The organism is Hymenobacter sp. (assembly GCF_031398885.1).
Taxonomy (GTDB): Bacteria; Bacteroidota; Bacteroidia; order Cytophagales; family Hymenobacteraceae; genus Hymenobacter.
Map to the genome: position 1 here is coordinate 56,498 of NZ_JANNOD010000031.1, position 55,230 is coordinate 111,727.

Genomic DNA, 55,230 nt, shown 5'->3' on the forward strand with positions numbered 1-55,230 from the left:
ACGGCATTCTGCGCCTGACCCTGCCCTTCGACACGGACAAGGTGACCAAGCAACACATCGAAATTCGCTAATTGTGGGCGGTTTCTGCAAAAAAGGCACCCCCCGGGGTGCCTTTTTTGCAGAGTCGCTTGTTGTACCCGCACGGCCCGGGCTTGGCCCATTTTCTGCTGCAAGCAACCCCGGGGCACCAAAGCGAATCTTTCCGGCGTTGCAAGAAATAATTGGGGGCGGCCCCCTGGTTTTTGCGGCCGGCGCGTTAAATTAGTCCCTTCATCACACCCGTTTCACCCTTTCTCATTTTTCCCTTACCCATGCAAGCAAAACAAATGATGCTCGGCCTGCTCGGTTCCGCCATTCTCGGCGGCGGCGTGGCCGTGGGGGGGTACAAGCTGCTGGAGCCCGCCCCCGTGGCGCCCCAGGCGGTGGCAGCCGACCCCCAGGTGCGTTACACCTCCGAGATGCGGAGCAGCACCTACGCCGTGCCCGAAGGCCTGAACTTCGTGGCCGCCGCCGCCGCCGTGACCCCGGCCGTGGTGCACGTGATGACCGAGTACGCCGCGCCGTCCGTCGACCAGCGCCAGATGCAGATGGACCCCTTCCTGCGCCAGTTCTTCGGCGACCAGGCCGAGCGCTTCCACGGGCAGCAGCCCCAGGGCGGGGGCCAGGGCTCCGGCTCGGGCGTGATTATCGCCGCCAACGGCTACATCGTGACCAACAATCACGTCATCGACAAGGCGTCCAAGATTGAGGTGGTGCTCGACGACAAGCGCAAGTACGAGGCCGAGCTGGTGGGCGCCGACCCCAACACCGACCTGGCCGTGCTCAAGGTGAAAGCCGACAACCTGCCCTTCGTGAAGTACGGCAACTCCGACGACGTGAAGGTGGGCCAGTGGGTGCTGGCCGTGGGCAACCCCTTCAACCTGAACTCGACCGTGACGGCGGGCATTATCTCGGCCAAGGGCCGGAACATCGACATCCTGCGCCGCAAGGACAACATGGGCATCGAGTCGTTCATCCAGACCGACGCCGTGGTGAACCCCGGCAACTCGGGCGGCGCCCTCGTGAACCTGAACGGCGACCTGATTGGCATCAACTCGGCCATTGCCTCGCACACCGGCTCGTTCGAGGGCTACGCGTTTGCCATCCCCAGCTCGCTGGCCAGCAAGGTGGTCGACGACCTGCTGAAATACAAAGTGGTGCAGCGGGCCCTGCTCGGGGTTCAAATTCAGGAAGTAGACGCCAAGCTGGCTTTGGACAAGAAGCTCAACAGCCTCAACGGCGTGTACGTGCAGGGCCTGACGGCCGGCAGCGCGGCGGCCGAAGCGGGCCTGAAAATGGGCGACATCATTACGCAAATCAACGGGGTGGCCGTGAACACCTCCTCGCAGTTGCAGGAGCAAGTGGCCCGGTTCCGGCCCGGCGACAAGATTAAGGTGAACTACCTGCGCGGCAGCACGCCGGGCATAGTCACCACCACGCTGCGCAACGCCACCGGCACCACCGGCGTGGTGCGCGAGGCGCCGGCGCTGGCCTCCATCAAGTACGAGGGCGCCACGCTGGCCGCCGTACCGGCCCGCGAGCAAGCCAAGCTGGGCCTGGAAGGCGGCGCCAAAATCAGCGGCATCCGGGAGAGTAATTTCCGCGAGACGGGCATGGCCGACGGCTTTATCATCACCCGCATCGACAAGAACCCGGTGACCAAACCCGCCGACGTGAAAACCTACCTCGACGAGGCCCGCAACAGCTCGGGCGCGCTGGTGGAGGGCGTGTACCCCGACGGTCGCAAAGCGTATTACCCCATCGGGCAGGAATAAACCACCTGCTGAAATAAAAAAAGCCCCTGCTAAATCAGCAGGGGCTTTTTTGTGCGTGACGGGGCGCGTACTGAAACCAGTGGTAGCCCCGCTGGCTGTCGGCGCGACGACCTCTCCGGGGCTCGTTGCCGCGAGCGGCCGGCGCAGGAGCCAACGCACAAGGTGGGAGGGTCAACTGTTGGGCCAAACGCCGGGCCAACCGGGGCGACTGGGACCGGCGGGACTAACCTCAACCTTGCGAATGCCGTAGTAAAGGCATTTTTTGCCCAACTGCTCTCCCCGTGTCGATATACTCCACCGGCGCTTTTTCGCTTGACTACCGTGCTGACTTGGGAATACTCATTGGCCGGTGGTTGCAGGCATTGCCGCCGCCCGCGCTGCAAGGCACCTACGAAGCCATGTTGGCCGCCGCCAAAGCCCATGGCAACTGCCGCTTCTGGCTGCTGGACCTGCGCCGCCGGCCGCTGGCCGGCCCGGACCTCAACGACTGGTTTCGAACCCAATTCTCGCCGCAGGTGGCCGCGACCCTCGACGGGCCCCTGTTTACGGCCTACCTGGCCGGCCCGCACCAGCGCCTGGCCGCCGAAAGCGCCGAAATGGAGTTGCACCTGCGCCGCGCGGCATCCCTCGACTCTTACCCCCTGTTTTACGACAACGAAGCCGATGCCGTGACCTGGCTGTGCGACCAGCAGGAGCGGGCCGGCGTGCGGCCGAGGGCGGTGTAAAGTGGGCGTCGGCCGGAACGAGCCCGGGATTGGGTTCGGGAGTGGCTGCGGCATTCCGTAGCTTTGCCGGCGCAATATTTCCCCGCGTTCCCGCCCCAATTTTTTATGAAGCAAGCCCTCGAAGCAGCCACCGCGCCCGACGTGACCGTGGCGCACCCGCACGCCGACCCCCACGGCATTCAGGACGTGTTGCGCCAGCTGGGCGTGGCATCCGACAACGCGGCCTACAGCACCGGCCGCCACTGGGGCGGCCGCGCCAACGCCGAGCGCCGCACCGTGCTGGCCCCCGCCGACGGCCACCGCATTGCCAGCGTGGCCTTTGCCACCGTGGCAGACTACGAGGCGGTGGTCAAAACCGCCCAGGCGGCCTTCCAAACCTGGCGGCTGGTGCCGGCCCCCAAGCGCGGCGAAATCGTGCGGCAGATTGGCAACAAGCTCCGCGAATTCAAGGAGCCGCTGGGCAAGCTGGTGAGCGCCGAAATGGGTAAAATCTTGCAGGAAGGCCTGGGCGAAGTGCAGGAAATGATTGACATCTGCGACTTCGCGGTGGGCCTTTCGCGCCAGCTGCACGGCTTCACCATGCACTCGGAGCGGCCGGCGCACCGCATGTACGATCAGTACCAGCCGCTGGGCATCGTGGGCATCATCTCGGCCTTTAACTTCCCGGTGGCCGTGTGGAGCTGGAACGCCATGCTGGCCGCCGTGTGCGGCGACGTGAGCATCTGGAAGCCCTCGGAAAAAACGCCGCTCACGGCCGTAGCCGTGCAGCACATCATCCGCGACGTGCTGGCCGAAAATGACATTCCCGAAGGCGTGTTCAACGTCATCATTGGCGGAGCCGACATCGGGGCCGCCTTGGCCGCTGACCGGCGCGTACCGCTGGTATCGGCCACCGGCAGCACCCGCATGGGCCGCAAGGTGGGCGAAGTAGTGGGCGCCCGCCTGGGCCGCGCCCTGCTGGAGCTGGGCGGCAACAACGCCATCATCGTCACTCCAAACGCCGACCTCGACATTGCCATCCGCGCCATTGTGTTCGGGGCGGTGGGCACGGCCGGGCAGCGCTGCACCAGCACCCGCCGCGTCATCATTGAGGACAGTATTTTCGAGGACGTGAAGAGTCGCCTGCTGGCCATTTACCCCAAGCTGCCCATCGGCCACCCCTTGCAGGAGGGCACGCTGGTGGGCCCGCTGATTGACGCCGCCGCGGTGAAGATGTTCGAAGCAGCTCTGATGCAGGTGCAGGCCGAGGGCGGTAAGTTGCTCACCGGCGGCCAGGTGCTGAGCGGCGCCGAGCTGCACGGCGGCCACTACGTGCAGCCCGCGTTGGTGGAAGCGGAAAACCACTACCCCACGGTGCAGGAAGAAACCTTCGCGCCCATCCTGTACCTCATCCGCTACCGCGGCGGGGTGCAAAACGCTATCGACTTGCAGAACGACGTGCGCCAGGGCTTGTCGAGCAGCATCTTCACCCTGAACATGCGCGAGGCCGAAGCTTTCCTGGCCGCCAGCGGCTCCGATTGCGGCATTGCCAACGTGAACATCGGCACGAGCGGGGCCGAAATCGGTGGCGCGTTCGGCGGCGAGAAAGAAACCGGCGGCGGCCGCGAGTCCGGCTCCGACGCCTGGAAGGTGTACATGCGCCGCCAGACCAACACCATCAACTACTCCACCGAATTGCCGCTGGCGCAGGGCATCAAGTTCGATGTGTAAGTTATCTTTTACGCACTTTTACTTCAAAAAGTAAGGCCCATCTGAAATTATCGGATGGGCCTTACCTGAGTGTATTAAATAAATCGTTATTGATTTTGAATATTGAGTAATGTGCAATTTAATAATGAAATGATTTAGCTTAATTTGGAATCAATAAACATATTATGTGCACACTACAGCGATGCTGAGAACGAGAAGTAGTTGTCTGACTTGTTGTAATATCCATACAAATGGTGCGTTTGACCAGCAGGTACAATAGAAGTTTCGCCTTCTGCCTGAAAGGCGAAAGGGAGAGTGTAAGTTGTGTAATAGCAGGTTGCAATCCCGTCAGTCGCAATAATATCATAGAAGTCGATGTAGTATGAAATATCCCACATACGCCCGTACCATCCATAAATGGTAGAATAATCGGCGTAATGCTGACTGGCATAATCGTTTAGGAGACCTCTTATTATTAGGCGTTCGCTAAGAACAGGAGTATCTGGCTGAGAAAGAGTTCCAAATCCGTATCCACGGCCTCCAAAAGTTCCGTCAAACCCGTAACCACCTTCATTGCTCACTATTTTGGAAGCAGTGGGTGTAATAGAATCAACATCTGGAGTAGTTGAACATCCACTAAGAACTAGAACAATTCCAGCAGCGTACAAAAGAGTTGTTTTTTTCATGACATTTTTCGAGTAGATGTGAATGAGATACCTAAATGTATGCAACGAATAATTATAAACAAGCTATTACAATTTTTTACACACATTAATTAATAGCATTAGCTCAGCCATTTGGCCAGGCGCTGTTTGGCTTCCGCTTCGGTCACCACCTCGCCACGCCTGACTTGTTCCAGGACTTCTTCCATCTTCTGAAGGGAAATTAAATGCTCGATGAGCTGTTCTGGCTCGAAAGAGTCGGGCAAGTCTTGCAAGGAAGTTATCACCTGTTCTTTGGTCATGACGCGAGCGGTAAGGAATGGCAATTTACATAAGTTGGGCGCAACAACAGTTCTTATTCTTGTTCTTGACAATACTTCTCTCTCCAACAACACGCTTCGCTGCACACCGAGTCAGAGTCTTATTTCGGTAAAGCAAGCTGCTCCGGCATTTGGTTGTTATTTTTGGTGAGTTGCCCGAAGCACCGATTGCCTCCCCGGGTGCAACCCCAGCAGCAGCAGCGTAGTCCTTCCGCTGCCTAAGCCTCACCCCTGTTATTCTGCATGGAAGCCCTCAGCCTTTCCGCCTACGTTGACATCAACGCTCCGCTGGTGGAGCGCTGCCGCCTGAACGACCGCCAGGCCCAGGCCGAAATCTACCGGCGCTACGCCAAGGCCATGTTCAACGCGGCCCTGCGCATCACCGGCGACTACGCCGAGGCCGAGGACGTGCTGCAGGAGTCGTTCCTGAGCGCCTTCCGGGAGCTGAGTGGCTATAAGGGCGACTCCTCGTTTGGGGCCTGGCTGAAGCGCATTGTGGTGAACAAAAGCATCAACTGCCTGCGGCAGCGGCGGCTGGCACTGGTGCCGCTGGGCGAGCAGCACCACGAAGCCCCCGCCGACACCGCCGGCGCTTCGCCCGAAGACGAAGCCCACGCCAGCTACCGCGCCGACGTGCTGCGCCGCTGCATTCAGGAACTGCCCGACGGCTACCGCGTGGTGCTGAGCCTGTACCTGCTCGAAGGCTACGACCACCTGGAAATTGCCGGCATCCTGGGCATTTCCGAATCTACGTCCAAGTCGCAGTATAGCCGGGCGCGGGTGCGGCTGCGGGAACTGGCCACCCGGCGCGGTATTAGTTAGCCACAATCAATTATCGTTTCTCAACTGTTTATTAACCCCCACATTACCCTTCGTCCTCCTTCACCCGGCCGCGGTTTTTAGATAGCCCCGCCGCCCGCGCTGAACCCGGAAGAACCGTGCGTTTGCTACTCATTCATGGATACCCCGAAAAATAATTCCCTGGAAAACTTCGTCGAGCGGCATCGCGCCGATTTCGACACCCACGAGCCGCGCCCCGACCTATGGGCCGCGTTGGAGCAGCAACTGGGTAACGCCGAGCCCGCGGTCGCGGCGCCGCCGGTAATGCCGATAATGCGCGTAACCGGTGCGGCTGAAACCGAGGCGCCGGCCGCGGTAGTTGCCCCACCCGTGCGGGGCAGCTGGCTCGGGCGCTACGGCGTGGCCGCGGCGCTGGCGCTGCTGGTGTTTGCCGCCGGGGCCAGCGAGGCCTGGAAATTGAACCGGCCGGCGCCGGAAGTAGCCGTGGCCGCCAGCCAGACCTTTCCCAGCAACACCGCCGAAGCGCCCGACGCGGCCCTGTACCAGGGCGGCAACCCGCTGGCCATGACGGCGGCCGAGCGCAGCACCGGCGCCGACAGCCAACTGGTGCGGGCCGTGCGCGGTATGGAAACTTATTACACCAACCAGCTGGCCCGCCGCCAGGAAGAGCTGCGCCAGCTCAGCGGGCCCGGCATGGCCGGCATGACGGCCGACTGGCAGCGCGAGCTGGTGTCCCTCGACTCTAGCTACCGCCACCTGAAGATGGAGCTGCCCTCCCATCCGCAGCCCGACGCCGTGCTCACGGCCATGAACCGCAACCTGCAAATCCGTCTCGAAATCCTGGACCAGCAGTTGCACCTGGGCACGGCGCCCGCAGCGGAACCCAACGCGGGGTCGTTTGTGCTGGCTGACAGCCGGCGCCAGTCCGAATGAAACCGCTGCTCCTCTGGCAGTGGCGGGGGTGGGGCGCGGCAGTGTTGGCAGCAGCCGGCCTACTAAGCCCCCCCGCGGCGCGGGCCCAAACCAGCGAGTGGGTGCCCGTGGGCCCCGGCGTGGCCGTGCGGGTGCTCACCCTGGAGGCGCGGCGGGCCGAAGAGGCGTTGTTTGGCCCGGCGCAGGAACCGCTACCCAAGCCCCCGCCCAACCAAGCCGACGAGCAAAACGACGCCAACTTGCAAGTGGAGCAGCGCCGTCGCCTGAGCCGCAGCTACGCGGTGCCGAAATCGGGCCGGGCGTTTTCGCTGGACACGCGCTATGGCCGGGTGCAAATCAACCCCTGGAGCAAGCGGGAAATCAGGGTGGAGGCCGAGCTGGTAGCCCGCGCCGAAACCGACGCCGGCGCCCGCCAGGTACTGGACGCGCTGGGCGTGCAGTGGCTGGACTACGACGCCCGAACCGGCGGCGTGGCCGTGGCCACGCAGTTCGGGCCCGCCCTGCGCGGGCGGGCGGGCGGCTGCCGCTACGAAGTGAACTACACCGTGTGGCTGCCCCGCAACACCGCATTGCGGGTGTACAACAATTTTGGCGAAGTAACCATTGCCGGCGACGTGAGCGGCTCGACGGAGTTGGTTGTGGAATACGGCGCGCTCCGCGCGGCGCGGCTGGAAGGCCCGCGCAATTCGGTGCGCATAACCAACGGCGACTGCACCATTGCCTTTGCCGGCCGCGCCAGCATTGAGGCCAGCTACGCCCGCCTGCGCCTTGACCAGGGCACCACGGTGGACCTGCGCAACAACTATTCCGACGTGGACATTGGCACGGTGCAGGACCTGACCGTGCACAGCAAGTACGGCGACGTGGCCCTGGGCACCGTGCGCAACCTGCGCGGCTCCTCGGGCTACTCGCGCTTCACCATCGACAAGCTCGACGTGGGCCTGGACATGGCCCTGCGCTACTGCCCCGACTTCGTGGTGCGCGACATGGGCCCCAACTTCCGCCGGATTAACCTCGATGGCGGGTTCAGCACCATCCGGCTGGGGTTTGCCGAGGCGCCGGGCTTCCGGTTCGACGTGAGCACCGAGCAGGGACAGTTGTTAGTCGACAAAAACCTGGTGCGGGTGCTTTCGCAGGAACACGGCCCCCAGACCAGCGACGTGCTGGGCGTATTCGGCGGGGCAGTACCGGCCCGCAACGCGGGCAACGTCAACATCAAGGTGCGCTACGGCACGGTGCGGTTCAGCAAGTAGCAGATGCGGATATAGGAGCTAGAGGAACGTCCGGCAGCGCGCAGCGCAGCAGCTTGCGTGCTTCATTTTCTCATGCTGAGCGGAACGAAGCGTCCTCTTACCGGAGAACGACTGATTCTATTCTGATAAGGTGCTGCCTGCGTCAGCATGACAAGGGGCGCGGGCGAGATGCTGCGTTATACTCCGCGTGACGTTCTTTGGCAGCACAATGTCAAAGCTGCGTTTTCTCTTTCTCCTGCTGCTGGCCGGGCCGGCCGTAGCGCAAACCACATCCGCCGTGCCCGTCGCCCCCTCGTCGCCCCTCAAAACCTACGCGCTGCGCCTGCGGCCCGGCGACGACTTGCGCCAGCAGCTCCTGGCTTTTACCACCGCCCACCGCATCAGGGCGGGCGCCGTGCTCACCTGCGTGGGCAGCCTCATGGTGGCCACGCTGCGGCTGGCCAACCAGGACGGGCCCACCGAGTACCGGGGGCATTTTGAAATCGTGTCCCTGGTTGGTACGCTGTCCACCAACGGGTCGCACCTGCACCTGGCCGTGGCCGACAGCACCGGGCGCACCCTGGGCGGGCATTTGCTGGACGGCTGCCGCGTGTACACCACCGCCGAAGTGGTGCTGGGCGAGCTGCCGGCGCTGGAGTTTCGGCGCGAGACGGACGCCACTTTTGGGTACCAGGAATTGGTGGTGCGGCCGGTGCCGGCGGCGGTGCGCGCGAAGAAAAAATAAGTATCGGCTAGGAAATGAGCTGGGCACCGGAACATTCCGGGCGTGCCGGCCTGCTTTTTATGGCCCGGTTTTCTGGTCGGCTGGTGCGCTCGCAAAGTGCGGCATTAGTTTCTGCGAGCCGGATAAAACCCGGGGAATCGGGCCCGATGCCTTACCTTCATTTTAACTTATTAGAACCCGTCCGCTCCAATAGTAAAAATTAGCCCTGCGATTCAGTAATAGGCTGTTACGGCTGGGGTGCGGAGCGGCAGAGCGGTTTAGTATTCATTGAAATAGCCTATTTATTACTACTGTTTTATGCGTGCTCGCGCCCTGATTTATCCGCTGCTGCTGCTAATTTTTACGGCCCGCGCCCAGGCGCCGAACAGCCAGCTGGTGACGGCCATGAAAAAACAGTTTCCCGGCGAGAAAGCCGTGTACCTGGAGCTGCGCCAGGACCTGACCGTGGAAATCCGCAACGACTCGGTGCAGGTGCTGGCCCGGCACCACGCCGACATGCTGCACCTCGACGAGCAGTCGGGCGCCTACGCCAACGACCGGGTGTTCAGCTCGCATTTCAACCGCCTGCAGAAGCTGGAAGCCCGCACGATGGTGCCGGCCGGCGAGAAGTTCCGGACCGTGAAGGTGACCGATTTCAAGGATAAGTTCGAGGTTCAGGCGGGGGTGTTTTTTGACGACACGCGGTCCACCTCGTTCTCGTTTCCGGCCGTCGCGCCCGGCGCCCGCACCGTGACGGACTACACCGTGCGCCACGTGGACGCGCGCTTCGTGCTGCCGTTCTACGTGGGGTCCTACGTGCCCGTACGCCGCGCCGAACTGACCATCACCGCGCCTAGGGGCGTGCGCATTGCCTACAAGACGTTTCACGCCGAAAACACGCCCATTGCCTACACCAAGGAGGAAAAGGGCAGTCAGGTAATCTACCGCTGGACGGCCGAGAACCTGCCCAGCCCGCCCCGCGACGACGACGCCCCCGAGGCCAGCTACTACCTGCCGCACCTCGTGTTTTTCGTGGAAGAAGCGCCCGTGGCCGGCCAAATGCGCAAACTGCTGGCCGGCGTGCCGGAACTCTACGCTATGTACGCCGACTTCGTGCGGCGCATCGACCGCCGGCCCAGCGCGGCCCTGCAGCAGCGCGTCGATTCGCTGGTGGCCGGGGCCCCCAATGAGGAGGAAAAAGTGCGCCGCGTGTACTACTGGGTGCAGGACAACGTGAAGTACATTGCCTTCGAGCAGGGCCTGCGCGGCTTCATTCCGCACGACGCGGGCCTGGTGTACGCCCGCCGCTACGGCGACTGCAAGGACATGGCCCACCTGACCAACGAAATGCTGCGCCTGGCCGGCGTGAAAACCGCCTACCTGACCTGGGTGGGTACTCGCGACCTGCCCTACACCTACGCCGACCTGGCCACGCCGGGCGTCGACAACCACATGATTGCCACCTACGAACCCGCCCCGGGCCGGTACGTTTTCCTGGACGCCACCAGCAAGCACACACCCTACGGCATGCCCTCGGCCATGATTCAGGGCAAGGAAGGGCTGCTGGGGCTGGACGAGCAACGCAGCCGCGTGGTCCGCATTCCGGCCGTGGACCGGACCCGCAGCGGCACCGATGACGCCTCGGTGCTGACCCTGGACGGCACCACCCTGCGCGGTACCGGCACGCTCAGCCTGGCCGGCTATACTAAAGTCAACCAGAGCTACGGCCTCGACGGGCTGGACCGCACCGACGAGCCGCGCTACGTGAAGGCCCTGCTGGAGCGCGGCAACAACAAGTTTTTCGTCGACAAGTACGCCATCACCAACCTTGACGCGCGCGACCAGCCCCTACGCATCAGCTACGCCTACCGCCTGCAGGACTACGTGCAGCAGGTCGATGACGAGGTGTACGTCAATCTCAGCCTGGAGCGCCCCTACGCCACCGACCGCATCGACGCGGCCACTCGCAAGCTGCCGCGCTACAACGAGTTTGCCCGCACCGACCGCACCCGCACCGAGCTGGTGGTGCCGGCCGGCTACGAGGTGAGCTACCTGCCGCCGGCCGCCGAGGCGCGCGGCGAGGCGCTGGGCTTCCGGGTGAGCTACGAGCGCCAAGGCAACCGCATCATCCAACACCGCGAGGTGTACGTGGATTACCTGTTGCTCCAGCCCGCGCAGTTTGCCGGCTGGAACGCGGTGGTGGCCAAGCTGGGCAATGCCTACCGGGAAGTCGTGATTCTGAAAAAGAAAAAGACGTGAGCCAAGCTGTAAAAAAGAACGTCATGCTGAGCGAAGTCGAAGCATCTCGCGTGTGGTGGTAATCAGCAGCATTGAATGATTGGATTACCGCCCCGAGCGAGATGTCTCGGCAAGCTCGACATGACCGTTTTAAAAGCAAGCAACGGACAACTGATAATCAAAATGCGCCCTTTTCTACTAGCAATTCTTCTCCTGATAGCAGTCGCGGCCCCGGCCCAAGTGCTGCCGCCCAACCTCGTGCACGCCGGCTACAGCTGGGACGAAAAGCGCCACCAGCGGCTGCCCATCTCCGCCCAAGAAGCCGAATTGCCGGCCCTCATCCTGCGGGATTTTACGAGCCTGGAATTCTACTTCGACCCGGGCCGCAAAAACCTGCGGCTGTTCGCCACCGAGCACCGCATCGTGCGCGTGAACTCATCGGACGGCATCGAGCGCTTCAACAAAATTGTGGTGCCGGTGCTGGAGTCGGGCGCGGCGGTCGCCATCCGGGCCCGCACCATCAGCCCGCGCGGGGAAGTGCGCGAGGTGCAGGCCGCCGACATGAAGGAGCTCAAGGACCAGGAAGGCGGCCGCGGCTTCCAGGTGTTTGCCGTGGACGGGGTGGAGAAGGGCAGCGAAGTGGAGTACTACTACACCCGCGAGCGGCCCCTCAACCATTTTGGCCGCGAAGTATTGCAAAGCGAAACGGCCGCGCGCGACGTCACCTTCGAGCTGATTTCGCCCGCGGCCCTTACGTTCGAGGCCCGCGTGTACCACGGCCCGGCCGCCGCCGTGGACAGCACCCAGGCCGGGCGGCGGGTGCTGCGCCTGGCGCTGAAGAGCGTGCCCGCCCTGCGCGACGAAGCCTTTGCCAGCGTGCTGGCCCAGCGCATGCGCGTGGAGTACAAGCTGGCTTACCTGGCCGACAAAGGCCCGGCGCGGCAGTTCACCTGGGCCGACGCCAGCCAGTACGTGTACCGCACCATGACGGCGCTGGGCAAGGGCGAGGCGAAGGCCGTGGCCAAGGTGCTGGCCGCCGCCAAGCTGCCCACCGCCGGCCCGCTGCCCGAGCGCATCGCCGCCGCCGAAAACTACGTCAAGCTCAACTTCAACCTCGACGACAACGCCAGCCCCGACCTGACCCGGGTGGTGGCCACGCGCAACGCGCCCGAAGCCGGCTTCTGCCACCTGCTGGCGGCCGTGTACCGGAGCCTGGGCATCGATTTCGAGCTGGTGGTGACCAGCGGCCGCGACGATGCGCCGTTCGACGGCGGCTTCGACACCTGGAATTTCCTCGACCATTTTGCGCTGTACTTCCCGGCCACCGGGCAGTTCCTGGCCCCCGGCCGGCCCGAGTACCGCTACGGCATGCTGCCGGCGGAGTGGACGGCCGGCTCGGGCCTGTTCATCAAGGGCACCACGCTGGGCAATACGGTGTCGGCGGTGGGCCAGGTAAAAGACATTCCGGCCCTCGCGGCCGAGCACAGCTCGCACGACATCGACGTGACCGTGGCCTTCGGGCCCGACCTGGGCACCAGCACCGTGCAGCTGCGCCAGAGCCTGAGCGGCTATCCGGCCCTGGAAATCCAGCCCTACTGGGCCCTGATTCCCGAGGCCAAGCGCACCGAGCTGCTGGAGCAGCTGCAAAAGTCCGTGGTGCCCGACGCCAGCAACTTCCAGCGGCTGGCCGTGCGCAACGTCGAGCGCGGCCTGAGCCCGCTCAGCAAGCCCTTCATTGTGGAAAGCCAGTTGGAGTCGGCCACGCTGCTCGACAAGGCTGGGCCGCGCTACCTGTTCAAAATCGGCACCCTGCTGGGGCCCCAAACCGAGCTCTACCAAACCGAGGAGCGGCAGTTCGACGTGGAAAACGACCACAACCGCCGCTACCTGCGCACCATCCGCTTCGAGGTGCCGGCCGGCTACGCCGTGCGTAACCTCAAGGATCTGAACGTGGACGTGAAAGCCGGCCCCGACGCCGCCAAACCCGACTTCGACTTTCGCTCGTCCTACGTGCAGCAGGGCCAGGCCGTGACCGTGACCGTGGCCGAAAACTACCGCCGGGTGCGCTGGCCCAAAACCGATTTCGAAGCCTTCCGCGCCGTGGTGAACGCGGCGGCAAACTTCAACAAAGTGGTGCTGGTGCTGGACAAGAAAAGCTAGCCGCTTTGCTCAATGAGGAATGAAGAGTGAGGAATGAAGAATTCCCGGTCTGTAATTCCTCATTCCCCATTCCTCATTCTCAATTAAACGAAGTGTACGACACCCCGCAGGCCGCGGCCTTCCGCCGCCAGGTTCTCAGCCCCGTGAAGCTGCGGCTGTTCATGCTGCAAAAGCTGCCCATGGCCTGGCTAGCGGGCCTGCGCCTGCCCGAGCTCACGCCCGAGCGGGCCGTGGTCACGGTGCGGTTCAAGCACCTCACCCAGAACCCGTTTCGGAGCATCTACTTCGCCTGCCTGGCCATGGCGGCGGAGCTGGCCAGCGGCATCCAGGCCATGATGCACGTACAGGCCGGTGGCCCGGTGTCGATGCTGGTGGTGAAGATGGAGGGCGACTTCCACAAGAAAGCCGTGGGCCTCATTGCCTTTGCCTGCGAAGACGGCCCGCGCATTGCCCAGGCCGTGGCCGAGAGCCGCGCCACCGGCGAAGGCCGCACCGTGGTGGCCACCAGCACCGGCCTGGACGAAGCCGGCGACGTGGTGGCCGTGTTCCGGTTCACCTGGTCGTTCCGGGCGAAAAAGTAAGCGGGGCTCGCCGGGCCTATTTGCCCGGCTTCTGAAGCAAGTCCATAATTTGGTCGAGCTTGCCGGTGATGCCGCCGAGCTGGCCCTTCATTTCTGCCTGCTCATTAGCGAGGGTGATGAAGCGGAGACTTAGCCCACCGAGTTGCGTTTCCACAATGCGCAGCCGCACACCCATCTCGTCGAGCTTGGTATCCATACCACCAAGTCGGGTCTCTACGCCGCCGAGTCGGGTATCCATTTCCGCTTGCTGCCGCAGCACGAAAAGAAGGTTACTGCTTTGCTCGGTTGCCGCGGCGGTCAGCAGGTTAAGCTGATTGGTGTGCTGGTCCAGGATGCGCAACGCGCCGGAAAGCAGGGGTTCGAGTTGGTCGAGGCGTTCGTCGGCGGTCATGCGAAAAAAAGAAGTGGAAAACGAGCAGGACCCGAATTTAGGGTGAAATCCTTGAAATGGCGGGGGGGCCAAGCGTTGGCTTGCGGCGTGGCTCCGGCGGATTTTAGCGCTACTTTCCCCGCTCCTCGGCCAGGTTTTCCTTGGTGAGCACGTCCACCAGGCCGTCCTCGCTCACCACCACGGCCAGGCAGGGGTGGGCCGAGCTTTCGACGTAGCGCACGGCCGAGTTGTAGCGGGCCCCGCGGGCGGCGTTGCCGTTGCCCGAAGCGCGGCCGTCGAGAATCACGCCGATGGAGTAGCAGTAGCCCTCGGGGTCGAGCAGCACGGCGCCGTCGATGCTGGTGATGAGGCGGGTGATGAGCGGGGTGAGCGGCACGGGCTCGATGAGGGTGCACTGCAGCTTGAGGCGGTCGGCTTCGGCCAAAGCCTCGGTGCTGATGACCAGCATGGTGCCGTGCTTCTGGCGGCTGGCTTCGAGCACCACGTCCCAGAGTTTGTCCACCTTGGGGGCGTCGGTGAGGCCGAAGGTGCGCTTGAGGTCGCGCCGGAAGCGGGTGCGGCTGAGGCGGGTGCGCGGCACGCCGGGCAGGCCGTAGTGCGAGCGCAGCAGCACGTGCCCGGCGTGCTGCAGCTCCCAGGCGTAGTGCGTGACGAAGCTGATGACGAACAAGTCCTCGCGGACGGGGTCGTAGTGGCCCGTGTGGCGGCCCAGGGCGTACACGTTCTCGCCGTCGGCCAGCAGGTGCACGTCGGGCGTGGTCATCTCCAGCAGCTTGCGCACGGCGCGGTAGTCGGTGAGCTCGGTGGGGCAGGTGAGGGCGAAGATTTCCTCGATGTTGGGGTGGCCGCGGCGGGCCAGCAGCAGCTTGCCCACGCCCTCGGCGCCCTCGTAGCGCAGGCTGCTGATGGTGTTGCAGGTGGCGAAAAGCTTGACGGTGGCCGGGTCGAGGCCCAGGGCCTGGGCGGGCGTGTCGAGGAAGGTTTTGCCGGCCGCGCGCAGAATCTCCTCGAACTCGCGGGGGCGGTTGATGAGCCCGGCGCCGGGCTCGGGGTCGGTCAGGGCCTTCACGCTCTCATCGTTGAAGCGGTAGAGGGCCGCCACCAGCAGCGAGGGCGCCAGCGCCCGGCCGTCGGTGTAGAAGCGGTGGGGGCGCAGCGACGGATAGGCCCGCAGCGGCTTGCGCTGCACCCGCACCACGGTCACCACGAAGGCGTCGACAATGGTGACGGGCCAGCCGGCCAGGTGCTGGTGCGGGGCGTGCTCGTCGAGCTCGTCGAGGATTTCCTGCACGGCGGCCCGCACGCCAATGGCTTCGTGCTTGCGGCGGAGCACGGCCGGGGGCACGTCGTCGCGCTCGGGGTAGGGCCAGGGCGTGGCCCGCTGGATGGCTCGGCCCCGGGCCACGGCCGCGTCGAACCGCTCGGGGGGCAGTTCGCAGTCGGCGGGCTCCAGGCAGCGGGCGGGCTGAGCGCCGTCGATGGGCAGGGCCAGCAGCACCACCAGGGGCTTGAGGTCGTCGTCGAGGGCATCAAATAAATCCTGGGCGAGGCGCTGCGCCAGCTCGCGGTAGCGCGTTTGGTGGGGCCAGAGCGGGGTAGGGGCGGGGGCGGGCGGGGCTAGGGTAGGCGTCATGGCGGAGAAAGAATGAACAGAACAAAAACGCCCTTCCTCAGCCGAGGAGGGAACGCCGGCGCGTAGTGCCGCCCTACAGCTGGAACAGAACCGGCAGCACCATCTTTTGCTTTAATGGCTTGCCCTGAAACGTGGCCGGCTCCCACTTCGGGGCGGTGCGAATCAGGCGGAGGGCCTCGTCGTCGAGGCCGGAGCCCAGCTTTTTCAGAACCCGGGCTTCGGTCAGGCTGCCGTCGGCCTGCACCACGAACTCGACCATCACCTTGCCCTGAATCTTGCGCTGGCGGGCTTGCAAGGGGTATTGCTGGTTTTTCTCAACCCAGTCGAAGAAGGCCTGGGTGCCGCCCACGGGCTGGGTGGGGCGGTCGGGCGCCACCACGGCCGGGCGGTCGGGGTGGGCCGAGGCGGCGATGTCGGCGGCCGAGGTGGTGATGGGACGCACCTGGCCCGGCCGCACCACGGCCGCGCTGCCCGGCGACATCACGAACGAGACGGGCACCACCACGCGCTGGCGCACCACTTGGTTGCGGTGCTTGGCCGGCGTCCACTTCGGCCCGCTTTTGATGAGGCGGATGGCTTCGGCATCGAGCTCGGGCGACACCGGCGCTTCCACTTTCACGTCGTTCACGGTGCCGGTTTTTTCCACCACAAAAGCCACCCGCACGGTGCCCTGGATGCCCTGTTGCATGGCCCGGCCGGGGTAGCGCTGGTTGGCGGCCAAAAACTGGGCGTACTGCTCGGTGCCGCCCACTGGCACGGCGGGCTGGGCCACCGAGTCGTAGACCTGCGCGGCCGAAGGCTTGGGCGGCATTTTGCGATGCTGGGCGTGGGCGCTGAAGCCGGACAGAAGAAGGCCGCTGAGCAGCAGGAACGAGGATTTCATATCAAGAACAAACCAGCGTGGCGCGGTTGACTAAAGGTAAAGCGGTTTCACAATCCGGGGAAGCGGCGCCTTTGAAACAGCGCGGAGACGCCGCGTCGGGCGCCGCGCTGTGGCACGAGGACGAACGAACAGCGCGGCTGTGGTCGTTCCACGACGCGGCGCGCTGTTGCGACTCTCCCCCGTGCGGTGATTCTGAAACCGCGGCAAGACGATGCTCACAAAGAACGGCCAACCAGGCGCAGCGCGCCTAGAAACCTTGCCAGCCTCCTCCGAAGCGTCTAAGCTGCCGGGGCTGACGTTCTTTGAAGCCGTTTACTTTCCCCGCTCCAGATTTTTCGTGCCATGACCGACCAACCCTCCCGCGCCCCCGAACCCGTGGGCGCCTACCCTTACACCCGCCGCGTGGGCAACCTGCTGTTCCTATCCGGCGTGGGCCCCCGCCAGCGCGGGCAGCCCGGCATTCCCGGCGTCGAAGTTGACGCGGACGGCAACATCCTCACGTACGACTTTGAGCGCCAGTGCCACGCCGTGTTCCAGAACGTGCGCTACATTCTGGAAGAAGCCGGCGCCCGCTGGGACGATTTGGTGGACGTCACCGTTTACCTCACCAATATGAAGGACGACTTTCCGGCATACAACCGGCTCTACGCCGAATACTTCGCCACGGCCCAGCCCTGCCGGACCACGCTCGAAATCAACTGCCTGCCCACGCCCATCGCCATCGAGCTGAAGTGCATCGCGGCCGTAAAATCAACGGACGATGAGCAGTGAGCAGTGAATAATGAGTGGATTGGAGGGGACTGGCCCCGTTTTGGGGCTGGTCTATTTTCGCCCCGTCCGGGACACATCCGCTTGCTCATTGTTCAGCAGTCGTTGTTCATTGTTGATTATTCCTTGCTCATTACCCTTTCATGTACGTTCGCAATAATCTTCGCCTCTCCGTTATCCGACGCCTAACCTGGCAGGGGCTAATCATCGTGGTCTTTTACGACATCTTTATTTGCGTGCTTTACGGGCCCCTGGGTTTTCATTGGCTCGACATTCCGTGGCAGCCGGTGGCCACGCTGGGCACGGCGGTGGCCTTCTACATTGGCTTTAAGAGCAACGGCAGCTACGACCGTTTCACGGAAGGGCGCCAGCTCTGGGGCACCATCGTGAACGTGAGCCGCATCTGGGCCACCCGCGTGTTTCACTTCGTGGAGCCCCGGGGCGGCGACCGCCTGCCCGACTCCGAGGAAATCCGCGACCTGCACCACCGGCTGCTCTACCGCCAGATTGCCTGGGTAAACGCCCTGCGCCTGCACCTGCGCCGCCAAACGGCCACGCACTGGGACGCCGAAGTGGCCCCCTTCCTCGACTCCACCGAAGACGCCGACATCCGCCGCATGAGCAACCCGCCCACCCACCTGCTGCGCCAGCAGAGCGACGAGCTGCGTCAGCTCTATCAGCGCGGCCTGCTCTCCGAGTTCCGCCACGTGGCCATGATGGACAGCATCCAGGACATGTTCAACGCCCAGGGCGGCTGCGAGCGCATCAAGAACACCCCCTTTCCGCGTCAGTTCGCCTACTTCAGCTTCGTGTTCGTCTGGATATTTGCCGCCGTGCTGCCCCTGGGCCTGGTCGAGGAGTTCGACAAGCTCGGTCCCGGCCACCTCTGGCTCACGGTGCCCTTCGCCGCGCTGGTGAGCTGGGTGTTCAACACCATCGAGGTGGTGGGCCACACCAGCGAAAACCCCTTCGACGACACCATCTACGACGTGCCGATGACGTCCATCTGCCGCACCATCGAAATTGACTTGCGCGAGCTGCTGGGTGAAACCGACTTGCCGCCCAAGATTGAGCCGGTGAACGACGTGCTTTATTAAGGATTGGGGGAAAAGCAGGGATTAGGGAAAAGGAAATGCCGCCACGCGCTGCTCTGTCCCGGGAAATAAAGCGCGTCGCGGTCCTGTTCGACGGCTGTAACCCGTGCTACCGCAGCAGCACCAAGCGCCGGCGCTGGCAGGTGCCGGCCGTTTCGAGCACGTAGTAGTACACGCCGCCGGGCAGCGCCCAGTCGGCCGCCGCGAGCGCGTAGGCGTGGGCGCCCGCGCCCCGCGGGCCGTCCACGAGCGTGGCCACGGTGCGTCCGGTCGCGTCGCAGAGCCGGAGCCGTGCCGGGCCCGCTTCGCGCAGAACGTAGGCGATGGTAGTGCGGGCGGCGAACGGGTTGGGGAAATTTTGCGCCAGCGTGGCCGCGGCGGGAGCTCCGGCAGCGGCGGTAGCCAGCGGGCCTTGGGTGGTCAGCTCCACGGCGCCGGCATCGAAGCGGGCGGTGCCGTCGCCGTTGCCGTCCTGCGGGCGGGCGGTGCCGAGCTGGTCGGCGGCGAGGCCGGCCACGGGCACGCCGGCGTCGACGAGCGGGCTGGTGCGGGCCAGCGGATGCACCCAAATCTGCTGGCCGGCCACCCCGAACGACTGCAAGGGGCGCAGGCCGAGGTCAGGGCCGTAGGTGGCGGCGGCCAGGTTCTGCACGGCCCCGGCGGTGTTCTGCACGAAGTTGCCCCCGCCGCTCAGGGCCGGGAAGTTCACGGTTTGCTCGCGCGCGCTGCCGGCGGTGCCGGCCCGGTTGCCGGCGAAGGCGCAGTTGGTGAAGGTTAGGTTCTGGGCATTGGGCGCGCCGGCAATCCAGACGCAGCCGTCGGCGCGGTCGGCGGCGTTGCCCACGAAGGTGCTGTTGGTGATGCGGATGGGCACGCTGGCCGGGGTGTTGAACACGGCCGCTCCGCCGATGTCGCCGCCGCCGGTGGCGGTGCTGGCGCGGTTGCCGCTGAAGGTGCAGTTCTCGACCGTGATGCCCTCGGGCCCGCGGCAGTCGAGCCACATGCCGCCGCCCTGCTGGGCCACTTCGTTGTCGGCCAGGGTGCAGTTGCGCACCAGCAGCGAGGCCCGGTCGCGCACGTGAAACGCCCCGCCCTTCGACTCGTTGTACTGCCCGCCGCGCAGCACCCGGTTGTGGGCGATGGTCGTGTTTTCAATCACGTACTTATCGAGCGAGTAGCCCCACAGGAAGAAGCCGCCGCCGAGGCCGTGCACGGTGTTGCTGTCGACCACGCAGCGCCGGATGGTGGTGGTGCCGCCCACGTTGTCGGTCTGCTCGGTGCCGTTGCAGCCGTCCTGGAAAATGGCCCCGCCGGCGTCGGCCTCGTTTTTTCGAAACAGGCAGTCTTCCACCCGCAGCCCGCCCAGCAGCACGTAAATGCCGCCGCCCACTACGCCCTTGTTGCGGGTGAAGGTGCAGCGGCGCACGTCGAGCAGGGCCGCGCCGCCCACGCCGTTGGGCAGCACCGTAGCGGCCGGCCCGCCGCCGTAGGTGGCGATGGCCCCGGCGCTGAAGCCGTCCTGGGCCACCGCGCCGTCGTTGCGGTCGAACACGCAGTCCAGCACCGTGGCGCGGGCGCCGTAACCCACGAAAATGGCCCCGCCGCGCTCGCCCACGTTGCCTAGGAACCGGCAGCTTTCGACCCGCAGCGTGTTGGGGTCGAGCAGCTCGATGGCCCCCCCGCGCAACTTGGTGGCGGGGTTGGCGTCGGCGGCCCGGCCCCGGGCGAAGGTGAGGTTGCGCACGACCACGGTCACGAAGCTGTACTCGACGAGCAGGATGCGCACCTGGTTCTGGCCGTCGAGCGTCAGGTTGGGGGCCCGGCGCCCGTCGATGACGACGCTGCGGTTCACGGTTAGTTGGCTGGCGAGGCGGATGGTTTGGTTGGCCAGGCCGGGGACGAAGAGTACGGAGTCGCCGTTGGCCGCGCTGGCCAGCGCCTGCCGCAGCGAGCCCGGCCCCGTGTCGTTGGCGTTGGCCACGAGGCGCACAGCCTGGGCGTGCAATTCCGCAAGCCCGAAAAGCCCGAAAAGCAGGAGTAGGCTGAGTTTTTTCATAGTATTTAGGGAAAGAAGGATGGCGCAGGCCTGGGTCCGTACTAAGGTAGGGGCCGGCCCGGCCAATTCGGACCGGGCGGCGGTGTAGCCCGCGGCCCGGCCGTGCGGTGGAGGTTGGGCGTAGCGCGTTTCTTTGCGGAGCATGAACACCCCGACGCGCCGCCTTCAGTACTTTTTTTCCGGGCAGCAATTCTCCGATGGCGTGCGCACCACGCTGGCCATCCTGCTGCCCACGCTGCTGCTGGCGCAGGCCGGCCGCTTCGAGCTGGGCATCACCGCGTCGCTCGGAGCCCTGTGCCTGAGCGTGACCGATGCCCCGGGGCCCGTCAAGCACCGGCGCAACGGCCTGCTGGCCGCGTTGGGGTTGCTGGTGGCCACGGGCTTGCTCACGGGCTTTGCGGTGCGCAACGTGTGGCTGCTGGGGCTGGAAATAAGCGCGCTGGGCTTTTTGCTGACCATGTTTCTGGTGTGGGGCGCGCGGGCGGGGGCGGTGGGCACCGCCGGGCTGCTCAACGCCGTGCTGGTGCTGGCCCATCCGCCCGCCACGCTGCGCGAGGTGCTGCTGCACGTGCTGCTGCTGCTGGCGGGCGGGCTGTGGTACGCGGCCCTGGCCCTGCTGGTGCACCGGGCCCGGCCCTACCGCCCGGCGCAGCAGGCCCTGGGCGAGTGCGTGCACGCCCTGGCGCGCTTCCTGGAGCTGAAAGCCCGGTTCTACGACCCCCGCACGGCCCTGGCCGACGACTACCGGCAGCTGGTGGCCCAGCAAGTGGTGGTGAATGAGAAGCAGGAAGCCGTGCGCGACCTCCTGTTCCGAACCCGTCAAATTGTGACCGAAACCACCAGCACCGGCCGCCGCCTGGTGCTCACCTTTGTGGAAACCGTGGACCTCTACGAGCGCATCACGGTCAGCTACTACGACTACGCGGCCGTGCGCGAAGCCTTCGGGCCCCACGGCGTGCTGCCCGGGGTGGCCGCCCTCATCCGCCACGTCGCCACCGAGCTCGACCACCTCGGCGTGGCCATTCAGACCAACCACCCCTACCGCGGCCCCGGCCCCGACCTTGGCGCCGAGTGGGGGCGGTTGCAGGTCCGCATCAGCGCCCTCGACGAAGACCCCGCCGCCGAGGGCAGCACCCGGGTGCTGAAGAAAATCCTGGTCAACCTGCGCGACATCATCCGGCGGGTGGGCAACATCCGCCGCTACTTCGACGAGAGCCTGGCCGCCGCCGCGCCCACCCCCGGCCGCGCCGCCGAGCACGCCCAGTTCGTGGCCCACCAGGAAATCGAGCTGCAGGCCCTGGGCCAGAATTTTACGCTGAACTCGGCCGTGTTTCGCCACGCAGTGCGCATGATGCTGGCCTGCCTGGTGGCGTTTGTGGTGGGCGAGGGGCTCTCGCGCGGCGCGCACAACTACTGGATTCTGATGACTGTGACCATCATGCTCAAGCCCGGGTTCAGCCTTACCCGGCAGCGCAACACCGAGCGGGTGCTAGGCACGCTGGCCGGCGGCGCGCTGGGGGCCGCCGTGCTCTGGCTGGTGCCCCGGACCGACGTGGAATTCGCCATCCTGGTGGTGTTCATGGTGCTGGCCTACAGCTTCCAGCGCACCTACTACCTCGTCACGGTGGTGTTCCTGACGGCCTACCTGCTCATCTTGTTCAGCTTTCTGGGGCTCAATTACATCGGCGTGGTGGAGGAGCGCATTATCGACACCCTGGTGGGCTGCGCCATTGCCTTCGCGGCGGGCTACTTCCTGTTTCCGCGCTGGGAATCGGCGCAGTTGCTGGACCTGATGGCCGCCGCCCTGCGCGCCAACCTGGCCTACCTGCGCCAGCTGGCCGACCGCCTGGCCGGGCGCCCCCTGCCGCCCAACGAATACCGCCTGCTCCGCAAAAACGTGTACGTGAGCGGCGCCAACCTGGCCGCGGCCTTTCAGCGCATGCTCGCCGAGCCCAAAAGCAAGCAGCGCCGCCCCACCGAAACCCACGAGTTCGTGGTGCTGAACCACATTCTTTCCTCCAACATCGCCGCCCTTACCGGCACCCTGCGCGAGGCCGCCCCGGCCGTGCCGCCCTTCGCGCCCGAGAGCCGCCGCGCCCTCACCAGCGCCCTGGCCGCGCTGCACCAAAGCCTGGTGCGCGTGGCCCCCGCCACGCCCCCGTCCGCCGCCGGGCTGGGTCCCGCCGAAACCGCCGGGGCCCCCGGACCCGACGACAAACTGCTGCTGGAGCAGCTCACGTTTCTGCAAAAGGTGAGCGGCGACATCAGTCGGGTGACGGAAGTGCTGAGCAGCTAGGACCTTGCCCGGGCCGCGCCGATTTTGACAAGGACGAAATGTTCCTCGTGCGGCGGATGATTAGCCCTGGTGCCGCGGAAGCCGGACCCGGACTCGATTGGCAACGAAAAGCCCCGCCAACTTGCGCTGACGGGGCTTTTCGTTGCGGGGTGACAGCCATTGTTAGCGCCGGAGCGGAACAAGCAGCCAAGATACTACCGGGCCGGCTTCTTCCGGCCCGCGCCGCCGGGTTTTTTGCCCCCGCCGTCGTTTTTGTTGACCGTGGCCCAGGCGCGGGCTTCGGCTTCGGCGGGCGGCACGCCCTGCGCCTCGTAGCCTTCCTCGATGTGCTGGGCCTGGCGCTTCTGCTTGTCGGTGTACTTCGCTTTATCTCCCTGGGGCATGGCGGTAAGGATGGTGAATGGTGAAAGAAAGTTCGTTGTCAGTTGCTCGTTGTCAGTGTTGCTCCAAACAAGCAACTGACAACTGACAACGAGCAACTGACAACGAACAACTCGGCTACTTTTGGTCAATTACTTACGTGGGCGGAGGGCGGGAGTTGGGCGGCGTTTGTTACCTTCGCTACCGGCCCTGGCCGTCTCAATCCGCTTATGCGCCACGTCGCCGACATTCCCCACCCCGCCGTCAAAATCACGTTGCTGGCCTGGAACGGCAAGTTTCTGCTGAAATTGGAGCAGGGCAACCTGGAGCAGACCTACAAAGTGGCCGAGCTGGACCTGCTGACCGGCACCGACGCCGAGGCGCGGGCGCTGCTCGACGAGGAGTTTCTGAGTGCCGCCATTGGCCGGTTCCAGGCCATGCGCGCCGACCTGCAGGCCGCCTTCGACCGTCACGAGCTGCGCTAGTATGTTGGCCCTTTAATTTTTTCCCCATGCCCAAACTACTCGCCTCTCTGCTGGCCTTCGTGGCCTTCCTCGTTGCCGCCCCGGCATCGGCCCAGCTCTACGACGTGCGCGCAGCCGACGTGAGCTACAACAAAAGCCCGCGCCCCGCCCTCAAAGTGCAGGTCGACGGCAAGGCGTCCGACGTGCGCGACTACTTTCAGGAGTGGATGCGGAAGAGCTACAACGTGAAGTTCAAGAGCGGCGGCGTGCTGGGCTTCGGGAAGAGCGACGTGCTGGTGGCCCGCCAAACGCCCGCCAGCGCCATTTCGGGCAAGCTCGTGGACCTCTACGCCACCATCGCGGCGCCCTCCGATTCGGTGAGCGAAGTGGCCGTGTTCGGCGGGTTCGACGACAACACCTTTTTCGACCCCGCCAAAACCGCCGCCGAGTACAACGCCCTGCGCGGCATCGTGCAGAGCTACGCGGGCGCGGCCCGCCTCAAAGCCTACCGCGACCTGATTGCAGACGCCGAGAAGCAGCTCAAGGCCGCGGAAAAGGAAAAAGAGCGGCTCGAAAAAAACCGCACTTACCTGCAAAGCAACACCGCATCCAACCTGGCCCGCATCGAGGAATTGAAAAAAAAGAACGCCGAAAATCTGCAGCAGGCGCGCTCGGACTCGGCGTCGCTGATAAAAAATGCCCAGGTGGTTGATGAGAGCCGCCTGCGCCTGCAGCGCCGCCGCGACCGCCTCTCGGCCCTCGACCGCAAAAACTAGCCCCCGCGCCGGCCGTATGCTGCCCATGGACCATTCCCCTTCGCCCCTCGACACCCTGCGCCAACTCAAGGACATGCTGGACGCCGGGGCCCTCACGCCCGCCGAATTTGAGATGCTCAAGCAGCGGTTGGTGTTCGACGACGATGCGCTCTTTGCCCCCGCCGCGCCGGAACCGGTAGCGCCGGCCGCCGGGCCCTTCCCGCCCGTGCCGGTCCCGCCGGGGGCGGAGCCGCCGTTGCTGGCCGACGACCAGTCGGCGGCCGCGGTGTTTGCGGCTTTCCCGCCCGCGACGGACCGCCCTACCGCCCCCGAAGGCTCGGCCGCGCCCGTTTCCTTCGCGGCGCCCGCGCCGGCGGCGGTACCGCCGCCGGACCCCGAACCGAATTGGGTGGCCGATGAATTCCCGGACTCCGGGGCGCCGGCGGCGCGCAATCCGCTGATGCTGGTGCTGTCCATCGGGGGCTTGCTGGCCTTGCTGGGGCTGGTGGTGTACCTCTCGCTCAACCGGCCGCCGTCCGAACGGATTTCCAGCACCAGCCTGACCGCCGCCGATACCCTGGCCGCTCCCATCGAAACCGGACCCCAGGCCGAGCCGCTGCCCCCGGTGGTGGCCGCGGCGCCCGAAACGGTGCGCGTGGCCCCCACCAACCCCGCGCCCCCCGTGCAGCCCCGGCCCGCGCCGGTGGTGCGCGACTCCGCCGCCGCGGCCCCGCCAGCCGCGCCAGCGGATTCGGCCGCCGGCCAGTAGCGCCGGTTTGCCACCGAGGAGCTTGCCCCGCACGGCCTCAACACGCGCGCCCGGCGGCCGTATGCTAAACCCCAGCCGGCACCGGCTGGGGTTTCTTTTTTCCGTTCCCCACCTTCCACCTTCCACCTTCCACTTTCCATTTTCAATGTCGTTCTCTCGCTCATTGTTGCCCCGCTGGGCCGCCGTGTTGGCCGGGGCGGGCCTGCTGCTTGGCGGTTGCTCGTCGCCCGCCGACAAGTCCAAAACCACCGAAACCGCCCCGGCTGCCAACGATTCCACCGCGGCTTTTTCCGCTGCCACCGGTTCGCCCCTGCAGGTCGTGGCCGAGTTCACGGACCCCCAGATGGTGGGGGTGGCCGTGGCTCCCGGCGGCAGAATATTCGCCTGTTTTCCGCGCTGGGACTACAACCCCGTATACTCCGTGGCGGAAGTCGGCCCCAACAACACCCTCAAGCCCTACCCCAACGCCGGCTGGTGCACCTGGAACGACTCGGTAAAATCCGAACCCCTGAAGCATTGGATTTGTCCCCAGAGCGTGTTTGCCGATAAGTCGGGCATGGTTTGGGTGCTCGACCCCGCTTCGCCGGGGTTGAAGGCCACCGTGCCCGGCGGGCCCAAACTGGTGAAAACCAACCCCAAAACCGGCCAAGTGCTGCTCACCATTCCTTTCTCCGAAGCCGTGGCGCCGCGCAATTCCTACCTCAACGACGTGCGGATTGACTTGCAAAACAACTACGCCTACATCACCGAATCCGGCGTTGGGGCCCTCGTGGTGGTCGACCTGAAAACCCTGAAAGCGCGCAGCGTGCTAGGCAAGCACCCGTCTACCAAAGCCGTGAAGGGCTTGGTGGTGAAGGCCGAAGGCCACCCAATGCTCGATGCCACGGGCAAGCCCGCCCAATTCAACGCCGACGGCATCGCTCTGAGCGCGGACAATGCCTACCTCTACTACTGCCCACTCACGGGCCACACCCTCTACCGCATCAAAACGGCCGCCCTGCGCGACCCGGCCCTGAGCGAGGCCCAACTTGGCCGGCAGGTGGAGAACGTGGGCGAGATTCCGGCCAGCGACGGCCTCGAAATCGACGCCGCCAACAACGTGTACCTCACCTCGTTTGAGCAAAGCGCCCTGTTGCGCCGCACGCCCGTCGGCGCCATCCAAACCGTGGCCAAAGACGCCCGCCTGCAGTGGCCGGATACGTACAGCTTCGCGGCCGACGGCAACCTGTACGTCGCCAATTCGGCCATTCACAAAACCCCGAACTGGAACAAGGGCGTGGGCCAGCCCCGCCAGCCCTTCCGCATCTTCAAAATGCCGCTGCCCAAGTAGGCGGCACCTGGCCCCCGCCCAATGCGGGCAAATGCAAAGAAGAGCCGCGCCCGGCGAGGGAGCGGCTCTTTTGTTTTTGTCGGGTTGTCGGTAAACGAGTTATTGAAACGCGACTTTTTGAATTTTTACGCCCTTGGTAAAAATGTCATACTTCTCGCTGGGGTGCGTGAGGATGTCCATGCAGTGCCGGTGGCGCTTGTTCATGGTGTCGTGCACCGTGTACACGCCGTCCAGTTCGGATGAAATGCCGCGCACCTGCACTTTGTCCCCGTACTTAAACTTGCCGCCCCAGTGCTCAAGCAGGTCCCGGGATAGCGCCATCCAGCGGATATGGCTGCCGTAATGGGGCTTGATGCGGGAGTTATCGGCCGTCACAAACGGCTCGTCGTCGGTCTGGCTCGGCACGGCCTGGTAGGCGGTGGCCGTCACGGTGTAAGTGAGGCTGCGCGCCACCAGCGACTTAATCCTGGCCGCCGGGCCCTTTTTCGCGCGGGGGCTTATCACCCGGCGGGCGTCGGCCGCCGGAGAAAAAAAGGCTGCCATGCCCGTGGCCTTGGCGGTCAGCTCGTGGTTAAAAAGCGGCGTGGTAAACGCCGATGAAGCTAGCAATACGTCTAAAAATAACCTGACATTAAACATCAATTAGGGATTCGTACACCCGCCATTTCGGCCCGGCAGTATGGGCGCAACCCACCCTTTTTGAGGATAGGGAAAGATGTTAACGCTTAACCACATAGATAAGTTTGTTGAAAATAAATTGTCCAATGAAAGCACGTCTCAAGCGCGGAAGCGGCCACAATATAGCCAAAAGTTTATATATTCTGGCCCGACGCTGGCCAGGCCATTTGAATGGTTCAACTATTTTCACTATGCACCAGCAGGCAGGCAAGGAAAAATGGCCTCCACAACGCCGTAGAGTAAGCTCATCACTCCAGCCGACGGCCCATTTCACCCTTTGCCGGCGTCGCCCGGCGCAAGGACCCGCCAGCGCCCGCCGCAGCTTGTCGGGTAACTTGGATAGCCTCCAATACCAGCGCCCGCACCTTGCGCCCGGCGGGCGGAGGCAAGGCGCCAAGCATTATGTCCCCCCGCTGAAGTTGCGGTAGCTGGTGCTCGGCTCGGGGATGGCGCAGCAACTAAGCCGGCGGCGCAGCCCAGCAGCGCCGCGTACGGGGCTGCCTCAGGCGCAACCTACTGTTGGGGTATTGGCGCGGGCTGGCAATGCCGTTGGCCATCAGCCGGCCACTGCCGTAAGGGGTACCACCCGGGCGCATTGGAAATGCCAGCCACCGGGAAGTTGCCCGAAGCGCAGGAGCGGGGAACTTGCCACGGGCAAACGGAAGTTGGCGGCACCTTACTTCGAGCAAGATGCATTTTGCGTTCGGCACTGGGGCAAGGAATTGTGCGTCAAATTCCGCCTCCCGTCAGTTCGTACAGGTTATTTTGGATAGATTGCTGCCTCGAAAAAACAGGACTGCGACGCATATTCACTGTAACCCACTTGTTACCATATGAATTTGCAAAACCGAATCTAGGTTTTTGGCTTGCAATCAGTTCGTTTACTTTTGCGTTGTTGCCTCAGCCCCCAGCCTTATGGATACTTACTCGTATATCGCCAATGCCGACGCGGCGGCCATCGAAACCCTTTACCAGGCTTACCAGCAGAATCCTGAGTCGGTGGATTTTGGCTGGCGCAAGTTCTTTGAAGGGTTCGATTTCTCGCAGCAGTTTCCCGAAATAGGCACCGCCCCGGGGGAAGCCGCCGGGCAGGCCGGTGGTGCCCCAGCCAATGGGGCCGCGCCGGCCAGCCGCAATGGCTCGGCCAACGGCCACGCCGCCGCGAGCGAGCAGCCGGACGGCCAAGGCGTGCTCGAGACCGCGGCTTCGACCAACAATGCGCCCGGCCTGAGCAGCGGCGAAACGGTGGCCAGCGACAAGGAAACGGCCGTGCGCAACCTCATTCACGCCTACCGCAGCCGGGGCCACCTGCGCGCCAGAACCAACCCCGTGCGCGAGCGCAAGGACCGCAAGGCCCGGCTCGACCTGGGTGATTTTGGCCTGAGCGAGGCCGATATGAACTCGGTTTTTAAAAACGCCGAGGAACTGGGATTGGGGGCGCAGGCCACGCTGCGCGACATTGTGGCGGCGCTGGAGAAGATTTACACCGGTCCCATTGGCTTCGAGTACATGTACATCCGCGACCCGCAGGTGCTGGACTGGTTCCGTGAGAAAGTGGAGCAGGACTCGCTGGCGTTTAACCCCGGCGTGGCCTACAAGAAGCGCATTCTGAAAAAGCTGAACGAGGCCGTGGTGTTCGAGAACTTCCTGCACACCAAGTTTTTGGGGCAGAAACGTTTTTCGCTCGAAGGCGGGGAGACGACCATTCCGGCGCTGGACGCCATCATTGGCAAGGGGGCGGAACTGGGCGTGGAGGAGGTGATGATAGGCATGGCCCACCGCGGCCGGCTGAACGTGCTGGCCAACATCATGGGCAAGACGTACGAGCAGATTTTCTCGGAGTTCGAAGGCACGGCCGTGCCCGACCTGACCATGGGCGACGGCGACGTGAAGTACCACATGGGTTACAGCTCGGAAGTGGAAGCCAGCGGCGGTCAGAAGGTGAACCTGAAACTGGCGCCCAACCCCTCGCATCTGGAAGCGGTGAACCCGGTGGTGGAAGGCTTCGTGCGGGCCAAGATTGAGCACCAGTACGGCGACGACTACCACAAGATTCTGCCCATTCTGATTCACGGCGACGCGGCGCTGGCGGGCCAGGGCATTGGCTACGAGCTGACCCAGATGTCGCTGCTGGAAGGCTACAAAACGGGCGGCACGGTGCATTTCATCATCAACAACCAGGTCGGTTTCACCACCGATTTTGAGGATGCGCGCTCGTCCATTTACTGCACCGACATCGCCAAAATCATTGACGCACCGGTGGTGCACGTGAACGGCGACGACCCCGAAGCCGTGGTGTTTGCCGTGCAGCTGGCCACCGAGTACCGCCAGCAGTTCCACGCCGACATCTTCATCGACATGGTGTGCTACCGCCGCCACGGCCACAACGAGTCGGACGAGCCCAAGTTTACCCAGCCCACGCTCTACAACCTCATCTCGAAGCACCAAAACCCGCGCGAGGTGTACAACGCCATGCTGGTGGCCCGCGGCGACGTGGACGCCGAGCTGGCCAGCCAGATGGACAAGGAATTTCGCGACACCCTGCAGGCCCGCCTCGACCTGGTGAAGCAAAAGCCCTTGCCGTATAAGTACCAGGCCCTGGAAAACGAGTGGCGCAGCCTGCGCCGCAGCACGGCCGAGGACTTTGAGCAGTCGCCCGAAACCGGCATTGCGGCCGACGTGGTGGAGAAAGTCGCCAAGGCGCTGACCACGATTCCCGAGGGCTTCAGGCCCCTCAAGCAGATTGACAACCTGCTGAAGGAACGCCGCAAGATGTTCTACGAGACGCGCGTGCTGAACTGGGCCGCCGGCGAGCTGCTGGCCTACGGTTCGCTGCTCGCCGAAAAACACATCGTGCGGGTGAGCGGGCAGGACTGCCAGCGCGGCACGTTCTCGCACCGCCACGCCGTGCTGCACGACGCCGAAACGTCGGCGCCCTACAACTCGCTCAACAACCTGGAAGGCGAGCACGAGGAGCTACGCATCTTCAACTCGCTGCTGAGCGAGTACGCGGTGCTGGGCTTTGAATTCGGCTACGCCATGGCCAACCCCACGGCGCTGGTGGTGTGGGAGGCCCAGTTCGGCGACTTCGCCAACGGCGCCCAGACCATGATAGACCAGTTCATCGTGAGCAGCGAGAGCAAGTGGCAGCGCATGAACGGCTTGGTGCTGCTGCTGCCCCACGGCTACGAAGGCCAGGGCCCGGAGCACTCCAACGCCCGCCCCGAGCGGTTCCTGCAACTGGCGGCCGAAAACAACATCGTGCTGGCCAACCTGACCACGCCGGCCAACTTCTTCCACGCCCTGCGCCGGCAGCTGACCTGGAGCTTCCGCAAGCCGCTGGTGGTGATGTCGCCCAAGAGTATGCTGCGCCACCCGCTGTGCGTGTCGCCGGTGGAGGAGTTCACCAGCGGTCACTTCCGCGAGGTGCTGGGCGACACCTTTGCCGAGGCCAAAAAGGTGAAGCGCGTGCTGCTGTGCTCGGGCAAGGTTTATTTCGACCTGCTGGAAGAGCAGCGCGCCGCTGACCGCAAAGACGTGGCCCTCGTGCGCCTGGAGCAGCTGCACCCCTTCCCGAAAAAGCAGCTCGCCGGCGAGCTGGTCAAGTACCCCAAGGCCAAAATATACTGGGTGCAGGAAGAGCCCGAAAACATGGGCTACTGGAATTTCATGCTGCGCTACATGCGCCGCGAGCTGGAAGACGTGATTGCGCGCAAGCCCTCGGCCTCGCCGGCCACGGGCTACAACAAAATCCACGTGAAGGAGCAAAAGGACCTGGTAGCCCGCGCCTTCGACAAGCCCAAGGAAGCCGTGGCCGACGACAACATCGAGGCCACGGCCGAAATTGCCAAAAAGCAGGAATAGATTTTCTGCTGGTGGCTATTAGCTGTTGGCTTCGTTCTAGAACAGATGCTAACAGCCGATGGCCATCCGCTAACAGCTTAAACGAATGATAACCGAGGAACAGATTCAGGCCGTGGTGCGGCGCATCGTGGAAGGCTACCAGCCCGACCGGATTATTCTGTTCGGCTCGTACGCCTACGGTGTGCCCACGGAGGATTCGGACTTGGACTTGCTGGTTATTAAACGCAACGCGGAAGCCAAACGGGCCGAGCGCTCCATTGCCGTGTGGCAACACCTGTGGAATGCGGATTTGCCGGCAATGGACATTCTGATTCGGACCCCGGATGAGCTGGAAAGGGCCGCGGGCGTTGCGTATTCGGTTGAAACGATAGCCTTGCAGCAAGGCCGGCTTCTGTATGCAGCCTAAAACGCCGGAGCAGAAGCGCGCGGAAATACTGCTGCGGGTGGCCGACCGCGACATGGAAGTTGCGGAGCTTTTGCTGCGCCATTCGCCGCATCTGTACGAAAACGTTGGATTCAGTTGTCAGCAGGCCGTGGAGAAATACGCCAAGGCAGTCCTCATCGCCAATAATTTACTGGCTCCCCACATTCACGTACTGGTAAAGCTCTTGCTGCCGCTGGTTCAGTCGTCGCTTATCGTGCTCGATTCGACGGATACGGCCGCCGCCGCCACGCTGCAGGACTTTGCAGTGGAGTGGCGCTACGAAACCGACGATGCACCCGGCTACACCTCAGCCGATTTACTGGACATGGCGCGTCGCTTCCAAAGCAAATTGCGCCCGCTGGCCGTCCAGTTTTTAACCTAACCCCTTCAGCCGTGCCAAGCGGCGCTCTTCTCTCATGTCCATCGAAATCAAAATTCCCGCCGTTGGCGAATCCATCACCGAAGTCACCATTGCCAAGTGGCTCAAGCAGGACGGCGAGGCCGTGAAGCGCGACGAGGTCATTGCCGAGCTGGAGTCGGACAAGGCCACGTTTGAGCTGCCCGCCGAAGCTGATGGTGTGCTGAAAATCCGGGTGCCCGAGGGCGAGACCATCGGCATCGGCACCATCATCGCCGACTTGAACGGCGCGGCCAACGGCGCCGCGGCCCCCGCGGCTTCGGCCGCCCCGGCCCCGGCCGCAGCCTCCGCGGCCCCGGCCACACCCGCCGCCGCGGCCGACCCCGTGAGCCAGGGCGAGCAAAACCCGCAGGCCAGCGACCAGGCCGGCTACGGCGGCGCGCCCGAAGGCAAGGCCAGCACCGACCCGGCCACGCCCGGCGCACCCGCGGCCAGCCCGGCTCCGGCCGCCAGCCCAACGGCAAGCGGCGGCGGCTCAATAGAAATGAAAATTCCCACGGTGGGCGAGTCCATCACGGAAGTGACGGTGGCCAAGTGGCTGAAAGCGGACGGCGCCCAGGTGAGCCGCGACGAGGTAATCGCCGAATTGGAGTCGGACAAGGCCACCTTCGAACTGCCGGCCGAAGCCAGCGGCACGTTGCGGCACGCCGTGAAAGAAGGCGAAACCATAACCATTGGCGCCGTGATTGCCCGGATTGAGGGTGGCACGGGGACTGCTCCAGCCGCTGCCGCCCCGGCCGCTGCTCCGGCTGCCCCCGTTGCGGCGCTGGCTGCGCAGCCGGCCAGCAGCGGCGCGGCTACTTACGCGACGGGTGTGCCGTCGCCGGCAGCGGGTAAGATTTTGGGCGAGAAAGGCGTCGCGGCTACGGACGTCGCCGGTACCGGCCGCGACGGCCGCATCACGAAAGAGGACGCGCAGCAGGCGCAGCCCCGGCCCGCCGCGCCGGCCCCGGCCGCGCAAGCCGCGCCCGCGCCTGCTGCTCCGGTCCAGCCCGCCCCCGGCCCCCAGCAGCCCGGCGCACGCACGCAGCGCCGCGAGCGGATGAGCAACCTGCGCAAGACGGTGGCCCGCCGCCTGGTGGCGGTAAAGAACGAGACGGCCATGCTCACCACCTTCAACGAGGTGAACATGCAGCCCATCATGGACCTGCGCACCAAGTTCAAGGACAAGTTCAAAGAAAAAAACGGCGTGGGGCTGGGCTTCATGTCCTTCTTCACCAAGGCCGTGTGCGTGGCCCTGCGGGAGTGGCCCTCGGTGAACGCCCAGATTGACGGCACCGACATCGTGTTCAACGACTTCTGCGACATCAGCATCGCCGTGTCGGCCCCGAAAGGGCTGGTGGTGCCCGTCATTCGCAACGCCGAAACGCTGTCGTTTGAGGGCATTGAGAAGGAAGTGGTGCGGCTGGCCACGCTGGCCCGCGACAACAAGCTCACCATCGAGCAGATGACCGGCGGCACGTTCACCATCACCAACGGCGGCGTGTTTGGCTCGATGATGAGCACCCCGATTATCAACGCCCCGCAGTCGGCCATTTTGGGCATGCACAACATCGTGCCGCGCCCCGTCGCCGAGAACGGCCAGGTGGTGGTTCGGCCCATGATGTACCTGGCCCTGAGCTACGACCACCGCATCATCGACGGCCGCGAATCGGTGAGTTTCCTGGTGCGGGTGAAGGAGCTGTTGGAAGACCCCACGCGCCTGCTGCTGGGCGTGTAATCAGGCGATGTCAACGGAAGCCAAGGCGGCCGGCAATTACTGCCGGCCGCTTTTTTTTGCGTAGAACGGCCCATTGATTGGCCCAAAATTTTCGATTGACGTTGAATCAAGCTCACGCACGCTGACCATGAAACACTCAAAAAAGACTAATCGCCCCGCCAAGTTCTGGCCCGTCATGGGCTTTGCCACCCTGGCTGGCATGCGCAGCATGAGCGGCCCGGCCTTTCTGAGCCATTGCCTTGCCCGGCAGTCCCCGGCGGGCCTGATTGGCTCGCCGCTCCGGTTGCTGCGCAAGCCCGGCGTGGCCACCGTGCTTAAGGTGCTGGCCGGCGGCGAGATGATGGCCGACAAGCTGCCCAACGCGCCCAACCGGACGGCCCCGCCGGTGCTGCTGGGGCGGGTGCTGAGCGGGGCGCTGGTCGGGGCGGCCTGGTACCGTTCGCGCGACGGCAGCGCACTGGGCGGGGGCTTGCTGGGCGGGCTGGTGGCCGGGGCGGCCACGTTTGCGAGCTACGCGCTGCGCACGGGCATCAGCGAACGGGCGGGTGTGCCGGTGGCGCTGGTGGGAGTGGGCGAGGACGCGCTGGTGCTGGCCGGCGGCGCAGCGCTGCTGCGCGGGCAGCGCCCGGCGCAGGACCACTGGCGCCCGATGTAGCGGCGGGCCGGGTGCAGCACCCGTGACAATCGTGCGCCAAGAGGCCCGGCCGGCGGATGACCGGGGCGGAGCCTGCGCGTAGGTTAGCTTTGGCCGGCGGGGATGGCGTGCCGGGCGGCGGGCGAGTAATTTGGCGCTTTGCTTACGAATGCGCGTCTATGCCACCGGTGGTTCTGGGAATTAATTGCAGCGGGTTTCATTCTTCGGCTTGCCTGCTGGGGCCGGCGGGGGAGGTGCTGGTGGCCGTTGCGGAGGAGCGGCTCACCCGCGTGAAGCAGGACAAGGCGTTTCCGCGCCGGGCCATTCGCTACTGCTGCGAAGCGGCCGGCCTTGCCACGGAGGACATCACCGACGCATTCATCGGCTGGAATCCGGCCCCGTACCTGGCCAAGCCCACGCTGAGCTTGGCCACCGCGCTTCATGACCGGGGCCAACTGGCGCAGTTGGCCCTGAGCGAGTTGGCGGCTTTGTCCGGGGGCGTGAGTGGCCTCGGCCAAACCCTGCACGGCCTGCACGGCGGCCTTACCCGCATCCATTACGTCAACCACCACCACGCGCATCTGGCCAATGCGCTGCTGCCTTCGGGCTTTGGGTCGGCTGATTTTTTTATTGCCGACGGATTTGGGGAGACGACGACGGGGCTGCTCGGCACGGCCACTCCCGACGAACTAAGTGAGCTGGCGGCCAACCGCACGCCGCATTCGCTGGGCCTTTTTTACGCCGCCTTCACCGACTTTCTCGGCTTCCAGCCCAACGGCGACGAGTGGAAGGTGATGGCGTTGGCGGCGCGCGGCAACTGGCGCACGTATTACAGTGCGCTCCGGCCTTTGGTGACGGTGGCGGGCCTGGGCTACGAGGTGGACCTGCGCTACTTCGAGTTTTTTCTGCCCTTCACCCCGCATTACTACTCGCCCAAGCTGGTGGCCTTGCTGGGCCCGCCGCTGCCGCCCCACGCCCCGCTCACGCAGCGCGAGTACGACATTGTGGCCGCCGTGCAGCGCATCGTGGAAGAGGTAGTATTCGAGCTGCTGGCCAACCTGCACGCCCGCACCGGCCAGCGGCGCCTGGTGCTCGGCGGGGGCGTGCTCATGAACTCAGTGCTCAACGGCAAGCTGCGCCAGCGCACGCCGTACGCGGAAATCTTCATCGGCGGCACTCCCGACGACACCGGTATTAGCGTGGGCAGCGCCTTATATGGGCGGCGCTACCTGTTGGGCGAAAGAACTGCGCCGGCCGAGCCCAGCCGGCATAATTTCTTCGGCCGCAACTACGCCGACTTGGTTATCGAAACCGAACTCAACCGGCGCCGGCTCCGCTACGAGCGGCCGGCCGACGTGGTGGCCGCCACGGCGCAACTGCTGCATCAGGGGCTGGTGGTGGGCTGGTTCCAGGGCGGCTCGGAGCTGGGCCAACGGGCGCTGGGGCACCGCAGCATCCTGGCCGACCCAACCCGCGCCGAGATGAAGGCCCGCGTGAACGAGAGCGTCAAGCACCGCGAAGGATTTCGACCCTTTGCGCCGGCCGTGGCGGAGGAGCGGCAAGGCGAATTTTTCGACCTGCCGCCGGGCGAAACCGCCTACTTCATGGAGAAAGTATTTGCCCTGCGGCCCGCGGCCCAGGCGAGGCTCCCGGCCGTGACGCACGACGACGGCACCGGCCGTCTGCAGACCGTGCGCGCGGCCGACAACCCGCTCTTCCACCAGTTGCTGCTGCAATTCGAGTGCCTCAGCGGCGTGCCCGTGCTGCTTAATACTTCCTTCAACGTGAACGGCATGCCGCTGGTGGAGTCGCCGGCCGATGCCCTGGACTGCTACTTCCAGTCGGGGCTCGATGCGGTGGTGCTAGGGCCGTTTCTGCTGCGCAAGTAGCGGTTTCGGCGTTTCCGTGTCCGGCAGGGGTGCAGCAGTTGGGCCACGGCCGCCCAGCACTACCAGCACCACGGCCACCACAATGAGCGCGGCGCCGCCCAGCATCTGCGGGTTCAGGCTTTCGCCGGCGAAGGCCCAGCCGAGCAGCACGGCCACCACGGGGTTCACGAAGGCGTAGGTGCCGGCCAGGGCGGGTTCCACCACGCGCAGCAGCCAGATGTAGGCCGTGAAGGCCACAATGGAGCCGAGCGTGACCAGGTAGCCATACGCCCACCAGGACTTGGCGGTGACCTGCGCCAGCTCGAACCCGGCGGCCTCGCCCCGCGCCAGGCCCACGGCCAGCATGGCCGCGCCGCCGCACAGCATCTGCATGCCGCCGGAGGCGAAGGGGGAGGGGGCCGGCCGATGGTTTTTGGCGTAGAGCGAGCCAATGGACCAGACCAGCGCCGCCAGCAGCACCGCGAAGACGCCCAGGCCCGCGTGGCCCGGCTGCTTCACGGGCGTGGCCGTGGGGTGGGCGGCCAGCAGGTACATGCCCAGCATGCCCGCGCCCAGCCCCAGCGCCACCCACCGGGTGGGCCGGGCCGAAATGCCGCTCAGCCACCCCAGTACCGCCAGAAACATGGGCACCGTGGCCACCAGCAGCGCCGCCGTGCCGCTGGGCAGGTACAGCACCCCAAACGTGGTGCCGCCGTTGCCGAACCCCAGCAGGCACACCCCAATCACGGCCGCAAAGCCCCAGCCTTGCCGCGTGGGCGCGGGCTCGCCCCGCCAGCGCACGAACCCGTAGAGCAGCGCGCCCGCCAGCCCGTAGCGCGTGCCGGCCATGAGCAGCGGCGGCATGCTGGCCACGGCAAACTTCATGACCAGGTAGGTAGAACCCCAGATTAGGTAAATCGCGGCAAAGGCCGTAAACAACGCCGCCCGCGAAGGTGCGGCAGAACCAGAATCGGGCATACAATCGATAAAATCCGCCGCAAAATTACGTTTGGCAGCAGGGGCTTTTGGGTTGCTACGTTTACAAACGGTCGTATCGAGCGCAGCCGGGACATCTCGCTCGCTTCGTTTCACGATTGGAATAGCCCAGCACGCGAGATGTCCCGGCTGCGCTCAACATGACGGCCTGTTAGCGGGCTCAGGTCTACGCCGGGCTCTTTTTGCGCTGGCCCGTTGTTGCTTTGCGCGATGAAAACCCACGTTTTGCTTGCGCTGCTGGCCTTCTTGCCCCTGGGCCCAGCCGCCGCGCAGCTCCTGCAACCCAAGCCCGCCTTTACCCGCGCCGACTCGCTGCGCGGCGGCCAGACGCCGCTGCGCACCTGCTACGACCTTACCTACTACCACCTCGCCGTGAAGCTGGACCCGGCCAAGCGGTTCATCAGCGGCTCCAACCTCTTTCGGTTCACCGCCACGCAGGATTTTACGCGGCTGCAATTCGACTTATTTGCCAATTTGCAGGTGGAAAAGGTGCTGTACCAAGGTAGAGAAGTGTCCTTCACCCGCGAGGGTAATGCGGTGTTCGTGACCTTCCCGAAACCCATTTCGAAAGGCAGCCGCGACGAGTTCACGGTGCAGTACTCCGGCAACCCGACCGTGGCCAAGAAAGCGCCCTGGGATGGGGGTATGGTTTTTACCCAGGATGCCTCCGGCAAGCCCTGGGTGGCCACCGCCTGCCAGGGCACCGGCGCCAGCATCTGGTGGCCCACCAAGGACCAGCAGGCCGACGAAGTGGACTCGATGCTCATCAGCGTGAGCGTGCCCGATGGGCTGAAGGACGTTTCCAACGGCCGCCTGCGCAAAGTCACCAAGCTCAAGGGCGGCTACACCCGCTTCGACTGGGCCGTGCGCAACCCCATCAACAACTACGACGTGGCCCTGAACGTGGGCGACTACCAACACTTCTCCGACTCCTACGCCGGTGAAAAAGGCCCGCTCACGCTCGACTACTGGGTGCTGCCCGAGAACCTGGCCCGGGCCAAAGCCCAGTTTGCCGCCAACGTGAAGCCCATGCTCAAGTCCATGGAGCACTGGTTCGGCCCGTACCCGTGGTACCAGGACGGCTACAAGCTGGTGGACGCCCCGCACCTGGGCATGGAGCACCAGAGCGCCGTGGCCTACGGCAACAAATACCAGAACGGCTACCTCGGCAAGGACCGCAGCAACACCGGCTGGGGCGCGAAGTGGGACTTTATCATCATCCACGAAAGCGGGCACGAGTGGTTCGGCAACAACATTACCACCAAGGACATTGCCGACATGTGGGTGCACGAAAGCTTCACCACCTACTCCGAAGCCCTGTTCGTGGAAAGCCAGTTCGGCAAGCAGGCGGGCCAGGAATACATCCACGGCCAGCGCCGCAACATCCAGAACGACCAGCCCATCATCGGCCCCTACGGCGTGAACCAAGAGGGCTCCGGCGACATGTACGACAAGGGCAGCAACCTGCTCAACACCCTCCGCACCGTCATCAACGACGACGCCAAGTGGCGCCAGCTGCTGCGCGGCCTGTCCAGCACCTTCTACCACCAGACCGTGACCGGCCAGCAGGTCATTGACTACTTCAACCGCGAAAGCGGCCGGGACCTCACCAAAATATTCGACCAGTACCTGCGCCACGCCAGCCTGCCCGTACTGGAAATCCGCTTCGAGAACAACCAGGTCCTGGCCCGCTGGGTGGCCGCCGTGCCCAAGTTCGACCTGCCCCTGCGCGTGCGGCTGAAGGGCGGCGAGTACCAGTATTTCACGCCCACGGCTAAGTTCGAGCCCATCAAGCAGCTGGCGGGCGCCACCAAGGAGAATTTGGAGGTCGACACGTTCAACTACTACATCGGCGTGCTGGTGGATTGAAGAGGATTTTTAGGCCCGACGCGGATGCTTTCTGCCGTACTTTTGTTTGACTGAGCAGTACCTGTTTTCCGGTTATTTCCCGCTGAAACTATGGAAACCCAAGCGCCCGTCGACTACCGCAAGATTATCACCATTGAGCCCGGCAAGCGCAGCGGCAAGCCCTGCATCCGCGGCCTGCGCATCACGGTGTACGACATTTTTGGCTGGCTGGCGAGCGGCATGTCGGAAGACGAAATTATCGATGACTTTCCGGAGCTAACCAAGCAGGATATTCGCGCCGCACTGGCTTTCGCCGCCGACCAGAATGGCCGGTTGCTTCGTGCGTCGGCCTGAGCAAAGTGATTTATAAAATGGACGGTAACCACGTGGTGAGGTAGCAGTTCAGGCGCCACATGAAGTTACTCCTCGACGAAAACCTCTCCTTCCGGCTGGCGAAATCGCTCCAGACGGATTACCCCGGAAGCTGCCACGTTAAAGACGTGAACCTACTCGAAACCGACGATATGCTGGTGTGGCAGTGGGCCCAGCGCAACGGCTTTTCCATTCTCACCCAGGATGCCGATTTTGAACAGTTAGCCCGCCTGCGGGGCCAGCCGCCCAAAGTCATTCACCTCTGATTTGGCAACAGCGCTCCGCTAAACACCGTCAGCCAACTCCGACATTGCCGCGACATTATTGCTGCCTTTTTTCTTGACCCTGAAGTAGCTTACCTGAAACTAAGCCAAGCCGCGCTCACCGACTTACCCGCTGAATAAACCTTCCCTCATGAATCAATACGACGTCACCGTCATCGGCTCCGGCCCGGGGGGCTACGTGGCCGCCATCCGCTGCGCCCAGCTGGGGCTGAAAACCGCCCTCATCGAGAAATACCCCACTTTGGGCGGTACCTGCCTCAACGTGGGCTGCATCCCCAGCAAGGCCCTGCTCGACTCCTCCGAGCATTACCACAACGCCCACACCACTTTCAAAGAGCACGGCATCGACCTGGAAAACCTGAAGGTGAACATGCCCCAGATGATGGACCGCAAAACGGGCGTGGTGAAGGCCAACGTGGACGGCATCGCCTACCTGATGAAGAAGAACAAAATCGACGTGCTGCAAGGCCTCGGCTCGTTCGTCGACAAAACGCACCTCAGCGTCGCGCCCCCGGCCGGCGGCGAGGCCCAGCAGATTGAAACCAAAAACGTCATCATTGCCACCGGCTCCAAGCCCACGGTGCTGCCGTTCATCGCCCAGGACAAGGAGCGCATCATCACCAGCACCGAGGCCCTGAACATCCGCGAAGTGCCCGGCCGCATGGTGGTGGTGGGTGGCGGCGTCATCGGCCTGGAGCTGGCCTCGGTGTACGCCCGCCTGGGCACCAAGGTGAGCGTCGTGGAATTCACCGATAGCATCATCCCGACCATGGACCGCGGCCTGGGCAAGGAGCTCAAGCGCGTGCTGGGTAAAATCGGGGTCGAGTTTTTCATGAGCCACAAGGTGACCGGCGCCACCCGCGCTGGGGACCTCGTGACCGTGACCGCCACCAACCCGAAAGGGGAGGAGGTGAAATTTGAGGGCGACTACTGCCTCGTGGCCGTGGGCCGCGCGCCCTACACCGTCGGCCTCAACCTCGAAGCCGCCGGCGTGGCCATGGAGGAGCGCGGCCGCATCAAGGTCGACGAGCACCTGCAAACCAACGTGCCCGGCATTTACGCCATCGGCGACGTGGTGCGCGGCGCCATGCTGGCCCATAAGGCCGAGGAGGAAGGCATGTTCGTGGCCGAAACCATCGCGGGCCAAAAGCCCCACATCAACTACCTGCTCATCCCCGGCGTGGTGTACACCTGGCCCGAGGTGGCCGGCGTGGGCTACACCGAGGAGCAGCTCAAGGAGCAGGGCAAGGCCTACAAGGTGGGCTCCTTCCCCTTCAAAGCCAGCGGCCGGGCCCGCGCCAGCGGCGACACCGACGGCTTTGTAAAAGTGCTGGCCGACCAAACCACCGACGAAATCCTGGGCGTGCACATGATTGGCCCGCGCATCGCCGACCTCATCGCCGAAGCCGTGACCGCCATGGAGTTCCGCGCTTCCGCCGAAGACGTGGCCCGCATGAGCCACTCGCACCCCACCTACGCCGAGGCCATGAAAGAAGCCTGCCTCGCCGCCACCGAGAACCGGGCCATTCACATGTAATTTGTGCTAAATGCGTGGGTTGTGCTCAGATGACACATCCCGGGTCGAGTCCTTACCTAAGCACACCTCACGCATTCCTGCAATGACCAAGCAAGAGCACATTGCCCATTGGATGACCGGAGCCGACCTGAATTGGCAAGAAGCAGGCAAGATGTTCGCTGACGCCACGTATGTGCCGTGCCTCTTCTGGCTGCATCTCTCGTTTGAAAAGCTGGCTAAAGCCGTTTGAGTGCAGGACAACGGCGGTAATACGCCGCCATTTACCCACAACATCAGTAAATTGCTATCCGAAACGTCGCTGGTGCTGAGCCCGGCCCACGCCAAATTTGCACAGCAGTTGAACACCTTCCAGTTGGAAGGTCGTTACGAAAACTACACGATGCAGCTGCGCCAGGGAGCCACTCAGGCATTTACTCAACACGTTTTGCACGAAGCCAACGACTTACGCCAATGCATACTCAAGCATTTGCCCTAGAAACCGTGAGGGAACTGGTTCAAAGGCTCCGGGCGCACCACTTGTCGCTGCGGCAGGTGGTGTTGTTCGGCTCTTATGCCAGCAACGAACAGCGCCGCTCGTCGGACATCGACGTGGCGCTAGTAGCCGATGAGTTTAGTGGGTTTGGTTTTCAGGACGTCGGACTGATAGGCGAGGTGCTGTCGGAAAAGCAATTCATCGACATCGAGCCGCACACCTTCTCGCCCGAGCAATTCACCGATTGGAACCCGTTCGTGCAGGAAATCAAGCGCACCGGCATCGTCGTCGGCGAGTGGGAACCGGCCGCCACGGAGAACCGGGCCATTCACCTAATAATGCCCCGCCCTGCGGCAGAAACTGAAAGAGGCTGAAGCTACGGGGGCTTCAGCCTCTTTTCATTTGCTGCTGTCGCTGAAACTATTTACTCTTACTCATTTGCATTCTCTGAATCAAAAGGCAATTCCGGCTGTGCTTGATTGGAAGACGCCTCTCCAGCCATCTTTAGCTCATAAGCAAGTGCAAAATTTATCGGTTGGATAGTTACGGCCGTCAGTCCGGCCATAACGGTCAGATTAGATATAAATGCTCTGACATATGGGTACACTAACCCTGGCGCACTTATGTTCTGGTAATTTCGCCAGATTCTTTCGTCGAAATCACCAACAAGCTTAAAAAGACCAACTGCCTCAACATTGAGAAGAGCAATGGTATCCGAAGCCTCACTTTTAATTTCAACGCCAATGTGGCATTCAAAAGAAAAATCAGGCTCTACAGGGGCCGTAGTAGTATGGGTAATATCAACAGAAGCATGAGCACCATCTTGGCCTACAACTCTGCTGAATATCACTCTAGTGAATTCTACTCCAACGAAAACTAGCGGAATTGGGCTCGTACTAGGCATTAGTTAAGCTGCCATAGCATAGTCATAATCACCAGCGGAAGCAGAAGAATCAAGTTTGTTGTTTAGCAATGATGTGCCTCTTTGCACCGAAGCCATTGCTGGCTGAGCAGTGGTGAGAGTGGAAGCTACACTAAAAACAGAAGCTGGCTGTGCAGCCATTTTGATTTTATAAGCTTGAATACGCGCTTTAAGCAATATTTCTGCTTGATTACCAGTACTTGATGCGTTAATATCATCAAGTGCTTTCCATTCATAAGCAGTCATGCTGGCCAAGGCTTCATCAAACTCCTTTTGCAATTTCCCCAACATGTTCATAAGATTTTTTCTTTTTAAAACGGCTATTCGCACGTTTTGGTTTTCAGGAGCGCAAAGGTAAGAATTATCTCTGGGTCAAATACTGCAATCTGAATGCGCTTCTTATAGAAGAAGTTACGCACCTTGAGGTAGTCGTATGTGTTGTTTGACGGTAAGTCTTGGAAGCGGATAGCTCGAATGCTACTCCAGATTTGCTTGGCGGCTATAAATGTGTTGAACTCTACGAGGCTGGGTTTACGCTGGTTGTTAACCCAAAATTCCTCGGCAAATCGCTCAATATTGTGGATGAAGAAATTATAGTGAGCCTCATTGAACACCGTATCCAGAAAGTGCTCCTGTGTGAAGTCGATATTTAAGCCCGCTATATATACTTCAAATAAATTTCCCTCATTACTGCGCGCACGGCATTTGTGACGTCCCCATTCCAGCGCGAATTCTTCATCTTGCCAAAAGTAAAAGCCGTCTCCAAACCATTGCTGCATACCTGTTGCGTGTGTGGGTGATTCTAAACGCTGTGAACGATGCTCAGTAGTATGGTAAGTAATAAGCATACTCTGATTGCGAAGCGGGGTAGATAATCGATTTGTAGAATGATGTCGAGGGAAAGATACAGTTAGTAGGAATATAATCTCGCTGTTTGATATTTTTTTGGGGATGAACAACGAACCAAGTGGTATGCTTCCCAAGCACCGTCAGCGGCTTCCGAAGGCCCGCCAACTGCTTCCGGACCACAAACCTTGGCTTCCGGAGCCTTGCCAAACGCTTCCGGATGCCCGCCAACCGTTTCCGGACCACAAACCTTCACTCCGGACCACAAACCTTCCGTCTGGAGCACAAACCTTCGTTCAGGACAACAAACCTTGGGGCCGAAGCACAAACCTTCCTGCTCCGAAGTAGCCGCTACGCTCAGTGGTAGTAGCTCACGACGCGGGTGATTTTCCAGGTGCCGCCCTGCTGCTGCCAGACCATCACGAATTTGGAGTTGCCGCAGTCGTCGCGGCCGTTTTCGACATGGCAAAACCGGTGCACCCCGATGTGCATGGCCCCGTAGTCTTTGACGGGGTACACCTCCAGGCTGCCCGGCACCAGGGTGCGGCTGATGTCGGGGGTTTGGGCAAACAGGCGCGCGAAGGCTTCCTTGGTTTGGCTGAAATTGGTCAGGCCGCCTTTGTCGTGGAAAAATTCCACGCTTGGGGCGAAGTAGGCCATGAGTTTGTCCGTGTCGTGGGCATTGAAGGCGGCAAACATTTCCGCGTCGAGCTTGGCTACTTGCTGGTACAGCTCAGTGTGGGCGGCCGGCTTGGGGGCCGCGGCCGTCGCGGCCGCCGGCCGGGTGCCCGGCTCGGCCTTGCGCGGTAGGTTTTGCTTGGGCTGCGCGACGGCAGTGGAGGCAATGGCAAATGCCAGGAGCAGGAGGAAAGAGTGTTTCATGGGGGCAAGGCTGTCAAAGAGGAATGAGGAAAATGCCGGGGCTCAAGCGGCCAAAGCTACCATCTGTTGGACGCAAGCAGCGGGCAAGAGCATATTTCTTGGCGGCCTGCTATTTTTCGATGGTCAACCACTCCCCAATGCCATGCCCCGCCCCGACGCCTACGCCCAAGCCCAGCCCGCCAGCCGCGCCGAGTGGCGGCAGTGGCTGGCCGAGCACCACGCCCGCAGCCCCGGCGTGTGGCTTGTGTATTGCAAAAAGGCCTCCGGCCGCCCCAGTGTGAGTTATGGCGAAGCAGTGGAAGAAGCGTTGTGCTTCGGCTGGATTGACTCGCTGCCGCGCAAGCTCGACGCCGAACGAAGCCAACTGCTCTTCACACCCCGCAACCCGAAAAGCGGCTGGAGCAAGGTGAACAAAGAGCGGCTGGTGCGGCTCGAAGCCGCCGGCCAGCTCATGCCCGCCGGCCTGGCCGCCATTGCCCTTGCCAAGCAAAACGGCGCCTGGGAAAGCCTCGATGCCGCCGAAGCCGGCGCCGTGCCCGCCGACCTGGCCGCCGCGCTGGCCGCCGATGCGGCGGCGGCGCGCAACTACGCGGCCTTCTCGCTCTCGGCCCGCAAGATGATACTGACCTGGGTGCTGGGCGCCAAGCGGCCCGAAACCCGCGCCCAACGCGTGGCCGAAACCGCGCGCCTGGCCGCGCTGAACAAACGCGCCAACTTCGACCGGGAGTAGCTTGTAGGGAGTTAAAAGTTAAAAGTGAAGAGTTAAAATTCAGACGCCTGTGATTTTAACTTTTAACTCTTCACTTTCAACTCTTCACTTTCAACTCCGCACAAGGATTTAGAAGCCGCGCTAGCTGATTTTGTACAGGTACCAGCCGTTGCCCAACGGCTTGAGCACGATGACGCGCTGGGGGTGCATGGCGGGCACGGCCGCCGCGGTGGGCGCGTAGAGCAGGCCCACAGTGCTGTTGGCCCGGCCCCCAATCAAAAACTCCACGCAGCTCTCGCAGCCAGTGTCGCGCCGCCACACCTGGCTGATGAACAGCCGCTGCAACAGCGCGTGAAGGGCCGGGTTGGCGTTGGCCGCCCGCTCGCCGGCGTGGCTGGTGTCGGCGGGCGCGGCAAAGTAGTGGCCCGCCTGCACCAGGCGCAGCGCTTCCGCAAAATCGGCTTGGTTGCGGGCGAAGTGCGCCGCGATGTCGGCGTCGGCCGCGGCCCACAGGCGCAGGTTGCCCACCGTGAAGGCGTGGCCCGCGGCGGGGTGGCGCAGGTCGTACTGGTTTACTTCGGCCGGGGACATGGCCGTGAGCAAGTCCAGCATGGGGGCGCCCAGCCGCGTCATGGCCAGGCTGCGCACCGCCTGCAGCTTCCAGGCGCCGCCGTCCTTGCCGAAGTGCAGGTAAAAGTCGCCGCGGCTCAGGGAATCACGCAGTTCCACGGCCACAACGGCCGTGGCCGGCCCCTGCTGCAACAGCTGGCATACGCGCCGCAGGCGGGTCGGAATTTGCTGGCCCAGGGTTTGGTGCCGGGCCTGGCCGGCGGCCTCGCAGCAGAGGTAGTTCCGCATGCCGGGCCAGCCCGCGGGGGCCACAAACTGCTCGGCAATCTGCAGGGGCCCGAGCGGCGCCACGGTGCCCCCGGCCCGCGGCAGCCCCAAACTGAGCACGAGCAAGAAATACTTCATGAGCAAACCTAACCCCGAAACGGGCGGGGATAATTCCGGCCGCTGCTGCCGACGCCTCGCCGGCTGGCCCGCCCGGCGTGGCTCGGCGTGGCTCGGCAAACCTGGTGCGCGGCACGCTGCGCGGCTTAACCCACCGGAACCACGGAGCGTGGGCGGCCCCGGGTGGCTGCCGCTCCACGGCTTGAAATGCGGTTGCGCCCTCAGGGGAAAAGCCCTGGAGCGGCTCGCTACCCCACTATTCGGCTTCGCTCGTGGACCGGAGTTGAGCAGCGAGGAATTAATTCGGTAAAATAATGGTAACCTTAAGAGCACAACACGCGAATAAGATACCCCAACTATAACGCGCCAATCGTAGCCCCGTGGGTGCGGCCTGGCAACCTTCCCGCAGTATTTTTTACTTCATGACCATGGCCAAAGACAGGAAAAAACGGTCGAAGAAGGACGGGATATCGGACGACTTGCTTGACGTCGCCGCCGCGTCGCTCAAAAAATTTCGCAAGGTGACCCGGCAGGTCACCAAGCTGAACACGGGCCAAAAGCTCGTGGGCGGCGTGGCGCTGCTGGCTGCGGGCCTCACCTACCTGGCCAAGCAGCGGGGCGGAGCCACCGAACCAACCCCGGCCCCGGGTGCCGACCCGGCCCCAGAGCTTTCCACCGTCCGGCCCGTGCCTCTACCCGCGCCAAACGGTGCGAAAGGCGCCCCCAAAAAAGCGCGAAAAAGCGTCAAGTCCAAACCGTAAGCGGGGCGCCTCCCCCCGGCAGGGTGCCGGCGGCGCCCCAATTAATGACGGTCCGGGCTTTGTTTCCTGGTCCGTAAAAATGCATCTTCCAATCAATTGCAAACACCATGAAAAAGACCAAGAAAAACAAAGCCGGCAAAAAAACCACCCTGCTGGGCGGCGCAACCAAACGGCTCAGAAAATTGGGCCAGGGCACCGCCACCGGAATCGGAGGACTCAGCACCACCCAGAAGGTGGTTGGCGGCGCTGCCCTGGTAGCTCTGGGGCTGAGCTACCTCACCAAGCGGCGCGATAAAAAGGCGGCCTCCGCCGACGGCGCGGCTGCGGAGCACAGCCTGAGTGCGATGGACGAAAACGCTGACCACTCTGCTTAAAGTTAAAGACGGCTTCACCCGTTTCAGCGGTCAATCCTTGCCGCGCTTGAGCTTGGTGCCGGGCCTCGGCAAGGCGTCTGGGCCCGCAAACAAAGAGGCCGCAACTTCTGGAGTTGCGGCCTCTTTGTTTGTGAGTAAAGCTGACTACGCCGCAGTCGGCGCGGGGGCGGGCGGCGGGGTCGCGCTGGCTTTTTTCACGCGCACGGCGTTCGGTCCTTTGGGGCCCATCTCCACCTCGAAGGTCACCTTGTCGTTCTCGCCGATGGGGCCGCCGGCGAGGCCGTTGGCGTGCACGAAAATGCTTTCCTGGGTCTGCTGGTCCTTGATGAAGCCATAGCCTTTCGAATCATTGAAAAAGCTGACGATGCCGTTGCGCACGGGGTCCGCGTCGTCGTCGTTGGTGCGGCGGGCCACCCCAATCTGAATGTCCTCGTCCTTGATAATGCGCTTCTTCTTGGGGTCCGGCGGAGTGGCGGAGATGTTGCCATCCTCGTCCACGTAGGCCAACATTTCTTCCAGCGGCTGGCCGGCTTTGGCGTTGGCTTGGCGCTCGGCTTTGCGCTCTTCCTTCTCGGTTTTCTTCTTTGCTCGCTTCTTCTCGTTGTCCTTTTTACCAAAAGTCTCCTGTGACCTACCCATAGTATTGTGCTGCTGAATCTTTGTATCTGCTTTATCCAATAGAAGTAAAGGAACAAAACAGAGGAGTGGATTACGACGAAGATACGCAATAAAAGAGGTACATGCACCCACGAAGCCAGAGCTTTGTCGCGGGAAGCCCGGAGCTGTTTCGGGCGTGCGCAGACCTATCCGGGCAGCGCGGAGGTGAGGCCGGGTGCTACCCTTGCCGCTCAGGGCTGCCAAGCCCCCACCGAAAAGGCCGCGCCGGCCCGTTCAAACCAAAATTTGGCAGCTGCGGCAAGCCGGAAGCGGGCTCAAGATGCAACGGAGGCAGGGCGTTTTTTTCCGTACACCCAGTCGTCAATGTGCTTCACCCCGGTCTGCTGAAACCAGGTTTCGTAGTCGTTAGCAGTCAAGTAGTCAACAACCAATTGCTTGGTCCTGAAGAACTCGTTGCCTTCTTTTTCAAAGCGAAAATCATGACAGGAAATTGCCACGTTATGAATTAGTAACTTTTCATTTGAAAATGAATTGCTCAAAAATCGCTCGGCTCCTTCAATATTAACCTTCAATAGGTGGATGTTTTTAATGTCGTTTGTTGCGCAAAAGCTTTCCAATGTCAGGCCATCCACTTCGTAAACAACGCCTTTCACTTCGTTGTCGAGCGAAGATGACAGGTAGCTTAGCGGCGCGTCATCAATTTTTACCTTTCCTGAGGTACTGCTAATGGCAACGTTGAAGCTTCTTACATGGGACAGCCCATTAAGTTCAATGACTTGCCGGAGTACGTCATACACCACTGGATTGGCTTCAATGGCATACACAGTCCCGGCGGGTCCCACCATATCTGCGTAAATGCAGGCTTCTTCGCCGAGGCCGGCGCCGATATCAATCACGGTATCTCCCTGACTGGGCGTGTAGTATTTGCAGCTAATGTGCTTTACTTCCCTTTCTAAAACGGGCCGGCTCAAATACCAGTTAAATGCTTCCGAGGCGATGTGCATCCCGTTTACATTGTAGATGTAAAAACGACCCCTGTTGACGACTTTCAGAGACTCAAGTTTCAGATTGTTGCGCCAATAGCCCAACTTGCAAATGAGTGTGAGAATAACCTTATTTCTGATTTTCATAGTGTTGGTAAGGGATATTTGGGGCGCAAATTAGGTAACAGCAGCTCCGCAGGGCCAAGGTAAAGGAAGGTGTTAGAGCAATTCTTAGGTTCGTGTACGCGGCGCGGTCGGGCAACCTCACGAGACCCCGGCGGGGCGGGCCCCGGTTCGCTTAAAGCGCGAAGCCCGCGGAGAGGGGAGCCGGACGACCAGTACACGAACCTGAGAACGGCTGTAAGTGACGCGTTGCCTCCACCCATGCCAGTGGCCTTCTGGTGTCGGATGACGCGTTGCGTAGGCACCTCAAATTTTTCCCGTTTCGTGCTGCCAGGCTTCTTGCTGCGCGGGCGTCAGAAAAGTCCAGGCCACCAGTCGGCTTTTTTTCTGGCCCTGGGCCATGGCAATGGTCCGCACCTCCACCGCAGCAGCGAGTTGCAGTGCGTGGTACAAGCCGGGGAGCGTGCCTCTTTTGGCGATGAGCGTGGTGAACCAGCGGGCCGCGGTGGGCCGTTGGGCGCTTTCCAGCACCATGCGGCGCACGAAGGCGGCTTCGCCGCCCGCGCACCACAGCTCGGCGTGCTGACCCCCGAAATTCAACACGGGTGCGGCGTCGCGCCGGGCGCCCAAATTGGTGCGCTTGCGCCGGGTGCCGGCCGCCGCTTCGGCCGCCGAGGCGTGAAACGGCGGGTTGCAGATGGTCAGGTCAAATGCTTCGCCGGGCCCGATGATGCCATCAAAAACACGCGCGGGCAACGGTTGCAGCCGGCATTCGACGGCTCCAGCTAAGGCGTCGTTAGCCGTTACAATGCGCTGCGCTGAGCGCAGGGCCACGGGGTCAATGTCGGAGCCCACGAAGCGCCAGCCGTACTCGTGGTAGCCGATGACGGGATAGATGCAGTTGGCGCCCACGCCCACGTCCAGCACGCGCACGGCCGCGCCGCGCGGCACCACTCCGCCGTTGCCGGCCGCCAGCAAATCGGCCAGGTAGTGCAGGTAGTCGGCCCGGCCGGGAATGGGCGGGCACAAGTAGCCCGCCGGAATATCCCAGTGCGTAATACCGTAAAAATATTGCAGCAACGCCCGATTCAGCGCCTTCACAGCCGCCGGGTTGGCAAAGTCCACCGACTCATCCCCAAATTTATTCAGGTGCACGAAGGCGCCCAACCCGGGGCTGCGGGCAACCAACTCCGCAAAATTGTAGCGCGCCCGGTGCCGGTTGCGCAGGTGTAGCACCTCCTTTTCGGCGGGCAGTGCTTGCGGTTTCGGGGTGGTGCGCACGGAGCGGGCCATCAGCAGTTAGCGCCGCGGCGCGCCGCCGCTCTTGCGCTGCCCCCCGGCTTTGGCTTTCGGCGCGCGGCCAGGCCCAGCTCCGGCTTTGGTCTGGCCCGGCCGCGCGCCGCTGGCCTTGGGCTTTTGGCCGGCGCCGGCTTTCTCGGGGCGCGGGCCCCACCAGCCGGTGCCCGATGGGTTGTGCATCGAAGGCGGCCCCGACTTGCGGGGCCGGCCTGCCGCTGCCGACCGTCCTGCTTCCGGCGACGGAGCCTGGGGCCGGGCGCGCCGCGCACCCGAGGCTTCCTCGGTGCCGCTCGACTTTTCCACTAGCTTCATGATGCCGGCCAGCTCGGCGGCGGTCAGGTCGCGCCAGTCGCCCACGGCCAGGCCCTGCACGCTCACGTTCATGATGCGCACGCGTTCGAGCTTGGTTACTTCGTAGCCGAAGTGCTCCACCATGCGGCGGATTTGGCGGTTGAGGCCCTGCACCAGCGTGATGCGGAAGATGTAGGGCGTCTCCTTCTGCACCACGCACTTCTTAGTCATCACGCCCAGCATGGGCACGCCGTGGGCCATTTCGTCGAGCATGCGGTCGGTGAGGATGCGGTTGACGGTCACGAGGTATTCCTTCTCGTGGCGGTTGCCGGCGCGCAGGATTTTGTTCACGATGTCGCCGTCGCTGGTCAGGAAAATCAGGCCCTGCGAGTCCTTGTCGAGCCGGCCGATGGGGAAGACCCGGGCCGTGTGGTTCACGTAGTCCACGATATTGCCGCGCACGCCCGGCTCGGAGGTGCTCGTGACGCCCACCGGCTTGTTGAAGGCCAAGTACACGGCGTCCGCGGCCTGCCGGGGCTCCAGGCGCTGGCCGTTCACGGTCACCCGGTCGCGCGGGCCCACCTGGTCGCCCACCCGGGCGGGCTTGCCGTTCACCAGCACCTGGCCCTCCGCAATGTAGCGGTCGGCCTCGCGGCGCGAGCAGATGCCGCTTTCGCTGATGAATTTGTTGAGGCGGATGGCGGTCATGCGGGCAAAAAAAGAATGGGGCAGGCCTGCGTCTGCGCAGACCTCGCCCGCTGCGGGCCGGTGGCAAAGGTACGGGGCGGGCCGCGCCGCAAGGAAGGCTGCCCCACCGCCACGGTCTGTTCCCGCAATTACTTGGTATCGGTGTAGGCGTCGCCGCCGATGAAAATGAGCGTGTTGGTGGGGCGGGCGGGGGCGCCGGAGGCCCCGAGCGCAAACGATTTGCGCACCGTCCGGCCGTCGGCGTAGGTCAGCGTCAGGGTGTGGCCTTGCAGGCGGTAGGTGCCGCTGGCGCTGCTGGTGCGGCCCCCGGCGGCATTAGACGATAATACGCCCATGTTTTCGCCTTGCCGAAAGAGGGTGTCGTCCACGAATTGAATTTTATCTATCGATAGCAGCGTAGCCGCGCCGATGTTGCCGCCGCCGACGTTCTCATAAGCCTGTTTCAGGGGTGCGGCCCCGGCCGCGTAGGCCGGAAACCAGTTGCCGCTGCCCAGGGTGTAGGAGTTGGTGCCGCTTCGGGCATTGGTCAGCACGAAGGCGCTGCCGTTTTTGCGCCAGGTGCCCCAGGCATCGGGGCGGGCGGCTTTGGCGGCGGCCACGTTCAGCCCTTCCAACGGCTCCTCGCCAATATCCACGTAGCTGCCGTTGGCCAGCAGCACCACCGGCTCGAAGGCCACCCCGCCGCTGCCGCTGCTCACGGCCCGGAAAAACCACTGCGCTCCCGCCGCCGCGCCGCTGCTGGGTGCGGCCCCAGCGGCCGCTTTTGCTACGGGCGCGGCGGCTGGTGCCGTGGTTGCGCTGCTCGCCGCTGGGCGCGTGGCGGGCTCGGCGGCTCCCGCACTCGCCGCGCCGGCCCTGGCGGTGAAGCCGGTAGCGGTGAGCTTAAACAAAGTCATGTCCATGCCATACTGATTTTTGAACATGGCGGCGATGCCCTGCTGGTAGGCTGGCAAGCTTTTTTCTTTGACGGCCGCCTGCCAGCCCCCCTGCACCACCACGAAGAGCAGCTTCATTTCCTCGCCCAATTGGCCCGGCGCCCCGGGGGCGGTGAGCTGAGCATTTTGAGCCAGCTTGGGGGCTAATTGGTCTCGCACTCCACGGGCCATGGGCACGGTGATGGCGTTGCCGTCCTGCACGTTGTTGACGACCATCCAGCCCAAAATCATAAACGAGGACAGGTTGTCGGCCGCGTCGTTCTCGCGCAGGCCGCTGTCCTTGGTCAGGCCCCGGTAAATCTGGCCGTAGTCGTACTTGCCCGGCCCGAAGTTGGTGGCCACGGCCTGCGCGGCGGCGGGGTTCTTGGTTTTGAGCCGGGTTACGTAGCCTTGCACGGTGCTGGCTTTGAGCGCCGCGGAGGGGGTGTAGGCCAGGTTGGCCGGGCGGGCGACTCCGGCCGCTTTGGCCCCGGCCTTGTTAGCACCGGGCCGGTAGTTGGGGTTGAGCGTGGCCGTGCTCACCACGTGGTCCAGCATGGCCGAGCCCAGGTCCATAGCGGCCTGTCCGCCGTAGTCCTGGGCGCGGGCGGCAGAAGCAAACAGGTCACTGAACAGGGCCCCAATGGCGGCAATTTTAGCAAGACGTCTCATAAAAAAAGGAGGATGTGAGCGGGTAACAGGAAAGGGCCGGCGCACCATGCTCCGCCCTACTTTTTGGCAAAGCCCCGGTCCGTGAGCTGGAGGGCGCGGAAGTCGAGACCGAACTGGGTTTTAAACGTGCTGGCTACTTCGCTCTGGTAGACGGGCAAAGCGTTGCGCTTCGTTTCGTTTTGCCAGCCGGCGTAAAGCACCACGGTGCGCAGCTTCATTTCTTCGCTGAACCGGGCCATGACGCCGGGCTTGGCCAGGTTGGCGTTAGCGGCCAGGTGCCCGGCGGCCTTGGCTCGCAGGCTTTGAGCAGCGGCGGGGCTGATGGCCTGGACATCGGTCAAATTATGCACAATGCGGTAGCCCGTGAGCAGCAGATTGGCCAGGGTGGCGGCGGCGTCGTTTTCGCCTAGCCCGGCGCTTTGGGTGATGGTGCGGTAGGCCAGGGCGTAGTCGGCCTTGCCCGGGGCGAAGGTGGTGGTGATGGCCTGGGCCGTGGTGGGGTCACTCGCCCGGAGGCGGGCGGCGTAGCCCTGCACGGTCTGCTGTTTGAGCGCGGCGGTAGAAGCGTAGGTCAGGCGGCTGGCCGGAACTTTGACCGGCGCGGCGGCGGTCGACTTCGTTTTTGCGCCTGTGCCCGTGGTTTTTATGCCCGCGTTGCGCTTCGCCATCTCACTGTTGATGATGTCGTTGCTGATGGAGGTGGACACGTCGAGCGAGGTGGCCCAGCCGCCGCCGTAGGCGCTGGTACCATAGGGGCTGTCCTGGGCTTGGGCGGCGGGGGTGGCCAGTAGCAGGGCACTCAGCGCGGCCAAGGCGAGGGTTGGGTTGGCGTTCATGCGAATGGAGGGGTTGATGATTATTTGGAAAAAGCAGCAGTCGACCCGCCTCAGCGGCGGCGGATGCTGCCGGCACACACGTCGCCTTCTTCCTGGCCCGCAACCCAGGCCTGAAGCTGAGCGTTGCGGGCCGTGGTGAGAGCTGCCACGGCCCGGCAGCGGCATTGAGGCGCCGCCGAGCCCGCCGTGCCGGCCGGTGGGGGCGGATACAGGGCGGCGGCCTGCGCGTCGCGGAAGCGTACCCACGCCACTTGCGAGGTCTTGAGGGCCGCCAGAAACGCCGCTTGCCCGGCGTACAGCTGCCGCGCTTTCTGGTAGAGGCGGTTCAGCTCCTGGTCGGCGCTCGTCAGTTCGTCGCAGGCCTGGGTGGTCAGGGCGGCCTGGGTTTGGGCACGGGCAGGGGCGGTGGCTAGTAGCAGGGCCGCGGCAAATGCGGTGGTTTGGAGCAAGGCTTTCATCAGCAAAACGGAAAAAAGATGAACAGGCTCGGGATGTGCAGGCACCGCTACTTTTTGGCGAAGCCCTCAGCCGTGAGTTGGCTCTGCGCCAAATCGAAGTGGTAGCGGGTCTGGAACAGGGCGGCAATTTTCTGCTGGAAGGCCGGAGCGGTGTTTTTTTGCACCGCGCCCTGCCAGCCGGCGGTCAGAAGCACGGTCTGGAGCTTGAAGTTTTCGCCGGCGGGGGCGGCCTCCGTGCGCAGGGCCGGGCCCAGCAGCGGCAGGAGCTGCGCCCGCACGGCCCGCACCTCGGGGCCGCGCAGGCTCAGGCGCTGCTGGTTGGCCCCCACTATTTGCCAGCCCGTCACCAGGAGGGCGGCCAGGGCCGTGCCGACATCGTTGGTGGGCAGGCCGGTGCCTTGCAGCAGTTGCTGGTAGAGGGCGGTGTAGTCGGCCGGCTGGCCCGGCCCGAAGGAGGCGGCAATGGTGCGGGCGGCCGTGGGGTTGGCCGCCCGCAGGTCGTCGGCGTACTGCTGCACGGTGTGCTGGCGCTGGGCCACGGTGGGCGCGTAGGTTAGGTTAACGGCCGCAGTAGCAGCTGCCGCGCCCGCCGGGCGGGTGCCGGCCGTGGTGGGCGGGCGGGAGCCGGGCCGCCCCACCACGTAGCCGCTCGACTGGTGCTCTTTCTTGCCCTGGTGGCGGTCAATCACACCCTGGGTGATAAGGGTGCCGATGCGGCCCTGGTTAGCAATGGTGTAGTCGGGAATGGGCAGGTCCTGGGCGCGGGCGGCGGGTGCGGCCGGCAGCAGGGCGGCGGCCAGAGCAGCGAAGGCAAGTTTCATAAGCGACGCTTTGAGGAGAAACCGGCCAAAGACTTACTTTTTAGCGAAGCCCTGGTCGGTGAGCTTGAACAGGCGCATGTCCATGCCGTACTGGTTTTTGAACATGGCCCCGACGCCTTCCTGGTAGGCCGGCAGGGCGTTTTCCTTGATGGCCGCCTGCCAGCCGCCCTGCACCGTGACGAAGAGCAGCTTCATTTCCTCGCCCAGCTGGGCCGGCACGCCGGGGGCGGTGAGCTTTGGAGTGGCCGCCAGCTTGGGCGCGAACT

Annotated in this window: 57 protein-coding genes (2 of these 57 only partly in view); 34 read left to right on the top strand and 23 right to left on the bottom strand. The window is 63.6% G+C overall.

The annotated features are described in order from the left end of the window. The 4 genes from RMO51_RS05360 to RMO51_RS05375 all read left to right on the top strand — a co-directional run. Positions 1–71, top strand: partial view of an Hsp20/alpha crystallin family protein gene (locus RMO51_RS05360; RefSeq protein ID WP_310392708.1) — the 3' end only. Its footprint begins 451 nt before the window's first position; only the last 71 of its 522 coding nucleotides appear in the window; the start codon falls outside the window, past its left edge; its stop codon occupies positions 69–71. Between the two features lie 240 nt (positions 72–311). Beyond that, positions 312–1,814: a Do family serine endopeptidase gene (locus tag RMO51_RS05365; protein ID WP_310392710.1), complete on the top strand. Its 1,503-nt coding sequence runs from the start codon at positions 312–314 to the stop codon at positions 1,812–1,814. 281 nt (positions 1,815–2,095) lie between these two features. Continuing rightward, positions 2,096–2,539: a hypothetical protein gene (locus RMO51_RS05370; protein WP_310392712.1), complete on the top strand. Its 444-nt coding sequence runs from the start codon at positions 2,096–2,098 to the stop codon at positions 2,537–2,539. Positions 2,540–2,644: 105 nt separating this feature from the next. Next, positions 2,645–4,249 (top strand): aldehyde dehydrogenase family protein, encoded by a 1,605-nt coding sequence (locus RMO51_RS05375; protein ID WP_310392713.1) that lies wholly within the window; start codon positions 2,645–2,647, stop codon positions 4,247–4,249. Positions 4,250–4,422: 173 nt separating this feature from the next. On the opposite strand, the gene RMO51_RS05380 is transcribed toward RMO51_RS05375, so the two are convergent. Continuing rightward, complete coding sequence (locus tag RMO51_RS05380; RefSeq protein WP_310392715.1) at positions 4,423–4,914, bottom strand: lipoprotein; 492 nt, start codon at positions 4,912–4,914, stop codon at positions 4,423–4,425. 98 nt (positions 4,915–5,012) lie between these two features. Next, complete coding sequence (locus RMO51_RS05385; protein WP_310392716.1) at positions 5,013–5,192, bottom strand: hypothetical protein; 180 nt, start codon at positions 5,190–5,192, stop codon at positions 5,013–5,015. 261 nt (positions 5,193–5,453) lie between these two features. Between RMO51_RS05385 and RMO51_RS05390 the strand changes: the two genes are divergently transcribed. From RMO51_RS05390 to RMO51_RS05420, 7 genes are all read left to right on the top strand, one after another. After that, positions 5,454–6,032, top strand: coding sequence for an RNA polymerase sigma factor (locus RMO51_RS05390; protein ID WP_310392718.1), 579 nt, complete (start codon positions 5,454–5,456; stop codon positions 6,030–6,032). A 135-nt stretch (positions 6,033–6,167) separates the two neighbouring features. After that, positions 6,168–6,944, top strand: a complete 777-nt coding sequence (locus RMO51_RS05395) for a hypothetical protein (protein WP_310392720.1) — start codon at positions 6,168–6,170, stop codon at positions 6,942–6,944. After that, complete coding sequence (locus RMO51_RS05400) at positions 6,941–8,197, top strand: hypothetical protein (RefSeq protein WP_310392722.1); 1,257 nt, start codon at positions 6,941–6,943, stop codon at positions 8,195–8,197. The genes RMO51_RS05395 and RMO51_RS05400 overlap by 4 nt, the downstream gene beginning before the upstream one ends. A gap of 208 nt (positions 8,198–8,405) precedes the next feature. Continuing rightward, positions 8,406–8,921: a DNA-binding protein gene (locus RMO51_RS05405; RefSeq protein ID WP_310392723.1), complete on the top strand. Its 516-nt coding sequence runs from the start codon at positions 8,406–8,408 to the stop codon at positions 8,919–8,921. A gap of 297 nt (positions 8,922–9,218) precedes the next feature. Beyond that, positions 9,219–11,159, top strand: coding sequence for a DUF3857 domain-containing protein (locus RMO51_RS05410; RefSeq protein ID WP_310392725.1), 1,941 nt, complete (start codon positions 9,219–9,221; stop codon positions 11,157–11,159). 162 nt (positions 11,160–11,321) lie between these two features. Continuing rightward, positions 11,322–13,298: a DUF3857 domain-containing protein gene (locus tag RMO51_RS05415; protein WP_310392727.1), complete on the top strand. Its 1,977-nt coding sequence runs from the start codon at positions 11,322–11,324 to the stop codon at positions 13,296–13,298. 92 nt (positions 13,299–13,390) lie between these two features. Continuing rightward, positions 13,391–13,879, top strand: a complete 489-nt coding sequence (locus RMO51_RS05420; protein ID WP_310392728.1) for a DUF4442 domain-containing protein — start codon at positions 13,391–13,393, stop codon at positions 13,877–13,879. A gap of 16 nt (positions 13,880–13,895) precedes the next feature. On the opposite strand, the gene RMO51_RS05425 is transcribed toward RMO51_RS05420, so the two are convergent. The 3 genes from RMO51_RS05425 to RMO51_RS05435 form a co-directional block, all read right to left on the bottom strand. Further along, on the bottom strand, positions 13,896–14,270 hold the full coding sequence (locus tag RMO51_RS05425; protein WP_310392730.1) for a hypothetical protein: 375 nt from the start codon (positions 14,268–14,270) through the stop codon (positions 13,896–13,898). Between the two features lie 109 nt (positions 14,271–14,379). Then, entirely contained in the window at positions 14,380–15,903 is a 1,524-nt protein-coding gene (locus RMO51_RS05430) for a diadenylate cyclase (RefSeq protein ID WP_310392731.1), read from the bottom strand. Positions 15,904–15,976: 73 nt separating this feature from the next. Beyond that, positions 15,977–16,786 (bottom strand): energy transducer TonB, encoded by an 810-nt coding sequence (locus RMO51_RS05435; RefSeq protein ID WP_310392733.1) that lies wholly within the window; start codon positions 16,784–16,786, stop codon positions 15,977–15,979. A gap of 342 nt (positions 16,787–17,128) precedes the next feature. On the opposite strand from RMO51_RS05435, the gene RMO51_RS05440 reads away from it, so the two are divergent. Further along, on the top strand, positions 17,129–17,557 hold the full coding sequence (locus RMO51_RS05440) for a RidA family protein (protein ID WP_310392735.1): 429 nt from the start codon (positions 17,129–17,131) through the stop codon (positions 17,555–17,557). A 140-nt stretch (positions 17,558–17,697) separates the two neighbouring features. After that, complete coding sequence (locus tag RMO51_RS05445) at positions 17,698–18,651, top strand: bestrophin family ion channel (RefSeq protein ID WP_310392736.1); 954 nt, start codon at positions 17,698–17,700, stop codon at positions 18,649–18,651. A gap of 106 nt (positions 18,652–18,757) precedes the next feature. Here the strand turns inward: RMO51_RS05445 and RMO51_RS05450 are convergent, their stop codons facing one another. Continuing rightward, complete coding sequence (locus tag RMO51_RS05450) at positions 18,758–20,704, bottom strand: right-handed parallel beta-helix repeat-containing protein (RefSeq protein ID WP_310392738.1); 1,947 nt, start codon at positions 20,702–20,704, stop codon at positions 18,758–18,760. Between the two features lie 142 nt (positions 20,705–20,846). Between RMO51_RS05450 and RMO51_RS05455 the strand changes: the two genes are divergently transcribed. Then, positions 20,847–23,000 carry an FUSC family membrane protein gene (locus RMO51_RS05455; RefSeq protein WP_310392739.1) on the top strand — a complete coding sequence of 718 codons (2,154 nt, stop codon included), beginning with the start codon at positions 20,847–20,849 and terminating at the stop codon, positions 22,998–23,000. A 194-nt stretch (positions 23,001–23,194) separates the two neighbouring features. Here the strand turns inward: RMO51_RS05455 and RMO51_RS05460 are convergent, their stop codons facing one another. Beyond that, entirely contained in the window at positions 23,195–23,383 is a 189-nt protein-coding gene (locus tag RMO51_RS05460) for a hypothetical protein (protein WP_310392741.1), read from the bottom strand. Positions 23,384–23,590: 207 nt separating this feature from the next. On the opposite strand from RMO51_RS05460, the gene RMO51_RS05465 reads away from it, so the two are divergent. From RMO51_RS05465 to RMO51_RS05480, 4 genes are all read left to right on the top strand, one after another. Beyond that, the gene (locus RMO51_RS05465) at positions 23,591–23,845 is read left to right on the top strand and encodes a hypothetical protein (RefSeq protein ID WP_310392742.1); all 255 of its coding nucleotides are present in this window, start codon (positions 23,591–23,593) and stop codon (positions 23,843–23,845) included. A gap of 26 nt (positions 23,846–23,871) precedes the next feature. Then, on the top strand, positions 23,872–24,600 hold the full coding sequence (locus tag RMO51_RS05470) for a hypothetical protein (protein WP_310392744.1): 729 nt from the start codon (positions 23,872–23,874) through the stop codon (positions 24,598–24,600). A gap of 25 nt (positions 24,601–24,625) precedes the next feature. Next, a complete protein-coding gene (locus RMO51_RS05475) occupies positions 24,626–25,348 on the top strand; it encodes an SHOCT domain-containing protein (RefSeq protein WP_310392745.1) in 723 nt (240 codons plus the stop codon). 145 nt (positions 25,349–25,493) lie between these two features. After that, the gene (locus RMO51_RS05480) at positions 25,494–26,678 is read left to right on the top strand and encodes an L-dopachrome tautomerase-related protein (RefSeq protein ID WP_310392747.1); all 1,185 of its coding nucleotides are present in this window, start codon (positions 25,494–25,496) and stop codon (positions 26,676–26,678) included. 99 nt (positions 26,679–26,777) lie between these two features. On the opposite strand, the gene RMO51_RS05485 is transcribed toward RMO51_RS05480, so the two are convergent. Continuing rightward, positions 26,778–27,287, bottom strand: coding sequence for a hypothetical protein (locus RMO51_RS05485; protein ID WP_310392748.1), 510 nt, complete (start codon positions 27,285–27,287; stop codon positions 26,778–26,780). Positions 27,288–28,271: 984 nt separating this feature from the next. Between RMO51_RS05485 and RMO51_RS05490 the strand changes: the two genes are divergently transcribed. From RMO51_RS05490 to RMO51_RS05515, 6 genes are all read left to right on the top strand, one after another. Continuing rightward, complete coding sequence (locus RMO51_RS05490) at positions 28,272–31,220, top strand: 2-oxoglutarate dehydrogenase E1 component (RefSeq protein WP_310392749.1); 2,949 nt, start codon at positions 28,272–28,274, stop codon at positions 31,218–31,220. Positions 31,221–31,305: 85 nt separating this feature from the next. Then, a complete protein-coding gene (locus tag RMO51_RS05495) occupies positions 31,306–31,626 on the top strand; it encodes a nucleotidyltransferase domain-containing protein (RefSeq protein WP_310392751.1) in 321 nt (106 codons plus the stop codon). Then, positions 31,616–32,026 (top strand): HEPN domain-containing protein, encoded by a 411-nt coding sequence (locus RMO51_RS05500; protein ID WP_310392753.1) that lies wholly within the window; start codon positions 31,616–31,618, stop codon positions 32,024–32,026. Before RMO51_RS05495 ends, RMO51_RS05500 begins: the two co-directional genes overlap by 11 nt. A 34-nt stretch (positions 32,027–32,060) precedes the next feature. After that, a complete protein-coding gene (odhB, locus tag RMO51_RS05505; protein WP_310392755.1) occupies positions 32,061–33,782 on the top strand; it encodes a 2-oxoglutarate dehydrogenase complex dihydrolipoyllysine-residue succinyltransferase in 1,722 nt (573 codons plus the stop codon). Between the two features lie 127 nt (positions 33,783–33,909). After that, on the top strand, positions 33,910–34,437 hold the full coding sequence (locus RMO51_RS05510) for a DUF4126 domain-containing protein (protein WP_310392756.1): 528 nt from the start codon (positions 33,910–33,912) through the stop codon (positions 34,435–34,437). Positions 34,438–34,595: 158 nt separating this feature from the next. Further along, positions 34,596–36,305, top strand: coding sequence for a carbamoyltransferase C-terminal domain-containing protein (locus RMO51_RS05515; RefSeq protein WP_310392758.1), 1,710 nt, complete (start codon positions 34,596–34,598; stop codon positions 36,303–36,305). On the opposite strand, the gene RMO51_RS05520 is transcribed toward RMO51_RS05515, so the two are convergent. After that, positions 36,279–37,262, bottom strand: a complete 984-nt coding sequence (locus RMO51_RS05520) for an EamA family transporter (RefSeq protein ID WP_310392760.1) — start codon at positions 37,260–37,262, stop codon at positions 36,279–36,281. The two genes, RMO51_RS05515 and RMO51_RS05520, sit on opposite strands and share 27 nt — an antisense overlap. Positions 37,263–37,490: 228 nt before the next feature. Between RMO51_RS05520 and RMO51_RS05525 the strand changes: the two genes are divergently transcribed. From RMO51_RS05525 to RMO51_RS05555, 7 genes are all read left to right on the top strand, one after another. After that, a complete protein-coding gene (locus RMO51_RS05525) occupies positions 37,491–39,149 on the top strand; it encodes a M1 family metallopeptidase (RefSeq protein WP_310392762.1) in 1,659 nt (552 codons plus the stop codon). Between the two features lie 90 nt (positions 39,150–39,239). Then, a complete protein-coding gene (locus tag RMO51_RS05530; protein ID WP_310392763.1) occupies positions 39,240–39,482 on the top strand; it encodes a DUF433 domain-containing protein in 243 nt (80 codons plus the stop codon). 59 nt (positions 39,483–39,541) lie between these two features. Then, positions 39,542–39,766 (top strand): DUF5615 family PIN-like protein, encoded by a 225-nt coding sequence (locus RMO51_RS05535; RefSeq protein ID WP_310392765.1) that lies wholly within the window; start codon positions 39,542–39,544, stop codon positions 39,764–39,766. Between the two features lie 148 nt (positions 39,767–39,914). Further along, positions 39,915–41,321 (top strand): dihydrolipoyl dehydrogenase, encoded by a 1,407-nt coding sequence (gene lpdA / locus RMO51_RS05540; RefSeq protein WP_310392767.1) that lies wholly within the window; start codon positions 39,915–39,917, stop codon positions 41,319–41,321. Between the two features lie 82 nt (positions 41,322–41,403). After that, positions 41,404–41,550, top strand: a complete 147-nt coding sequence (locus tag RMO51_RS05545; protein WP_310392769.1) for a hypothetical protein — start codon at positions 41,404–41,406, stop codon at positions 41,548–41,550. Beyond that, positions 41,551–41,796 carry a HEPN domain-containing protein gene (locus RMO51_RS05550; RefSeq protein ID WP_310392770.1) on the top strand — a complete coding sequence of 82 codons (246 nt, stop codon included), beginning with the start codon at positions 41,551–41,553 and terminating at the stop codon, positions 41,794–41,796. Positions 41,797–41,801: 5 nt separating this feature from the next. Beyond that, a complete protein-coding gene (locus tag RMO51_RS05555) occupies positions 41,802–42,167 on the top strand; it encodes a nucleotidyltransferase domain-containing protein (RefSeq protein ID WP_310392772.1) in 366 nt (121 codons plus the stop codon). Between the two features lie 56 nt (positions 42,168–42,223). On the opposite strand, the gene RMO51_RS05560 is transcribed toward RMO51_RS05555, so the two are convergent. The 4 genes from RMO51_RS05560 to RMO51_RS05575 all read right to left on the bottom strand — a co-directional run bounded on the left by RMO51_RS05560 (position 42,224) and on the right by RMO51_RS05575 (position 44,443). Then, a complete protein-coding gene (locus tag RMO51_RS05560) occupies positions 42,224–42,643 on the bottom strand; it encodes a protein-export chaperone SecB (protein ID WP_310392773.1) in 420 nt (139 codons plus the stop codon). 57 nt (positions 42,644–42,700) lie between these two features. Further along, positions 42,701–43,045 (bottom strand): hypothetical protein, encoded by a 345-nt coding sequence (locus tag RMO51_RS05565; RefSeq protein ID WP_310392775.1) that lies wholly within the window; start codon positions 43,043–43,045, stop codon positions 42,701–42,703. Next, the gene (locus RMO51_RS05570) at positions 43,036–43,563 is read right to left on the bottom strand and encodes a hypothetical protein (protein WP_310392777.1); all 528 of its coding nucleotides are present in this window, start codon (positions 43,561–43,563) and stop codon (positions 43,036–43,038) included. The genes RMO51_RS05565 and RMO51_RS05570 overlap by 10 nt, the downstream gene beginning before the upstream one ends. A 355-nt stretch (positions 43,564–43,918) precedes the next feature. After that, entirely contained in the window at positions 43,919–44,443 is a 525-nt protein-coding gene (locus RMO51_RS05575) for a nuclear transport factor 2 family protein (RefSeq protein WP_310392778.1), read from the bottom strand. A gap of 142 nt (positions 44,444–44,585) precedes the next feature. Here RMO51_RS05575 and RMO51_RS05580 point away from each other — a divergent pair, with 142 nt between their 5' ends. Next, positions 44,586–45,173 (top strand): YdeI/OmpD-associated family protein, encoded by a 588-nt coding sequence (locus RMO51_RS05580; RefSeq protein WP_310392780.1) that lies wholly within the window; start codon positions 44,586–44,588, stop codon positions 45,171–45,173. Between the two features lie 120 nt (positions 45,174–45,293). On the opposite strand, the gene RMO51_RS05585 is transcribed toward RMO51_RS05580, so the two are convergent. Then, on the bottom strand, positions 45,294–46,127 hold the full coding sequence (locus RMO51_RS05585) for a hypothetical protein (RefSeq protein ID WP_310392782.1): 834 nt from the start codon (positions 46,125–46,127) through the stop codon (positions 45,294–45,296). 407 nt (positions 46,128–46,534) lie between these two features. Between RMO51_RS05585 and RMO51_RS05590 the strand changes: the two genes are divergently transcribed. Both RMO51_RS05590 and RMO51_RS05595 read left to right on the top strand, forming a co-directional pair. Next, positions 46,535–46,867 (top strand): hypothetical protein, encoded by a 333-nt coding sequence (locus RMO51_RS05590; protein WP_310392784.1) that lies wholly within the window; start codon positions 46,535–46,537, stop codon positions 46,865–46,867. A 107-nt stretch (positions 46,868–46,974) separates the two neighbouring features. Then, positions 46,975–47,241 carry a hypothetical protein gene (locus tag RMO51_RS05595; protein ID WP_310392786.1) on the top strand — a complete coding sequence of 89 codons (267 nt, stop codon included), beginning with the start codon at positions 46,975–46,977 and terminating at the stop codon, positions 47,239–47,241. Between the two features lie 144 nt (positions 47,242–47,385). Here RMO51_RS05595 and RMO51_RS05600 read toward each other — a convergent pair whose 3' ends face one another. From RMO51_RS05600 to RMO51_RS05640, 9 genes are all read right to left on the bottom strand, one after another. Next, positions 47,386–47,880 (bottom strand): cold shock domain-containing protein, encoded by a 495-nt coding sequence (locus RMO51_RS05600; RefSeq protein WP_310392788.1) that lies wholly within the window; start codon positions 47,878–47,880, stop codon positions 47,386–47,388. A 293-nt stretch (positions 47,881–48,173) separates the two neighbouring features. Then, entirely contained in the window at positions 48,174–48,989 is an 816-nt protein-coding gene (locus RMO51_RS05605) for an FkbM family methyltransferase (RefSeq protein ID WP_310392791.1), read from the bottom strand. Between the two features lie 282 nt (positions 48,990–49,271). Further along, positions 49,272–50,258, bottom strand: coding sequence for a 23S rRNA (adenine(1618)-N(6))-methyltransferase RlmF (gene rlmF / locus RMO51_RS05610; RefSeq protein WP_310392793.1), 987 nt, complete (start codon positions 50,256–50,258; stop codon positions 49,272–49,274). Between the two features lie 6 nt (positions 50,259–50,264). Next, complete coding sequence (rluF, locus tag RMO51_RS05615) at positions 50,265–51,263, bottom strand: 23S rRNA pseudouridine(2604) synthase RluF (RefSeq protein ID WP_310392795.1); 999 nt, start codon at positions 51,261–51,263, stop codon at positions 50,265–50,267. Between the two features lie 128 nt (positions 51,264–51,391). Continuing rightward, positions 51,392–52,849, bottom strand: coding sequence for a hypothetical protein (locus RMO51_RS05620; protein ID WP_310392796.1), 1,458 nt, complete (start codon positions 52,847–52,849; stop codon positions 51,392–51,394). 56 nt (positions 52,850–52,905) lie between these two features. Further along, on the bottom strand, positions 52,906–53,685 hold the full coding sequence (locus RMO51_RS05625) for a hypothetical protein (RefSeq protein ID WP_310392797.1): 780 nt from the start codon (positions 53,683–53,685) through the stop codon (positions 52,906–52,908). A gap of 50 nt (positions 53,686–53,735) precedes the next feature. After that, positions 53,736–54,143, bottom strand: a complete 408-nt coding sequence (locus tag RMO51_RS05630; protein WP_310392798.1) for a lysozyme inhibitor LprI family protein — start codon at positions 54,141–54,143, stop codon at positions 53,736–53,738. Between the two features lie 47 nt (positions 54,144–54,190). Beyond that, entirely contained in the window at positions 54,191–54,964 is a 774-nt protein-coding gene (locus RMO51_RS05635) for a hypothetical protein (protein ID WP_310392799.1), read from the bottom strand. Between the two features lie 33 nt (positions 54,965–54,997). After that, positions 54,998–55,230, bottom strand: partial view of a hypothetical protein gene (locus RMO51_RS05640; RefSeq protein WP_310392800.1) — the end only. 526 nt of this gene lie beyond the right edge of the window; the window shows 233 of its 759 coding nt (coding positions 527–759); its start codon lies off the right edge, out of view — the gene reads right to left on this strand; the stop codon is at positions 54,998–55,000.

What these genes read in the sequence shown, in the direction of transcription:
- RMO51_RS05365 (WP_310392710.1), top strand. Translation starts at nt 312, where the DNA reads ATGCAAGCAAAACAAATGATGCTCGGCCTGCTCGGTTCCGCCATTCTC.
- RMO51_RS05375 (WP_310392713.1), top strand. Translation starts at nt 2,645, where the DNA reads ATGAAGCAAGCCCTCGAAGCAGCCACCGCGCCCGACGTGACCGTGGCG.
- RMO51_RS05380 (WP_310392715.1), bottom strand. Translation starts at nt 4,914, where the DNA reads ATGAAAAAAACAACTCTTTTGTACGCTGCTGGAATTGTTCTAGTTCTT.
- RMO51_RS05385 (WP_310392716.1), bottom strand. Translation starts at nt 5,192, where the DNA reads ATGACCAAAGAACAGGTGATAACTTCCTTGCAAGACTTGCCCGACTCT.
- RMO51_RS05390 (WP_310392718.1), top strand. Translation starts at nt 5,454, where the DNA reads ATGGAAGCCCTCAGCCTTTCCGCCTACGTTGACATCAACGCTCCGCTG.
- RMO51_RS05395 (WP_310392720.1), top strand. Translation starts at nt 6,168, where the DNA reads ATGGATACCCCGAAAAATAATTCCCTGGAAAACTTCGTCGAGCGGCAT.
- RMO51_RS05400 (WP_310392722.1), top strand. Translation starts at nt 6,941, where the DNA reads ATGAAACCGCTGCTCCTCTGGCAGTGGCGGGGGTGGGGCGCGGCAGTG.
- RMO51_RS05405 (WP_310392723.1), top strand. Translation starts at nt 8,406, where the DNA reads ATGTCAAAGCTGCGTTTTCTCTTTCTCCTGCTGCTGGCCGGGCCGGCC.
- RMO51_RS05410 (WP_310392725.1), top strand. Translation starts at nt 9,219, where the DNA reads ATGCGTGCTCGCGCCCTGATTTATCCGCTGCTGCTGCTAATTTTTACG.
- RMO51_RS05415 (WP_310392727.1), top strand. Translation starts at nt 11,322, where the DNA reads ATGCGCCCTTTTCTACTAGCAATTCTTCTCCTGATAGCAGTCGCGGCC.
- RMO51_RS05425 (WP_310392730.1), bottom strand. Translation starts at nt 14,270, where the DNA reads ATGACCGCCGACGAACGCCTCGACCAACTCGAACCCCTGCTTTCCGGC.
- RMO51_RS05430 (WP_310392731.1), bottom strand. Translation starts at nt 15,903, where the DNA reads ATGACGCCTACCCTAGCCCCGCCCGCCCCCGCCCCTACCCCGCTCTGG.
- RMO51_RS05435 (WP_310392733.1), bottom strand. Translation starts at nt 16,786, where the DNA reads ATGAAATCCTCGTTCCTGCTGCTCAGCGGCCTTCTTCTGTCCGGCTTC.
- RMO51_RS05440 (WP_310392735.1), top strand. Translation starts at nt 17,129, where the DNA reads ATGACCGACCAACCCTCCCGCGCCCCCGAACCCGTGGGCGCCTACCCT.
- RMO51_RS05445 (WP_310392736.1), top strand. Translation starts at nt 17,698, where the DNA reads ATGTACGTTCGCAATAATCTTCGCCTCTCCGTTATCCGACGCCTAACC.
- RMO51_RS05450 (WP_310392738.1), bottom strand. Translation starts at nt 20,704, where the DNA reads ATGAAAAAACTCAGCCTACTCCTGCTTTTCGGGCTTTTCGGGCTTGCG.
- RMO51_RS05455 (WP_310392739.1), top strand. Translation starts at nt 20,847, where the DNA reads ATGAACACCCCGACGCGCCGCCTTCAGTACTTTTTTTCCGGGCAGCAA.
- RMO51_RS05460 (WP_310392741.1), bottom strand. Translation starts at nt 23,383, where the DNA reads ATGCCCCAGGGAGATAAAGCGAAGTACACCGACAAGCAGAAGCGCCAG.
- RMO51_RS05465 (WP_310392742.1), top strand. Translation starts at nt 23,591, where the DNA reads ATGCGCCACGTCGCCGACATTCCCCACCCCGCCGTCAAAATCACGTTG.
- RMO51_RS05470 (WP_310392744.1), top strand. Translation starts at nt 23,872, where the DNA reads ATGCCCAAACTACTCGCCTCTCTGCTGGCCTTCGTGGCCTTCCTCGTT.
- RMO51_RS05475 (WP_310392745.1), top strand. Translation starts at nt 24,626, where the DNA reads ATGGACCATTCCCCTTCGCCCCTCGACACCCTGCGCCAACTCAAGGAC.
- RMO51_RS05480 (WP_310392747.1), top strand. Translation starts at nt 25,494, where the DNA reads ATGTCGTTCTCTCGCTCATTGTTGCCCCGCTGGGCCGCCGTGTTGGCC.
- RMO51_RS05490 (WP_310392749.1), top strand. Translation starts at nt 28,272, where the DNA reads ATGGATACTTACTCGTATATCGCCAATGCCGACGCGGCGGCCATCGAA.
- RMO51_RS05495 (WP_310392751.1), top strand. Translation starts at nt 31,306, where the DNA reads ATGATAACCGAGGAACAGATTCAGGCCGTGGTGCGGCGCATCGTGGAA.
- RMO51_RS05500 (WP_310392753.1), top strand. Translation starts at nt 31,616, where the DNA reads ATGCAGCCTAAAACGCCGGAGCAGAAGCGCGCGGAAATACTGCTGCGG.
- odhB (WP_310392755.1), top strand. Translation starts at nt 32,061, where the DNA reads ATGTCCATCGAAATCAAAATTCCCGCCGTTGGCGAATCCATCACCGAA.
- RMO51_RS05510 (WP_310392756.1), top strand. Translation starts at nt 33,910, where the DNA reads ATGAAACACTCAAAAAAGACTAATCGCCCCGCCAAGTTCTGGCCCGTC.
- RMO51_RS05515 (WP_310392758.1), top strand. Translation starts at nt 34,596, where the DNA reads ATGCCACCGGTGGTTCTGGGAATTAATTGCAGCGGGTTTCATTCTTCG.
- RMO51_RS05520 (WP_310392760.1), bottom strand. Translation starts at nt 37,262, where the DNA reads ATGCCCGATTCTGGTTCTGCCGCACCTTCGCGGGCGGCGTTGTTTACG.
- RMO51_RS05525 (WP_310392762.1), top strand. Translation starts at nt 37,491, where the DNA reads ATGAAAACCCACGTTTTGCTTGCGCTGCTGGCCTTCTTGCCCCTGGGC.
- RMO51_RS05530 (WP_310392763.1), top strand. Translation starts at nt 39,240, where the DNA reads ATGGAAACCCAAGCGCCCGTCGACTACCGCAAGATTATCACCATTGAG.
- RMO51_RS05535 (WP_310392765.1), top strand. Translation starts at nt 39,542, where the DNA reads ATGAAGTTACTCCTCGACGAAAACCTCTCCTTCCGGCTGGCGAAATCG.
- lpdA (WP_310392767.1), top strand. Translation starts at nt 39,915, where the DNA reads ATGAATCAATACGACGTCACCGTCATCGGCTCCGGCCCGGGGGGCTAC.
- RMO51_RS05545 (WP_310392769.1), top strand. Translation starts at nt 41,404, where the DNA reads ATGACCAAGCAAGAGCACATTGCCCATTGGATGACCGGAGCCGACCTG.
- RMO51_RS05570 (WP_310392777.1), bottom strand. Translation starts at nt 43,563, where the DNA reads ATGCTTATTACTTACCATACTACTGAGCATCGTTCACAGCGTTTAGAA.
- RMO51_RS05575 (WP_310392778.1), bottom strand. Translation starts at nt 44,443, where the DNA reads ATGAAACACTCTTTCCTCCTGCTCCTGGCATTTGCCATTGCCTCCACT.
- RMO51_RS05580 (WP_310392780.1), top strand. Translation starts at nt 44,586, where the DNA reads ATGCCCCGCCCCGACGCCTACGCCCAAGCCCAGCCCGCCAGCCGCGCC.
- RMO51_RS05585 (WP_310392782.1), bottom strand. Translation starts at nt 46,127, where the DNA reads ATGAAGTATTTCTTGCTCGTGCTCAGTTTGGGGCTGCCGCGGGCCGGG.
- RMO51_RS05590 (WP_310392784.1), top strand. Translation starts at nt 46,535, where the DNA reads ATGGCCAAAGACAGGAAAAAACGGTCGAAGAAGGACGGGATATCGGAC.
- RMO51_RS05595 (WP_310392786.1), top strand. Translation starts at nt 46,975, where the DNA reads ATGAAAAAGACCAAGAAAAACAAAGCCGGCAAAAAAACCACCCTGCTG.
- RMO51_RS05600 (WP_310392788.1), bottom strand. Translation starts at nt 47,880, where the DNA reads ATGGGTAGGTCACAGGAGACTTTTGGTAAAAAGGACAACGAGAAGAAG.
- RMO51_RS05605 (WP_310392791.1), bottom strand. Translation starts at nt 48,989, where the DNA reads ATGAAAATCAGAAATAAGGTTATTCTCACACTCATTTGCAAGTTGGGC.
- rlmF (WP_310392793.1), bottom strand. Translation starts at nt 50,258, where the DNA reads ATGGCCCGCTCCGTGCGCACCACCCCGAAACCGCAAGCACTGCCCGCC.
- rluF (WP_310392795.1), bottom strand. Translation starts at nt 51,263, where the DNA reads ATGACCGCCATCCGCCTCAACAAATTCATCAGCGAAAGCGGCATCTGC.
- RMO51_RS05620 (WP_310392796.1), bottom strand. Translation starts at nt 52,849, where the DNA reads ATGAGACGTCTTGCTAAAATTGCCGCCATTGGGGCCCTGTTCAGTGAC.
- RMO51_RS05625 (WP_310392797.1), bottom strand. Translation starts at nt 53,685, where the DNA reads ATGAACGCCAACCCAACCCTCGCCTTGGCCGCGCTGAGTGCCCTGCTA.
- RMO51_RS05630 (WP_310392798.1), bottom strand. Translation starts at nt 54,143, where the DNA reads ATGAAAGCCTTGCTCCAAACCACCGCATTTGCCGCGGCCCTGCTACTA.
- RMO51_RS05635 (WP_310392799.1), bottom strand. Translation starts at nt 54,964, where the DNA reads ATGAAACTTGCCTTCGCTGCTCTGGCCGCCGCCCTGCTGCCGGCCGCA.